Below are 57,671 nucleotides of genomic sequence, written 5' to 3' on the forward strand. Positions count from 1 at the left end.
GACCAAGCCCACACCCCCACCACCATCACCCAACCCCTCACCCTCCCCACCCCAGGCGAAGTCCGCATCTACACCCTCACCTCACCCGACCCCACCACCGCACCCCGCGACTGGGTCCTCGAAGGCTCCCCCAACGGCCACACCTGGACCACCCTCGACCGCCGCACCGACCAGGACTTCCCCTGGCCCCACCAAACCCGCCCCTTCGCCATCACCACCCCCACCCACCACAACCACCACCGCCTCACCTTCACCGGCACCCCCACCCTCACCCAAATCCAACTCCTCGCCCCCTGACCCCCTCACCGACCCGTCGTACCACCCACCACAGCCTGATCCGCAGGCGCGTCCTCCGGCTTCGGCTCCGGCGGCACCACCCCCGCCAACTCCTTGCCCGAGTCGTTCACCCGCAGCACGAACGGCCGCGTCTCGGTGTACCGCACCACCGACACCGACGCCGGGTCCACCACGATCCGCTGGAACGAGTCCAAGTGCTGCCCCAACGCGTCCGCCAACAACGACTTGATCACATCACCGTGCGAGCACAACAACCACACCGCCCGATCCCCGAACTCCGCGGTCACCCGCGCGTCGTGCGCCCGCACCGCCGCCACCGCCCGCGCCTGCACCGCCGCCAAACCCTCACCACCCGGGAACACCGCCGCCGACGGGTGCTGCTGCACCACCTTCCACAACGGCTCCGCCAGCAGGTCCTTGATCGCCCGACCCGTCCACGACCCGTAGTCCACCTCGGCCAGGTCGTCCTCCACGACCGGCGTCAGGCCCCGCGCCGCCACCAGCGGCGCCACCGTCTGCGCGCAGCGCAACAACGGCGACACCACCACCGACGACAGCGGGACCGACGCCAACCGGTCCACCAACCCCCCGGCCTGGGACCGACCCGTCTCGTCCAGCTCCACCCCCTCCGAACGACCGGCGAGCACACCGGAACCGTTCGCCGAGGAGCGGGCATGGCGGAGCATCACAACAGTGGCCACACCCCGGAGCCTAGGAGACGCCCCATCAGGTCGGGCTCACGACCCCCGTCGCCAACAACCCGCACAGCACCGCACCCACCGCGATCCGATACCACACGAACACCATGAAGCTGTGCTTCGACACGTACCGCAACAACCACGCCACGCACGCGTATCCCACCGCGAACGCCACCACCGTCGCCACCACCGTCTGCGGCACCGACGCCTCGAACCGACCCGACGGGTCACCCTCCACGATGTCCGGGATCGAGAACAACCCCGCCCCGAACACCGACGGGATCGCCAGCAGGAACGAGTACCGCGTCGCGGGCTCGCGTTGCAACCCCACCGCCAGCCCCGCCGTCAACGTCCCACCCGACCGCGACACCCCCGGGATCAACGCCAACGCCTGCGCGAACCCCATCGCCAACGTGTCCCGCAACGTCAACCGGTCCCGCGCCAACTTCGCCGTCTCATCGGCCACCGCCAGGAACACCGCGAACACCATCAACACGATCGCGGTGATCCACAGGTTCCGCAGCGACGACTTGATCTGGTCCTGGAACAGCACCCCCAGCACCGCGATCGGCAACGACCCGATGATCACGTACCACGCCAGCCGGTACTCCGGCTCCCGCCGGGCCGACGCGCTGAACAACCCCCGGAACCACACCGAGAGCAACCGCCAGATGTCCTTCGCGAAGTAGATCACCACCGCCAGCTCCGTCCCCAGCTGGATGACGGCGGTGAACGACGCACCCGCGTCGTCGCCGAACCACAGCTCGGAGACGATGCGGATGTGCGCGGAGGAGGAGACGGGGAGGAACTCGGTCAACCCCTGGACGATGCCGAGGACAACCGCTTGAAACCAGGTCAACTACCCACTCCCGCGAGATCCAGAGCTTCCACGGCGACCCGCAGGGCCACCTTTGCCTGCTCCAGATCTTGCAGGACCGGCGAGATCGTCAACGTGGTGACCCCCGACTCGGCGAGGGCCTGCATCTTCTCGGCGACCCGCTCCTTCGGGCCCAGCAGCGCCGTCTGGTCCAGGAACCCCAGCGGCACCTTCGCCGCCGCCGCCTCGTACTGCTTCGACAGGTACAGGTCCTGGACCTCCGCGGCCTCGGCCTCGTACCCCATCCGGCACGCCAGGTTGTTGTAGAAGTTCTGCTCCCGGCTGCCCATGCCGCCCACGTACAGCGCCGCGTACGCCCGCACGTGGTCCGCCGCGGCCTGCCAGTCGTCCCCCACCACCAGCGGCACCGTCGGCACCACGTCGAACCCGTCCATGGCCTTGCCCGCCTTCGCCCGCCCCTTGGCGATCAGCTCCAGCGACTCCCGGCCGTGCTCGGGCGAGTAGAAGATCGCCAACCAGCCGTCGGCGATCTCCCCGGTCAGCTCCAGGTTCTTCGGCCCGATCGAGGCCAGGTAGATCGGGATCTGCTCGCGCACCGGGTGCACCGTCAGCTTCAGCGGCTTGCCCGGCCCACCCGGCAGCGGCTGCACGAAGTGCTTGCCCTGGTAGTCCACCCGCTCCCGGCGCAGCGCCGTGCGGACGATCTCGACGTACTCCCGGGTGCGGGCCAGCGGCTTGTCGAACTTCACCCCGTACCAGCCCTCGGACACCTGCGGCCCGGACACGCCCAGGCCCAGGCGGAACCGGCCACCGGAGAGCGTGTCCAGCGTCGCCGCGGTCATCGCCGCCATCGTCGGCCGCCGCGCCGGGATCTGCAGGATCGCGCTGCCGACGTCGATCGACGACGTCTGCGCCGCCACCCACGACAGCACCGTCGGCGCGTCCGACCCGTACGCCTCGGCCACCCAGGCGACCGAGTAGCCGAGCCGGTCCGCCTCCTTGGCCAGCTCGAGGTTCGCGGCGTCGTTCCCGGCGCCCCAGTAGCCCATGTTCAGTCCCAGTCGCACGGGACCAGACACTACCCACCGGTATCGCTCCCCCACCACCTCTGTCGCGGCGGGTTGGAGGAAGTCCTTAGTCGACTGTTCGACACCAGCCGGTTGTAGTAAAGTCAATTATCTTGATAGTCAATAGTCGATAAATAACTCCAAGTCATGCATGGCCCGTCGCGACGGCTGCACACGCCCCACCGCAACCTCTTCAGCAGCAAGAACCCGATCAATCAGCCGGGGCGTTGCCTCGTCCCCACCTCCGCCAACCAGGCCACCGCGCACCCACTCCCCCGTTCCACCACGACGGCGGCCACCTGCGCGCTCCCACGTGGCACTCCCCCAGCTTCCGCGGACCCCTCGATCTAGGCGTTGTTGGCCGTTGCGAGCTTCTGCTCGCGCGAGAACTGGAAACATTCATTACCTTGATAGTGACTAGTTGATAGATTTTCCATGGATGGCCCTGACCTGGGGGAGTGCCACGTGGGGGCGCGCCGAGTCGCGGTGGGCGGGGTTCGGCCTAGGCTTCCTGGCCGTGGAGCAACGACACCTCGGGCGCAGCGGCCTGCGCGTCTCCCGGATGGCGCTGGGCACGATGACCTGGGGCGGTGCCACGGACGCGGACACCGCGGCCGCGCAGCTGACCGCGTTCACCGAGGCGGGCGGCACCCTGGTCGACACCGCGGACGTCTACGCCGACGGGGCGAGCGAGAGCCTGCTCGGTGACCTGCTCGACGACCTGGTGCCCCGGGAGCACGTCGTGCTCGCCACCAAGGCCGTCGCCCGGCGCCACGACGGCCCGTTCGGCGGCGGTGCCTCCCGCGGCGCACTGCTCAACGCCCTGGAGGGTTCGCTCACCCGCCTGGACACCCACTACGTCGACCTGTGGCAGCTGCACGCGTGGGACGACGCGGTGCCGCTGGAGGAGACGCTGTCGGCCGTCGACGCGGCGGTGCGCTCCGGCAAGGTCCGCTACGCGGGCATCTCGAACTACTCGGGCTGGCAGACCGCCACCGCGGCCACCCGCCAGGCGCACGTCGCAGGCGCCGCCCCCCTGGTCAGCACGCAGGTCGAGTACTCGCTGCTGGAACGCGGCGTGGAGCGCGAGGTGGTCCCGGCCGCCGAGCACCACGGCCTCGGCCTGCTCCCCTGGGCGCCGCTCGGCCGCGGCGTGCTCACCGGCAAGTACCGCACGAGCACTCCCCCGGACTCGCGCGGCGCCGACCCCGGCTTCGCCCCGTACGTCGACCACCACCGCACCGAACGGGCCGCCCGCATCGTGCACGCGGTGATGACCGCGGCCGACGGCCTGGGCACCTCTCCCCTGGCGGTGGCGCTGGCCTGGGTCCGCGACCGCCCCGGAGTGGTCGCCCCGGTCGTCGGGGCCCGGGACGAGGCGCAGCTGACGACATCCCTGTCCGCCGAGGCGCTGACCCTGCCGCCCGCCATCCGCGCCGCGCTGGACGACGTCAGCAGCCTGGACTTCGGCTACCCGGAACGCCGCCCGTGACCAACCCTCAACCTCACGTTGAACTTCACCCCGACCGCACCCTCCGAGCCCATTCCCGCAGGTGAGAGCATGGTCAACCTCAAGTAGAGGTTGAAGATCAGACGTTCTCCGGCTGCTCTTCGCGCTCGAAGTGCTCGCGGGCCGCCGGGTGGTACATCAGCCGCGTGGCCGCCACCAGGAGCGCGAAGGCCAGCAGCACCCCGCCCAGCTCCCCCGGCCGCACGCCCAGCGCCAAGCCGGGGAGCAGCAGCACTCCCCCGGCCATGACCGCCGCCGGGCGCGCCCACGGCCTGCCCGCGCGGGCGCTCAGCGCGAACCAGATGAGCAGGGTGAGCGGCAGCAGGAACGCGGTGAGGTCCGCGCCGCCGACGACGGAGAACCACGCCAGCTGCGCCCCGGTCACCACCGACTCCGCGAGCAGGAGGACGCAAGCGGCGCGCGCGGCGGCCGGGGGCTCGACGGGGTTGGGGTCCCCGAAGATCGGCAGGTTGGCGGGGTCGATGGCCACCGGCACCTCCTGGTCGCGCGCCCGGCGTCGTGACTGCTGCGTCGACCGCGGCCACGCGGCTGTTACGGAATGGTGTCGATGTCCCCCGTTCGGGCGATGAGGTGCCGTGCGGCACACCGGTGGCGGGGCGTCGTGGCCACGGCGCGCGCGGTGCGGGATGCTGGGGAGAACCAGCCCCACTCCCGCGGAGGTCCGCACGGTGCGTCCCCTCGTCGCCGCCGCCCTGGTCGTGTGCACCGGGTCGGCCCTGCTCGCCGGGTGCTCCTCGGACGCCCAGCCCAACGACGAGCTGATGCTGTCGGACAACCCGGTCGCGGCGACCGCGGCCACCTCCCCCGCGCTGTCGAAGCCGCCCGCGGGGACGGTGCTGCCGGTGTCCTCGGCAGTGACCGCGCTGGCCACCGACGCCCAGACCCGCACGCTGGCCGTCGCTGTGTCGACCCCGCCGAGCGTGCAGCTCTACGACCTCGACGCCCCCGGCGCGGCCCCCCGCTCGGTCCCCCTCCCCTCCCCCGCCGCGTCGCTGTCCGTCGCGGCGCCCGGCGGCCCGGTCGTGGCCGCCACCGGCGGCGCGGTCGTCCGCGTGGACCTGGCGACCGCGACGGCGACGCCGACCGAGGTCGCGGGCGATCCCGTGGACGCGACGACCTTCGCCGACGACACCCTGGTCGCGGTGCGGGACGGCAAGGGGATCGCCGTGCTGGCGGGCGACAAGGTGCAGCGGGTGATCACCGGGGGCCTGCTCAGCGCCGACCAGGTGTACGGCCTGGGCCAGCGGGCCGTGGTGCTCGACCGCCTGCGCAACGCGGTCTTCCAGGTCGACGTCGGCGCGGGCACCGTCGGGGAGGGCCTGCGCGCGGGCCAGGGCGCCACCAACGGCGTGGTGGACCGGTTCGGCCGCGTGCTGGTCACCGACACGCGGGGCGGCGCGCTGATGGCGTTCTCGACCGACCCGCTGCTGATGCGCCAGCGCTACCCGGTCGCGGGCGCCCCGTACGCGATCGCGTACGACCCCACGCGCGACCTCGCGTGGGTCACACTGACGGAGACCAACGAGGTGGTCGGCTACGCGGTGGCGGGTCCGGAGCCGGTGGAGCGCCACCGCTTCCCGACCGTGGCGCAGCCGAACTCGGTCGCGGTGGACCCGACCACCGGCCGCGTCCTCGTGGCCTCGGCGACGGGCGGAGGAGTGCAGGTGGTCCAGCCTTGATGACCGACGACGACTGGGAGTACATGCCGCTGCGCCTGCCGCCGGACGTCTCCCGGCTGACGGCCGCCACGCAGCTGGCCATCCAGGCGGAGTTCTCCGGCTGGGAGCTGTCGAACGTGCGCCTCTACAGCGACGGCACGCGCAAGGTGTGGCTGCGCCGCAAGCGGCGCAAGGTCCCCCTGCCCGGCCTGAGCACCTGACCCGGCCCCACCGCCTGATCCGGGTGGGGCGCCGCCCCTTCGGCACCCCACCTCGCGATCACTTGCCCGCTTCCACGCCCACGCCGTCCCACACGGCCTTGGCGCCCGCGTCGCCGACGCGGTAGACCTGCACGCCCGCGGCGACACCCAGGGCGATGCTGAGCACCGCCGCCACGATGAGCGCGGGCTTGGTCCACGTGGGAGCCGCGACCCTGGTGGCCGTGCCGCCGCCCGCGGCGGGCTCGTCGGCCGGGCCTGCGCCGCGCCGGGCCGCGCGGTCGACGAGCATGAGGGCGAGCAGCACCAGGAACAGCGGGGCGACGAAGAAGATCAGCGTGTCCCCGAGCTCGGCGTGCTCGCGGATCAGCTCGTTGTCCGGCAGCGCGGCCTGCAGGGTCTCGCCGCTGTTCGCCGCGATCGGGGTGAGCACGGCCGCCGCGGCGGCGAAGGCGACCACGAGCCAGCCGAACCGCTGCCGGGCCGCGGGCCACAGCGCGATCACCACGGCGCCGAGCACCGAGAGCGGCACCAGTACCACCACCCCGTGCACCACCAGCGGGTGGAGCGGCAGATCGTTCATCGGGCAACACCTCCGTGGACGGGTACGTCACCGGTGTCTACGCCGCGCCCCCGCGCCCGGTTCAGCACCCACCACCGCGGCTGGTCAGCCCGAGCGCAGCGCGGCGTGGGCCATGCCCACCAATCGGGGGAGGACGAGCGGTGCGGCCTCCAGCGGCACCATGTGCCCGACGCCGGGCAGCACCAGGGCGGTGCCGTCGGTGGAGCGGGCGGCCAGGACGGCTGCGTGCGCGGTGGGCACGAGCCGGTCGCGCTCTCCGACGACGGCCAGCACGGGCACGTCGGCGGCGAAGTCCAGGGCGGCCTGGCGGCCGAAGCGGTCGAGGCCGGGGCGGAAGAGCACGGCGGTGTCGGGCCAGTGCGCGCTGACCACCCGCGCCACCAGCTCCACGTCGTCGGGGTCGGGGTCGTCGCCGAGCAGCAGCCAGCGGATGCCGGTGGTGGTGGCCTTGTCGAGGCCGTGGCCCAGCGGGGAGGGCACGCGGCGGCCGAGGATGGCGCCGAGGTCGCGCACCAGCGCGCCGAGCGAGCCCGGCCAGGCGGTCGAGGTCTCCGCGAGCCAGCTGGCACCGGTGCCCAGGAACGCCAGCCCGCCGAGCCGGTGGCCGAGAACGTCGCGGTGGCGGGTGGTGGCCGAGGTGATCACCAGCCCGCCCATGCCGTGCCCGACCAGCACCAGCCTGCCCTCCGGCACCTCGGCGGCCACCAGCTCGGCCAGGTCGTCGGCGAGCCTGCCGATGACGGCGGTGGTGGGCGTGGCGGGGCTGGACTCCCCGTGGCCGCGGTGGTCGTAGGCGAGCACGGCGACGGGCCGCTCGGCCGCGGCGGGCAGCTGGTCGACGATCCGGTGCCAGACCCGCCGGTCGTGGGCGTAGCTGTGCGCCAGGACGACGGTCACCCCCGCACCGGGGTCCCCGGTGCGGGTGAAGGCCAGCTCCGCGCCGTCGGCCAGCGCGCGGCGACCCGTCGCGCGCACGTCAGCAGGTGCGCAGGAACCGGTCGAGCACCCGGGTCCCGAACTCCAGGGCGTCGACCGGCACCCGCTCGTCGACGCCGTGGAACAGGGCGGTGAAGTCCAGGTCGGCGGGCAGCCGCAGCGGGGCGAAGCCGAAGCAGCGGATGCCCAGGCTCGCGAAGGACTTCGAGTCGGTGCCCGCGGAGAGCATGTAGGGGATGGTGTGCGCGCCCGGGTCCTCGGCGGTGATCGCGGCGTGCATGTGGTCGACGATCGGGCCGTCGAAGGTGGTCTCCACGGCGGGCAGGTGGGTGACCCACTCGCGCTCGATGTCGGGCCCGAGCAGCTCGTCCAGCTCCCGCTCGAAGGCGGCCTCGCGCCCGGGCAGCACCCGGCAGTCCACGACGGCCTCGGCCACCGAGGGGATGACGTTGGCCTTGTACCCGGCGGTGAGCATGGTCGGGTTGGCGGTGTCGCGGATGGTGGCCCCCACGATGCGGGCGATGGACCCGAGCTTGGCGATGGTGCCCTCGATGTCGTCCTCGTCGAAGGCCACCCCGGTCAGCTCGGTCATGGTCTCCAGGAACCCGCGCACCGAGTCGTTGACCACCAGCGGGAACCGGTGCTGGCCCAACCGGGCGACGGCGGCGGTGAGCTTGGTGATGGCGTTGTCGTCGTGGACCATCGACCCGTGGCCCGCACGGCCTCTGGCGCGCAGGCGCATCCAGGCGATGCCCTTCTCCGCGGTCTCGATGAGGTAGGCCCGCACGCCGTCCTTGACCGTCATGGAGAAGCCGCCGACCTCGCTGATGGCCTCGGTGGCACCCTCGAAGATCTCCGGGCGGTGCTCCACCAGCCACCCCGCCCCGTACTCCCCACCCGCCTCCTCGTCAGCGAGGAAGGCGAAGATGATGTCCCGCTGCGGCACGATGCCATCGCGCTTGAGCCGCCGGGCGGTGGCCAGGGTCATCCCGAGCATGTCCTTCATGTCGACCGCCCCACGACCCCACACGTACCCGTCCTGCACGGCACCGGAGAACGGGTGCACCGACCACTCGGCAGGGTCAGCGGGCACGACGTCGAGGTGCCCGTGCACGAGCAGCGCGCCGCGGCTGGGGTCGGCACCCTCCAACCGGGCGAAGACGTTGCCCCGCCCCTTGGCACCGGACTCGACGTAGGTGGTCTCGTAGCCGACCTCGGCCAACTGCTCAGCGACGTACTCCGCCGCCGCCCGCTCCCCCACCACGGTCGAGGGGTCCCCGGTGTTGGTGGTGTCGATCCTGATCAACTCGCTGGTGAACCGCACCGCCTCGGCCTCTGCTGCGGCGGTGTCCTGCCCTGCGCCCGTCTGCTCGCTCACCCCGCCTGTCTACCACCCGCCCCCCAGCGTCACGCGGCGGCGTGCGGGCAGCCCAGGTAGCGGGACACCGCACCGCGCCGGTGCGTCCGCCCACCTCAGCACCGGTGCTGTACAGCTCCACCGGCGAGACGGCCGCCGACATCTCCGCCCACGCCGCCAGCCCTCTCCACGCCCCACCCTCGACCGTCTGGTTCGACAGGTCGTCCCAGCCGCCTCGCCGCTGCTGACCTGACCCCCGGCGCGGGTCTCGGCCCCCAACCAAGTACAGTTGCTGCACACCAGCGAGGTCTCCTCGCAAGTCCGGGTGGCGGAATGGCAGACGCGCTAGCTTGAGGTGCTAGTGCCCTTAACGGGCGTGGGGGTTCAAGTCCCCCCTCGGACACCAGTGTTATCCCTACCGAGAGGGCAGATGGTCACAGCGACCGTCCGCTCTTTTGCTGTGTAGAGCATCTTTAGGTCAACGGCCTCGTAGAAGTCCCGCAGGTCAGCCTCCGCCCGACTCAACCCGTCGACCACCTCCCCAAGCTGGTCGACGCGGGCCTCGATCTCCGCGTGCCCGATGACCCGCCCGGGTGGCATCCTCGCCAGCTCCTCCGCCACCGCGACGGTCTCCTGCTTAGCGCTATCGATCCGCTCCACCAGAGCATCGAAGTCCGCCCCGCGCTCTGCGAGGTTGAGCAAGTTCCGGAGCCTGGCCCCCTCGTTGGCCTTGCGGACTTTGATCCCCTCGACCCGTGTGTCCTCGGTCGGTGACTCGACCACAACGAGCAGGTGTCGCACGGTCCGTTCCCGGTTCGGCCGATCGAACAGCACAGCAAGCCACTGATTGATCCCCGTCGAGAACCTTGATCTCCGGAAGGTAGACGTCGGTCGGGCGCCCGTTGAGCGCCAGGTGACCCGGGCACGATGGTGCGCGCCGGTAGTAGATCCGCTCTTGCCGTGGTGTGCCCTCCATTCGGCGCTGGTTGCCGCCATCCCTACCGCACCCGGTCACCGCTGGGCCGACACCAAAGCACTACACATCATCACCCACCGCTGGCCCACCAATCACCCGTGAAAGCACTACCCATGCCCAACATCATCTTCCACATCTTGGTTACTATCGAACCTACCGCCTCGTGTTATTTCAGGTTGAGGAGAGGGCGACACTCAACCTTGCCTCTCAATGCTGCGAAGTGGCACGTAGCAGCGTAAGATCCGAACCTATGATGAACGAAGATGCTAAACATGTCTTCATATCCTATGTGCACGAAGACTCGGATCAGGTTGACAAACTGTGTTCCATGTTGGACGCCGCCCACATCCCCTATTGGCGAGACCGTACCTCTCTCGCGCACGGCGATCAGTGGAAGCATAAGATCCGAGAAGCTATTCGATCACACGCTCTTGTTTTTCTTGCTTGCTTTTCAGAAAATTCTAACACTAAGTCAAAGTCGTACATGAATGAAGAGCTAACCTTGGCGGTTGAGGAGTTTAGAAAATTTCCTCCAGGGGCAACATGGCTGATCCCGGTTCGTTTCGACAGCTATGACCTCCCAGAGTGGGACCTCGGAGCAGGCCGATCGCTAAGTGATCTCAATTATGCAAACCTGTTCGGCAGTACTTATATGACAGAAGCTATTTCCTTAACCGCCACAATCAGTCGAGTTATGGGCTCCGCAGTACCGAATCCCGCGACTGTCAAGGCATCGGTCGTGGAGGCCGCAGAAAATGAACGACCAGATTTGCTGCGACGAATGACGAAAGAGATGATTCTTAATCCTGCGCGACGAATCGAGCTTGATGACTTGATCACGCAGGAGGTGAACCAGGTTTTAGCAGCCATGCGCGACGAGGAACGTTTTCCGAATCAACTTGTTGGTGGTTCGTCTAACGAAGATTTGGTGGTGAACTGCGCCGAGATTGCAGCTTCTTATTGGACTTTGGCAGCACCTATATGTGCATCCCTCCAAGTAGCTGCGCGATGGGGAGATGCAACAAGTCTTTCTACGTGGGTGTCTGCATTACGAGCGATTGCCGCGGAAGCTGGAAACAACCAAGGGGGTAACGTCACCCTTTTGAATCTAAAATACATACCTGCATTGACTGCGGTCTTTTCGACCGCCCTGGCTTCTATTGGTCAACCACGATGGGATAACCTGAAAACTCTCTTGGTAGACCCTACGGTGTCGAACACCCGGCAAGGAGTTCCCTCCCCTCTTATCCAAGCGATTAATCCATGGTCTGCATTTGAAGACCTAGCCCATCTTCTCCCAAATGTAGTTGCGAGATCAGCGATAACCGGCAAAGATGCCCGAATCTCTTTGCGCGAATTTACCAGCCAAAAGACCGGCAAGTATAAGACTCCAGTAGCGGAATGGCTTCACGCTATCCTTCGACCGCTTTTCACGGACCAATACCCAGACGACCCGGCTTACAGCGAAGCGTTCGATAGAACCGAGGTAGTTCTTGGTCTGATTTCCCAAGACATCGCCTTGGCAGCATCTGGTGGAGATCCAGACCGTCTATGGATGCGCCGGTCGGAGTGGTTCGGTCGATCAACGTGGCGTTCTCACCATGGACGCGGTGGCGCGTTGGTTGCCCTTGCTGCGGAGATTGAGGCCCAGGCTTCCGGATGGCCGCCGCTGGCCGCAGGCCTTTTTGCTGGTGATGCTACGCGCGTCGAAGCAGCATTCACTATTTACTCTGAAGACTTCAATAAGATGGCTCTTAGCCGGTAGAAAAGTCTTTGTCTCGAAGATCATATTGACGATCCATAGAGGGCTGGCGAATGTTTCAATTTATTGCTGCACAAGAGGTGGTTCTGTCGGTTTAGTTGACCCCAGTTCGGCGTAGAGTCGTGCCAGGCTATCCGGTCTGGCAGTGTCGGGGAGCCTGCCTTCTCGATCCCGGTCCGGTGACCACATCACCGCGGTACGCACCTACCGGCCGCCGTGGCAGCTTGACCGCGTTCGTTCGCCCGGCTCATCCGCGGGCGCGCTAGAACGCGCAGTCGCGGGGACGTGGCCCCCCTGGAAGCAGGCGCGATCCCGTCCCTCCCCCGCAGGCGGGATGATTCAGTAGCTCTGCGTCGTTGGGCGGGGTCACTGATGAGCTTCTGAGTGCGGAGCAGGTACTCGGGTCGGCACGGGCCCCCGCCACCACGAGGGAGAGTGATGTCCTTGAGGTGGGCGGCAGGCGAGTTGCTGAGGGCCCCATCGATGGGGCGCACGAGCACTCTCGCCGGGAAGTGATCAGCCGTCGGTGGGCCGCCGAATCAGAGGCGTTCGACGCGGTCGGCCTGCGGGCCCCGGTCGCTCTGACGCACCGCGTACCGGACCCGGTCACCCTTCTGCAGCGGCTCCGAGCCCATGACCACGGACACGTGGGCGAAGAGATCGTCGCCGCCTGCGTCTGGGGTGATGAAGCCGAAGCCGCGGTCGCCGTCGTAGCGGGCGACGACGCCCTCGCCGCCTCGGACGGGCACGTCCCGTGCGGCGGGCCCTGCGGCCGCGGCAGGTGCCGACCGCCGCGGCGGCGCCGCCTGGGGCTCGGCGCCCCGGACCAGGTGCACGTCGCGGGCCTGCGGGCCCTTGTCCCCACTAGCCACCTCGTAGGCGACGCGGTCGCCCTCCGCGAGCCACGTCAGACCCTCGGCCAGGGACCGGGCGTGGACGAAGATGTCCCCAGCGCCGGAGTCGGGGTTGATGAAGCCGAAGCCCTTGTCCTCGTCGTACCAGGCCACCGTGCCGTCGGCACCGTCCGCGACACCAGTCGCAGCGGGTGCGCCTGCGCCTGGTCCCAGCGGGATCACGTGCGCGGCCTGCGGGCCGCGCTCGCCTTCGACGACCAGGAAGGCCACCCGCTGCCCCTCGGTGACCACGCCGCCGGTCACGATGGCGGAGCTGTGCACGAAGATGTCGACGCCGCCGCCGTCCGGCGACGCGAAGCCGTACCCCTTGGCCGGTTCGTACCAGTTGACGGTGCCGAGCACGCCCACGGCGCTGCCGGTGGCGGCGTCGGCGGTGACGCGAACGCGCAGCGCTTGGGGCCCGCGGTCGTTCTCGCCCACCTCGAACACGACGGCCTGACCCTCGCGGAGCACCTTCGCGCCGCCGTCCCCGACGAGCTCGGAGACGTGCACGAACACGTCCGGCGAGCCGTCCTCGGGCGCGAGGAAGCCGAAACCCCGTTCGGCGTCGAACCAACGAACGGTCCCTTGCGGCATCGAAGACTCCAGGTCGAGAGGGCGGGCACTGGCCCCCAGTCTCTCTGACGGCCTTCCGGTCCTTCGGGCCGGGCCCACAGGCGGGCGGTGCGGAGCCAGGGGCGGGCCGTTGGTTCACCCAGCGATACGCCGAGTTGAGACCAGGTCTCAACCCCTTGGCCGTTGCGACGGGTCGCCCAACCAGACGATGTCGTTGGGTTCAGCGGTGGAGGTTCACCCGGTAGACAGACGGCCACGCGCACACAGCCCCGCCGAATAGAAAGACCCGTCGCTGCGCCAGCGTAAAGCCCCGCTGTCTGTCGAGCGCCGCCGCAGGCTCGTCGTCCGCTGTGCGACCACCTTTTCAGTCCGGAGAACCAAAGACTCAAAGAAGCCCATCGAACGATCTGGTCAGCCCAGCCCCGACACTTTTCTTCCTGTTTGGCGGTACGTTGTGGACAACCCAGCGTGACCGCCGGGCCGGACCTTATCGGAGGGATGCGCGCTGCTTGCGGCGGCGTTTGCGTTTTCGGTTGCCTTTGCGCTTGAAGGGAGGCGGCGGTGGCTTCTCGGGCGGTGGTTCGGGTAGCAGGCGGTCCACGAGAGCGCCGAGCAGTCCGCCGAGGACCAGGCCGCCGGTGGCAAAACCCATGAACAGGACGAAGACCAGTGCCGAATCCTGCCGGTGGGGGTAGTCGGCGGTGTAGAGGTTCTTGCCCTTACCTCCGCGTTTACCGCTTTGCTCGTCCAGGCGGACATCGACCGTGGTGCCGCTGATGTCGCGCACGGCGAATACCCGCTTGGACTCCACTTTCCGGTCGTCGGACCACGTCACCCGCGCCTCGCAGGTTTTCGTCAGCCAGAGGTAGCCGACGTTGTCCGAGCACGTGGACACCTCGGCTGTCCCCGTGCGGGTGGTGTTCGGCGGGTTGGTGTCGATCCCGAAACGCTCCATGACGGCCGCCATGGGCCAGATCGTGGCGGCCATCATCAAGGCCGCCGTGGTCGAGATCAGGCCGATCCGGATTCGGCGTGGCTCTTTTTCCTCAGTCATCGGGGTTCAGGGTGTCGTTGATGGACTTCGCGCCTTCCTTGACCACCTTGGTGGCGTTGTGGTCGAGTGCCTTGCCGAGGGTCGAGTCCGTTCGGCGCTCCACCCAACCCGCGTACTTCTTCACCCCGCCTGAATGTTCGGCCAGCACGCCCAGGGTCCCGGTGGTCTCCCGGATCACCTGGTTGGCCTCGCGGCCCAGTTCATTGGACGCCCGGCCCAGCGACCTGGCCGCGTCGGCGGACCGGTCGCCGAGGACGCGGTACTTCGCGACGAAGCCCTGGATGGACTGCAGGAGCTTGCCCAGGCGCTTCTGGAGCTTGGCGACCAGCTGTGCCGCGTCGGCGACGACGCTGGTGGCGAAGACGGCCACGGAGGCGCCGCAGGTGAACCAGGAGGACGCCAGGGCGAGCAGGGCGCGGGTGATGACGTCGCTGATGAAGGTGGCGATGAGGTCGAACACGATCGCCCGCTCGGTGGCGACCACGACGCCCGCCACCTTCACGCCGTCGGCGGCATCCCGAGCCTGGGCGGCGACTTGCCCCAGGGCGGCGATGTAGCCGTTCGCGACGCGCCCGTATCCGCTGGCGGCGTCACCGCTCCAGCACGCGGTGAGGGGCATCGCGTCCCGGTACTCGTCAGCCATGTCGTCGATGCGCTGTGCGACGTTCTCCCAGGTCTTGGCGATCGCCTCGATGTGCGCAGGGTCGCCGGTGAGCACTTCCAGCGGCTCGCGGATGAAGTCGATGTGCTCCATGAGCCAGCCGACGCCGGCCTTGACCACTTCCCCGAGCGGGTTCATCACCAGCGACAGCGCGTCGAGTCCGACGACGAACCCGTCCACGGCCAGCTCCTGCCAGCCTGAGCCGTTGCCGATGTCCTTCGCCAGGGCGAAGCCCGATTCGCCCAGGCCGGTGCCTGCCAGAAGCTCGACTCCCTTGGGTTGTGCGATCAGGTCGTCGCCGGTCACGCCTGGCCCCCGTAGGTGTCGAAGTGCTCCTGGAGGTCGCGTTCGAGGTCCTCGTAGTTGGTGGTGCTCTGCTTGACGCCCGCGGCCAGGGCCTCGGCCAGGTCCGCCGCGCTGCGCAGCATGTCGTCGCTGTTGCCCTGGAACGCTTGGAGCGCCGGGATCAGCAGCGGGGAGCACAGCAGCCCGTAGGCCTCGACGCCGCCGAGGCCTACCTGGTCGCCCGCGGCCGCGGCCTCGCGGACGCCCGCCGACACCGACGCGACCTTGCTCGCGTGCGAGCTCAGCGACGCGGGGTCACCGATCTCGTAGCCCCCGCTGGTCACCGGCGCCCCCCGAAGCCGTGGAAGCCGTCGTCCTCGGTGCTCGGTGGCGCGTCGGGGGCTTCTGGTCCCGGTGCGGCGGGCATGGCCTGCCGGACGAGGTCGAGCGCCTCGGAGTCCGGGCCGACCAGGCCCGCCATGATCTCCATGGTGCGGGTGGCCGCCTGCCGCGCGGCCTGCTGGTAGGTGCTCATGATCAGCGCTGCCAGCCTGCGGTGCCCCATCCGGTCGGCGTCGGGGGACAGCGTCAGCGCCGTCAGCCCGCCGCCGGGGTTCACGGTGATCGATACCGCCCGGTCCGGGCTGGTCACCACCGCGGAGTTCTGGGCAAGCTGCGCTTGCGCGTCCTGCGCGGTGGCAAGCAGGGCCGCTGTTCGCTGCTCCTGCTGTCGAAGCCACTCGTGCGGGTCGCGGATGGTTCCACCTGGTGTCATGACGTCGTCCCCCCCGGGATCGTGCGCTGCGTCCGGGGGCGAACATAGACGCGAGCGGACCTCAGGGTGGTGCGAATGGATCAATCCATCACCCGATGGAGTAGTCCGGTCGCCAGTGCGGCCCCGGGGCTGGCGGACGATCTGGCAAGGGGGGACGCACTAAGCCGCGCGGAGCCGATCAGCAGTGCGCAGACCCGCGAGGAACGCGACGACCTCGTCCGGCGGTGGGGTGGTGTTGCCGCCGAGGTGGCTGATGACCACGGGCGGGTCGCCGGGGCGCGGTTCGACCGCGGCCGACCAACCTCGCTCCTCGTCCCAGAGCAGGGCGACGTCGTGGTCGGGGTAGTCGGGCAGCCGGTCGTCGAGGGCGATGTAGGCGGAGACCGGGGTGTCGTGGTCGAGGGTGCAGGACTCCAGGCCGATGCCCAACGCGTCGGTGACCTCGGCCAGGTAGTCGATGAACGCGGTGCGGGGGTGAACAGTCGGCAGGTGCACGGGCTTCGCGTCCTTCTCGCGTGTCTCATCCGCGGGGGCGGCGCCCCCGGGCCCGATGGGGTGGACCCGCCGTCCGTGGCGACAGCGGGCACCACCAGTTCTACCATGTCGTCAACCAGATGACAATGACGCGGTCGTCGACGCGCTGACTCAGGCGTTGCTGAGGTGGGAGAGGCCGAAGGCGATGAGGAACCCGCTGACGGTGATCAACCCGATCCACAGGTGCGCCTGCTCGAACGCCTCGGGGATCATCGTGTCGGCCACCATCGCCAGGATCGCCCCGCCCGCGACGGCGGTGATGGCGGCCAGCAGCGCGGGCGGGGCGTCACCCAGGGCCGCGTACCCCACCATGGCCGCGATGGCGCTGATGACGGCGATGCCCGTCCAGAGCCCGAACACGTAGCGCGCGGACCGGCCCGCCTTGCGCATGCCGGACGCGCTGGAGAGCCCCTCCGGGACGTTGCTGATGAACACCGCCGCCACCGTGACCGCGCTGACCGAGCCGCCGCCGAGCAGGCTGGTGCCGATGACGATCGACTCCGGCACCCCGTCGAGCAGCGCGCCGAGCGCCAGGGCGGTCCCCGAACCCTCCTGCTCCCCCTCGGACGGCTGCTGGTCACCCGACCGCTTGCGGTGCTTGGCGCCGCGGCGGGCCAGCGCGACGTTGGCCAGCGTGTAGACGACGGCACCGCCCAGCGCGCCCGCGGCCGTCGCCAGCAGCCCGCCCTGCTCCGCGGCCTCGGCGACCAGGTCGAACGAGACCGCGGACAGCAGTACGCCGCTGCCGAAGGCCATGACGGACGCGACCACCTTGGTGGGCACCTTGGCCAGGAACCCGAACAGCGCGCCCACGAGCAGGGCGGACCCGGCCAGCAGCCCCCACCCGCCCGCCGCGAGAACTCCCATCACCGCACCCTCCTCACCTGTGCCCGCCTCCGGGACGGTCCCCGGGTACCTGCGGATCCGGCCAGGCAAACCCTGGCCCACCGCTGGGGCAGCGCACGGCGACGATCACCTGTGCGGCAGCAACGGCGCCCGTCGACGCTCGACCTCCCAGCACGCCGCTGCGGCGGACGTCCTTGACGGAACCGGTATCGGCGTTGGGGGGTAAGCGGCACTCCCCGCTCTGGCCGTGGCGGCGCTAAGCGCGGGATCGGGCGCGGTGGACCAGGTCCCTGGCTGCCTCGGGCCAGTCGGGGTGGTCGAAGGTGAAGCCGGCGTCCAAGAGCCTGCCGGGCACGACCCGGCGGCTCTTGAGCAGCAGTTCGGTGTCCGCGCGGATGGCCCACGCGCCGAGCTCGGCCATCCACGCCGTCGCGGGCAGGCCGATCGGCACCCCGCAGGCCGCGCGGAGCCCGCGCATGAAGTCCCCCTGGGGCAGCGGGTTGGGCGACGCCAGGTTCACCGGGCCCTCCAGGTCGCCCGCCAGCAGGAAGAGGATGGCGCGGGAGAAGTCCTGTTCGTGCATCCAGGAGAGCCACTGGCGCCCGCCCGCGACGGCGCCGCCGAGGCCCAGGCGAGTCATGCGGCGCAGGACGTCGAAGGCGCCGCCGGGGGCCGGGCTCATCACCATGGAGGTGCGCAGGGCCACCTGCCGGGTGTGCGGGGTGCGGGCCGCGGCCTGCTCGGCCTCCCACTCGGTGGCGATGCGGACGCTGTAGCCCCAGTAGTCGGGGACGCCCGGCTCGTCGCCGCCGATGACGCCGGTGTCCTCGTCGTTGGGGGCGTCGTACCGGTGGGCGTAGATGGTGGCGGTGCTCATCTGCAACCACACCGACGGCGGGCGGGTGGCCGCGGCGATCGCCTGCCCCACCACCCGGGTCGAGTCGATGCGGGAGGCGAGCATCTGCCAGAGGTTGTCCTTGGTGTAGCGGCAACCGACGCTGCGGCCCGCCAGGTTGATCACCGCGTCGGCGCCGTCGACCTCCTCGGCCCAGGGGCCCAAGGTCTTGCCGTCCCAGCGCACCCCGCCGGACCGACCGATGATCACCACCTCGTGCCCCGCGGCGACCAGGTCGCGCGACAGGAACTCCCCCACGTGCCCGGTGCCCCCCGGGATGACGATCTTCACGGCTGCCCCCTTGCGTCCGCCTAGGGGAACCGTACGCCCACGGCGGTGAGCCGCGTTGTGACTTCGCTCAAGCACCGGTGCCGCCTGCGCCGCAGGCGGCACCGGTCACCCGTCAGGGCTTGAAGAGCAGGTACTCGTAGGTGATGCCGGACCCGCAGTTGGTGCCCTGCCGGGTGGCGGTGTAGGACCACCCGGTCGGCGGGTAGCAGGCCCAGACGCCGTTGGTCGGGATCACGATCTTGTACTCGTAGGTGATGCCCGAACCGCAGTTGGTGCCCTGCCGGACCCCGTAGTAGGTGTGTCCGGACAGGATGGTGCACATCCAGAGGCCGTTGGTGGGCGTGTAGAGCCGGTACTCCCACGAGATCGAGTTCGGGCTGCAATTGGTGCCCTGGCGCGCACCGACGTAGGACCAGCCGGACGGCACGATGCACGCCCAGAGGTCGTTCGACGGCGCGGTCACGTTGTACTCGTACGGCAAGGAGCCGCAGTTGGTGCTGTAGCGCGCCCCGGTGTAGGTGCTGCCCGCCGGGACCGAGCACGCCCACACGCCGGTGGCCCCGGCGGGCGCGGCGGACGCCGCACCCGGCCCAGCCATCAGCCCGGCGGCCGCCAGCAGCGACAGCAACACCACCGCGAGCGCTTGTCTGCACCTCGACATGACCGATTTCCCCTTGTTGGTCGAAGGAACGTTCACAATGAGGAAACCAGCAGCTGGCCGCGGCGCCCATAGCCCACTGGGGTGGCCGCCACCTCCATTGGAGTGATTACCGAGATTGAATTCAGCGTTCGAATGATTTCTTTGTACATTTTCCGCACCCGACCTGTTGTTGCCGCAGGCGCTTGAGGAAGCGTTGGTGGGCGACCGGATGGTGGTGTGTTCGGTGATCGGGGGGCATCGGGCGTTTCGGGCGGGGAAGGGGTTGGGCGTCACGTTCCGGGATGGGCGGCGATTCACAGTAGACACAGGGTCGGGGACGCAGGGCTGCCGCAGGGGCCGGAGGTCGTAGGGTGGCTGAGCAGGGCGACGGGGAGTTGCGGGCGCCGGTGGTGTCGCTGCCCACCGGTGGTGGTGCGATCCGCGGGGTCGGTGAGGCCTTCACGACGAATCCGGTCACCGGGACCGCTTCGTTGCGGGTTCCTGTCGCGGTGTCTGCTGGGCGGGCGGGGTTTGCGCCGGAGTTGGTGCTGAACTACGACTCGGGGGCGGGGAACGGGCTGTTCGGGCTGGGGTGGTCGCTGGAGTTGCCTGCGATCAGCCGGAAGACCGACACCGGGGTGCCTCGGTATGACGACTCCGACGTGTTCGTGCTGAGCGGGTCCGACGACCTGGTGCCGGAGCCGACGACGCGGCCGGTCGACGGGTTCACGGTGCGCCGGTACGCGCCCAGGGTTGAGGGGGCCTTGGCGCGGGTTGAGCAGTGGCGGCACGACCTCACCGGGGATGTGCACTGGCGGTCCATCAGTCGTGACAACGTGCTGACTGTTTTCGGGGCTGATCCGGGATCTCGGGTTGCCGACCCGGCGGATGACAGTCGGGTGTTCAGCTGGCTCGTCAGCCAGGTTCGGGATGACCGGGGGCAGGTGGCGGTCTACCGCTACGCGCGGGAGAACTCGGACAACGTGGCCGTCCACTCTGCGCCTGAGCGGCATCGGGACGAGGACGCGCGAGGGGCGGCGCGGCATCCGGTGAGCATCCGGTACGGCAACGAGGCGCCGTTGTTGGATGCTCGTGGTGGGCGGCCGCGGTTCCTGAGCGGTGAGCAGGTCGAGGCCGCGCGGTGGATGTTCGAGGTCGTGTTCGACTACGGGGAGACCGATGGGGCTTGGGCGGTGCGGCCCGATCCGTTCTCGACGCGGCGGCCGGGGTTTGAGGTTCGGACTTATCGGCGGTGCCATCGGGTGCTGATGCGCCACCGCTTTTCGGATGACCCGGCTGGTGAGTTGGTGAAGTCGACCGAGTTCTCTTATGGCGGCGACGTGTATTCGCTGCTGGCCTCGGTCACCCATGTCGGGTACCGGGATGGGGTCTCCCGGCAACTTCCGCCAGTGGAGTTCACCTACAGCCCTGCCGATCTGGCGCCCACCACGCACTCGGTGGAGGGCGCGCCGGACGGTGCTGCGGCGCGGTGGGTCGACCTGGATGGGGAGGGTGTGCCGGGGGCGCTGGTCACCGGCGCGGGGGCTTGGTACTTCCACCGCAACCTCAGCCCGTTGGGTGCGCCTGCCTTCGCCCGCGCCGCGGCTGTGGCCACGACGCCCGGGGACACCGAGGGGCGCCAGCTGCTGGACCTGGCGGGGGACGGCAGCCTTGACCTGGTTGACCTCTCCGGCCCGGTCCCGGGCTTCGCCGAGCGCACGGCGGACGGGTGGGCGCCGTGGCGGGCGTTCGCGGCGCTGCCGGTGGTGGACTGGGCCGACCCGGGGGTGCAGTTCGTCGACCTGACCGGCGACGGCAGGGCCGATGCGCTGGCCCCTGGCGAGCCGGTACCTCGTTGGCACCCGGCCCTGGGGGAGGCCGGGTTCGGGGGTGGGCTGCCGGTGGAGGCGGGTGGGGGTCGGCCGTGGGACGCGACCCGGGATGAGGCCGTGTTCTTCGCCGACCTGACCGGTGACGGGTTGGCCGACCTGGTCCGGGTGCGGCCTGGGGAGGTCGTCTACTGGCCCGCCCTGGGGCACGGGCGGTTCGGCGCGCGGGTCGACACCGAGGGGGCGCCGCGGTTCGACACCCCCGACCTGTTCGACGCCCGACGGCTGCGGTGGGCCGACGTGGACGGGTCCGGTCCGACCGACCTGCTGTACCTGGGTCGGGACGGCGTGCAGGTGCACCGCAACCTCTCCGGCGACTCGTGGGTGCTCGCCGGGGTGCTGGACGCGGTGCCGCCGCTCGACACCGACACCACCGTCGAGGTCGTGGACCTGCTCGGGGACGGCACGGCGTGCCTGACGTGGTCCTCGGCGCGGTTGCCGCTGGCGTGCACGTCCCTGCACGCGGACAAGCCGCACCTGCTGACCGGGGTGGACAACAACCTGGGCCTGCGCACCCGGGTCGAGTACACCCCCTCGACCCGCTACCACCAGCGCGACCGCCAGGACGGTAGCCCGTGGGCCACGCGGCTGCCGTTCCCCGTGCACTGCGTCAGCCGCACGGTCGTCACCGATGCCTGGCGCGGGACGCGCTTCGCCACCGACTACAGCTACCACCACGGCCACTACGACGGGGTGGAGCGGGCGTTCCACGGGTTCGGGCGGGTCGAGCAGGTCGACGTCGAGTCGTTCGAGGAGTTCGCCGGGGCCGCGGCGGGGACGCCGTTCGCCACCGGTGAGCGCGCGCTCCAGCAGGCCGCGGTCAAGACGGTGAGCTGGTTCCACACCGGGGCCGAGGTCGACCTGTCCGCCGAGCACGCTCCCGGGCCGGACGTGGTCGTCGCCGGGGTGGAGGTGGTGGATGACCTGGACCCCGAGGAGCGCAGGCAGGCCGTGCGCGCGGCGAAGGGGACGCTGCTGCGCCGCGAGCGCCACCAGCTCGACGCCCTGGGCGCGCCAGCCCGGCTGCTGTCCGCGGAGACCACCCGCGTGGGTGTCCGGCTCGTCCGCCGGGGGCCTGTCCACAGCGTCTTCCAGGTGGTGGACGTCGAGTCCGCGTCGCAGCACCACGAACTCGACGTGGGTGCCGAGCCCGACCCGCGCACCACCCACACCCTGACCTTGCGCACTGACGACCTCGGCAACCCCCTCCAGGTCGTCACCGCGACCTACCCGCGCCGGGGCAGCTACACCGACGAGTTGCCCGCCGCCACCGTGGCCGCGATCCGAGCGCTGCAACGGCAAGTTCGGGTCACCCACGTCGAGACCCGCTACACCGACGACGTGACCGGCGCCGACGACCACCGCCCACGCCTGCCCTGCGAGACCCGCACCCATGAGCTGACCGGCCTCATCCCGCGCAACGGCACGCACTTCACCACCGTTGAGCTGCGGGAACTGAGGTTGAGCCAGGTCCACCAAGACGACGGCGTCCCCGTCCCGGACCAGCTCCCCCACCGCTACGCCGACGGCCTGGGCCCCCGCAGGCGCCTGGTCGCCCACAGCCGCACCCTCTTCAGCGACGGCCACTCCCCCGCGCCGTGGCGCGGCCTGACCGGGCGAGGACTGGTGCACGAGCACCACCGGCTCGCCCTCACCGAGGCCCTGCTCACCGAGGTGTACGGCGCCAAGCTGACCTCCGAGGTCCGCGCCGCCCTGGACGACCCGGCCCGTTCCGGCTACCTCACCGGCGCCGCGCTGGCCGACCGCTTCCCCGGCGAGGACACCGCGGGCCAATTCTGGGCGCGGTCGGGCACCGCCGGGTTCACCGACGACCCGGCGGCCACCTTCTTCCAGCCGACCCGGTTCACCGACCCCTACGGCGCCGTCACCACCCAGACCTACGACGCCCGCGCCCTGCACGTGGCCACCAGTGTCGACGCGGCGGGCAACACCACGACGGTTGAGCGCTACGACCACCGGGTGCTGGCCCCGGCTGTCCTGCGCGACGTCAACGACAACCGCACCGAGGTGGCCTTCGACGCCCTGGGCACCCCCGTGGCGCTGTCGGTGCTCGGCAAGGGCGACGCCGACGACCCGTTGCCCGCCGCCCTGCTGGACCCGCCGCCGGACGAGGTCGCCGCGTTCCTCAACCGGCCCGACCTCGACGAGCCCGCGGCCCGGCGCTGGCTGGCCGGGGCCACGGTCCGCTACCTGCACGACCTCGGGGGGCGCAGCGGCGAGGACGGTTCGGTGGTGTGGGCCGCGCACCCGCCCGCCGCGTGCACCCTGCGCCGCGAGCGGCACCTGCGGTCCCCCGGCGGCGCGAGCAGCCCGGTGCAGGCGGCGTTCGTCTACTCCGATGGCGCCGGGTCGACCCTGCTGCGCAAGGTTCCAGCCGCCCCCGCCGAGCCGGGTGGACCCGTGCGCTGGGTCGCCTCCGGGCGGGTCGTGGTCAACAACAAGGGCAACCCGGTGCTGGCCTACGAACCGGCGTTCGCCGACCCGGACATCGGGCTGCGCTACGAGACCCCGCCCGCAGCGGGCTTGGCCACCACCACCCACTACGACGCCGTCGACCGGGTGGTTCGCGTCGACCTGCCCGATGGGGCCGTGCGCCGCACCGAGTTCTCCCCCTGGCACGTCACCACCTGGGACGAGAACGACGCGGTCATGGGGTCCGAGTGGTACGCCCAGCGCGCTGGGCTGCCCGAGGACAGCGCGGACGGCCGCGCCGCACGCCTGGCCGCCGAGCACGCGGGCACCCCGACCACGACCCTGCTCGACGGCCCAGGGCGGGTGGTCGCGGCTGTGGCGCACAACCGGGTCCGCGACGACGCGGGCGCGGTCGTCGACGAGCGGTCGGTGACGGTGACCCGGTTCGACCACCAGGACAACCCGCTGTGGACCCGCGACGCCCGCGGCAACCTCGTCGTGCAGGTGGTGCAGCCTGCCGGGCCCGTCCGCGGCGACGGCGACCCCGCCGGGCGCTGCACCGGCTACGACCTGCTCGGCAACGCCCTGGTCGAGCGCGGCGCCGACACCGGGTCCCGCTGGCGGCTGCCGGATGCCACCGGAGCGCTGCTGTTCGCCTGGGACGAGCGCGGCACCCCCGGCGGACCGGTCACCACCAGGGTCCACCGCACCGACCGCGACCTGCTGCGCCGACCGGTCGCGCAGTGGTTCGCAGACGGCGGCGAACCACCCGTGCTCGTGTCCCGGTACGCCTACCGCGACGGCACCGACGCCGAGGGCGCCGAGCTGAACCTGCACGGCAGGCTGCACCAGCACCACGACGAGGCCGGGCTGGTGACCACCGCCCGGGTGGACGTGGACGGCAACGTCGTCGAGGTGACCCGGCGGCTGCTGGCCGACCACCGGGCCGCGCGCGCGGACTGGTCCGGTGACCCGGCGGCGCTGCTCGACACCGAGGAGTTCACCGAGGCCAGCGAGTTCGACGCGCTCGGCAGGGTCACCCGCCGCTACGACTGGCACCGCGGCGTCGGCGCCCGCGTCGCCGTGCACGACACCGAGTACGACGCGGGCGGGGCACCCACCGCGATCCGCTTGCTGCTGCGCGCCATCCGCACCGGGACAGGGCACACCGAGGACGCCGACACACGCGCCACGACCGTGGTCGAACGCATCACCTACGACGCCTCCGGCCACCGCAGCACCGTGCGCCACGGCAACGGGACGACCACCACGCACGAAGTGGACCCGGCCACCCGCAGGCCGCGCCGGTTGAGCACCACCCGCACCGGGGCGGCAGCGGTGCAGGACCTGCACTTCACCCACGACGCCGTGGGCAACCTCGTGGAGGTGCGCGACGACGCCGTCCAACCGGCCTTCTTCGCCAACCAGGTGGTCGACGCGCGCACCCGCTACACCTACGACGCCTGTTACCGGCTCACCTCCGCCACCGGCCGGGAGAACGGCGCCGCGCTGGGCGCGGTCGGGCAGGACACCCCGGCGGCGGAGCGGGTGGGGTTCCCCGTGACCACGCCGGGCACCCTGCGCTCCTACAGCCAGGACTACACCCACGACACCGTCGGGAACCTGCTGCGCGTGCGCCACCACGCCGGGCCGGGCAGCTGGACCCGGGTGCTGACCCCGGCCGACGACGGCGACCGGCTCGCCAGCACCGCCGTGGGCTCCGACCTGCCGGTCGCGCACCGGCATGACAGCCGCGGGAACCTGCTCAACCTGGCCGCGACCGACGACCACCTGGAGTGGGACCACCGCGACCTGCTGCGCTTCTACGACCGGGGCGGCGGTGGGCGCGTGCACTACACCTACGACGCGGGCCGCGAGCGCGTGCGCAAGGTCAGCGACGACCCCACCGGCACCCGGGTGGCGTGGAGCCGGATCCGGTTGGGCGGCACGGAGGTCTACCGCCGCTACAGCCGGGGCGCGGTGGTCGAGCACGTCGAGTCGGTGCACGTGGGCGACGGCGTCGGGCGGGTGCTGGTGGTCGACGACGTGCTGGTCTCCGACCAGGTGCCCGCAGGGCCCAGGTACCGGTTCCAGGTCTACGACCACCTCGCCTCGTCCACGGTGGAGCTCACCGAGACCGGGGCCGTGCTGTCCTACGAGGAGTACTACCCGCACGGCGCCACCGCCTACTCCGCTGTGGACAAGGACATCCGCACCACCGCCAAGCGCTACCGGTTCACCGGGCGCGAGCGCGACGAGGAGAGCGGCCTGAGCCTGCACGGCGCCCGCTACTACGCGCCCTGGCTGGGCCGCTGGACCTCCGCCGACCCGTCGGGCCTGGTCGGCGGCATCAACCCCTACACCTACGCCCACGCCAACCCCGTCGAACTCCGCGACGACAACGGCAAGTGGCCCGAGTTCGTCGACAAGCTCCGCAAGGACCCCGGCGCCACGCTCAAGCAGGCGGCCGCCACCGTCGGCAAGGTCGCCCTGTCCTACGCCGAGACCCGCCTCACCCAGCTGTCGGACAAGGCGCAGATGCTCAACCCTGTCACCGCCACCGTCACGCTGGGCGCGGCGGCCGTGCAGAAGGTGACGACCGAGGTCAAGGCGGTGAAGGCGGCCTACCAGCAGGGCGGCGGGGGCGCGAAGGGCGCGGCGCACGCCACGGCCCGCGCGTTGGCGGGCTCGGTCGGCGCCCACGTCGGGGACAGCGTGGCGAAGGCGGTGAAGTCCGGTGGCGGCGCGGCGAAGGCGGTCGACGCCGGGCTCGCCGCGCTCGCGGACGACACGAAGGAGCTGAACCCGCTCTACCAGCTGGGAGTGGGTGTGGTGGGCGCGCCGACCGCCACCTACGACGCCTTGCAGCGCGGCGACACGACCGCTGCGGGCAAGCACCTGGCGGAGGGGCAGCAAGGGCTGGAAGAGGCCGCCCAGGCCTTGATCCCCCTAGCCGCCGAGGCGGGCGCCTTCAGCAAGGCCCGGCCCGACCTGACTGTCCGGGCGATGAGCGGCGGCGAGAGCATCACCCACGCCGAGGGGGGGACCCTGCCGATCTCGCACGAGAAAGCCGCCACCGTGGTGGCCGAGCAGATGGAGTCGCTGGGCATCCCCGAGCGATACCGCGGCTACACCGATCTCGACACCGGGCGGCGCGTGCCAGCCTATGAGCCGGTGGAGACCGGCAGGATCGGCTCCAACGTGCGGGAGGGTTCGGCCCACTCCGGCATCGGCATCGACGCGGGCGTGCTGCGCGGCATACCCGAATGGACGGCGTGGAACGAGGCCGACCTGCCCGCGCGGGTGCAAGCCGTGACCCAGCACGAGTGGTGGGAGTTCAAGGGCTTCGAGCACGCCGAGGCGTTGCTCGAAGGCCACGCCCAGCGGTTCACCCTGCCCATCGGCGAAGGCGCCAAGGCGATCCTGCGATCCATGGGCCTTCCCCGCAAGTAGCCCTCCCGACAGCACCAGCGACCCGAAGGGCGCACCATGCAGCCGATCACCCCACCCGTCACCGTGGAGAGCCCGCGCGCTGTCGTCGTCGCGCTGCAGGACGCCCTGCGGGCGCTGCTGACCGCGGGTGAGTTCGACATCGGTCCCGACGACCGGCTCGCCTACCTGCGGGAGGTCGAGTCCGAGCGCGGGGAGTACGGGTACACCACGGACAAGGTCGTCGGCATCGCGCAGTCGCAGTACGGGGTCGAGGTGTCCGGGCGGGTCGACGAGCGGACCGCCGAGCTGCTCAACGAGCTGCTGCGCCGCCACGGGCTGCTCACCGGGGAGCCCGCTGAGCCGCTGGTCGTGGCCGGGCAGGTCACCCGCGACGACGGGACGGGGATCGGCGGGCTGACCGTGGCGGTGGTGGCGGCCGAGGGCGCGGCGGTGCGGCTGGGGCAGGACACCACCGGGGTCGACGGGCGCTACACCGCCCGGTGCGACCCGGCCGCCGCGCTGCTGGTGTCCGTCGTGGACGCCCGGGGCGCGGTGCTGGTCACCTCCGAGGTGCGGCGCCGGTCCGCCGGGCTGGTCGTGGTCGACCTCGTCGTGCCCTACGCCGTCGACGCGCCCCGGGACCGGGTGCGGGGGAACGTCGTGCTGGCGCACGGGGCGCCCGCGGAGGGGGTGGAGCTGCGGCTGTACCGGATCGGGTTCGGCGGGAAGGCGACCCAGGTCGGCTCAGGGCGCACGGGCGAGTCGGGGCGCTACAGCCTGGACGTGCCGCCCGGGGTCGGGGGGTTGGAGCTGCGGGCGGTGGAGCCGGGTGGGGCGCAGGTGGTGCTGACCCGCCCGATGCACGGACGAGGCGCCGCGCCACTGGTCGTGGTGGCACCCACGCGGGTGCAGCCGCCCGCCCCGGAGCACCGGCGGCTGGCGGCGGGCCTGGCCCCGCACGTCGGTGACCTGGCCGCGCTGGCCGGGGCCCGCGAGGACGACGGCCGCCAGGACCTGACGCTGCTCACCCGGGCGACCGGGTGGGACGCGCGGCTGCTGGCACTGGCCGCCAACGCCGCCTCCCTGGCCCGCACCACGGCCCTGCCGCACGAGGCGCTGTACGGGATGCTGCGGGCGGGCCTGCCCGCCGACCCGCTGCAGCTGGCCAGGGTCAGCGCACCCGCGGTGCGCGCCGCGCTCACCACGGCCCGCGACGCCGGGGTCATCGGGCTCACCGACGCCGCCATCACCTCCGCCACCGGCACCTTCACCGCCTACGCCAGGGCGACCGGGCTGGCGCTGCGCGCCCCCGGCTCCCGCTCCACCTACGGCGACATGCTGGCCACGGCCCCGCTGGACGCCTCAGCCAAGGCCGCGTTCGCCACCGCGTTCCTCGACCACCGCGGCGACGCCGAGGGCCTGTGGGACGCGGTGGCCCGCGCCGGGGTCGGGCCCGACCAGGTGCGGCTCCTGCGCAGGCAGGGCAAGCTGGCCTTCCTCACCGCCAACAGCGCCCAGCTGACCGGCAGGCTCCAGCAGCTGCTCGGCGCGGCGGAGCCCGACGCCCTGGTCGGCAAGCAGTTCTACGAGCCGCAGCCGTGGTTGGCCGAGCTGCGCGCGCTCAGCGGCGGCGACCCGCAGCGGCTGGCCGCGCTGGTGCCGACCGCCTACACCGGCGCCGACGCCACCGCGCGGGCGGAGGCCTACGCCGCGGACCTGGCCCGCAAGGTGCGGGTCGGCTACCCCACGCAGGTGCTGGCCGACCGGGTGACCCGCGACGACGGCACCCGCTTCCGGCTCGGCCCGGCGCGCGCGGAGGTCGCCACCCTGCTCGGCCGCGCCTCCGGCCTCGGGTTCCGGCTCGGCCGCAGCTCGGTGCAGGCCTTCCTGACCGAACACCCCGCCGCCGCGGCCGGGCTGTCCGCGCCGGAGGCGGCCAAGGAGGGGCTGCGCACCCTGCACCGGGTCTACCAGCTGACCCCCAGCGACGAGGCACTGCCCGTGCTGCTCGAACACGGCCTGACCTCCGCCTTCGACATCGTGGCCCTCAGCGAGGCCGACTTCATCTCCCGCTTCGGCGCGTTCTTCCCCGACGGGCAGGCGCACCTGGTCTACCGCAAGGCCCAGCAGGTCAGCAGCGTCACCTACACGCTGTTCACCGCCGCCCGCACCCTCGACGCCACGGCCGCGGTGCCGGTGGTCGCCGCGGCCACCGAGGTCCACCAGGCCGCCCGCGACGACCTGGTCAAGCAGTTCCCCACCCTGCGGTCGCTGTTCGGGTCGCAGGACCACGGCGAGTGCGAGCACTGCCGCTCGGTGCTCAGCCCCGGGGCGTACCTGGTGGACCTGCTGCGGTTCGTCGACGTGGAAGCGCCGCTGTGGCGCAACTTCCTGGCGACGTGGCGCGAGCGCCACAACGGGGTCGACTACCCCGGCCCGCACCCCTACGACGTGCTCACCGCCCGCCGCCCCGACCTGCCGCACCTGCTGCTGACCTGTGAGAACACCGAGACCGAGCTGCCGCACATCGACCTGGTCACCGAGGTGCTGGAGTACCACGTCGCGCACGGGGCGCTCGCGGCGGACGCGGTGCGCGACACCGGCTCGGCCACCACCGAGGAGCTGCTGGCCGAGCCGCAGCACGTGCTGGCCGAGGCCTACACCGCCCTCGACGCCGCGCGCTACCCCGTCGGGCTGCCGTTCGACCTGTGGTTGGCGACCGCCCGCGCGTTCTGCGGCTCCACGGGGACTCCGCTGTGGACGGTGCTCGACGTCCTGCGGCCCACGGCGGCGCTGGTCGACGCGGGCGCCGACTACGACGGTTCGGCGGTGCTGGCCGAGGAACTGGGCCTGAGCCCCACCGAGGTGGCCGTGCTGACCGACCCCGAGCCGCTGGACACCTGGTTCACCCTCTTCGGCCACACCTCCGCCGCGCAGGCGCTCACCCCGGCCACCGCCGCGGACACCGGCGAGCGGGTCGACCTGCGGTCGGCGGCCTGCTTGGCCCGCCGCCTCGGGGTCACCTACCGCGACCTGCTCGACCTGGTGCGCTGCGGCTGGATCAACCCCGAGCTGCCCACCCTGGTCCTGCTGCGCGCCCTCGGCGCCACGCCCACCGACGTCCTGGCCTACCGCGCCGACCTGCCCTTCTACACCGCGAACCGGGACCTGGTCGGCGTCGACCCCGGCGCGCTCACCCCGGCGCAGCGGGACCGCTACCTGGCCCTCAGCGCGGCCCAGCGCGAGCGGCTGGCCGCCGTGGCCGACCTGGAGACCCGGCTGGCCGCGATCACCGCCGCCCACCCCGGGTTCGACGCCCGCGCCTGGCTGACCACGGCGTTGGCGGACGGCACCTTCGACGACGTGCTGGTGCTCGCCGACACCGACAGCGACGACAGCTTCGAGACCGCCACCGTGCGCTACGCCGACGGACGCCCCGCCGACCCGGTCGTCTACCTGCGCCTGACGCTGTTCGTGCGGCTGCGGCGCACCCTGGGGTGGACCACCGACGAGCTGGACCGGGCGCTGGTCGCGTTCACCCCGGCGGACACCCCGTTCGACGCCGCGCACCTGGCCCAGCGACCGCTCCGCGGGGTGCTGGTGCTGCTGGCCCACCTCGACCGGCTGCACGGCCTGCTCGGCGTGCCCCGCACCGACCTGCTGGTCCTGTGGGACGACCTGGCCACCACCGGGCGGTCCTCCCCCTACGCCCGCCTGTTCCTCACCCGGTCGGTGCTGCGCGCCGACCCGGCCTTCGACGACCCGCTGGGCCGCTACCTGCGGGACCTGCCCGCGGCGGAGCGCCCGGTCGCCGCGCACCGACCCGCGCTGCAATCGGCCCTCGGCGCGACCGCCGACGACCTCGACCGGGTCCTGCGCCGCACCCACCCCGACGCCGCACCGGACATCTCCCTCGCCGTGGTGTCCGACCTGCGCCGCCACACCCTGCTGGCCAAGGCGCTGGGGATGCCGGTGCGCGACCTGCTGGCGCTCATCCGGCTCTCCGGCACCGACCCGTTCCGCCCCCTGGGCCCGGGGCCGCTGGCGGAGGACCCGCCGCCCGCCGAGACCCTGCGCCTGGTGGAGCTGGCCCGCGCCCTGAGCTCCAGCGGGCTCACCGTCGCGGACCTGGACTACCTGCTGCGCCACGAGACCGCCGACCACCCCGCCGACCACACCGACCGCGCCGCGACCCTGGCCACGTTGCGCACCATCTCTGACGGCATCCGCGCGGTCCACGCCGACCACCCCCTGCCCGACGCGACCACCCCGATCACCACCGCCCGACTCGGCGCCGAACTGGGCTTGGCGTTCGCGCCCTCGGTCGTCGACCGGTTCCTGGGCCTGCTGGAAGGCACCTCGGGCACCACCGTCTCGGTCCCCGCTACCCCCGCCGACCAGCTGGACCCGGTCGCCTTCGCGGGAACAGCGGTGACCGACCTGCACTACGACCAGACCCGCCAGCAGCAGCGCGCCACCGTGCGAGGTGTGCTGACCGACGAGCAGCGGGCCGCCCTCGTCGCCGCCCACCCCGGACCGGCGCTGCCCGCGCTGCTGGACGCCGCGCGCGCCGAAGCCCGCGCCTTCTTCGACGCCACCCTGCGCAAGCAGCGGCTGCGGCTCGACGACGAAGCCGGGTTCCTCGACGACGCCGACTTCGCCACCCTGTTCGCCCCGGTCATCCCGGACACCGACCTCGGTGCCCGGCGCCACCGCGTGGCCGAGGCGTTCCTGCCCGTGCTGCGCCGCAGGCTGGTGCGGGCCTTGGTCGTGCAGACCGTCACCGGGCGGACCACGGCGGACCCCGCGCTGGTGACCGACCTGCTGACCGACGAGCGCCTGATCTCGACCCCCGGCGCGCTGCTGGGCGACCTCTCCGCCGTGGGGGACCTCGGGTTCAGCACCACCCACCGGGCCACGTCGGAGGACCCGTGGCTGCCCGGCCCGGACCTGCCCGACGTCGACACCTCGGGCGCGGTCGACGTGCGGTTCGACGGGTACCTGGAGGTGCCCGCGCCCGGCCCGTACCGGTTCACCGCCACGCTCGACACCGCGGGCGCCTCGGTCCGGCTCACCTTCCCCGACCGGGCGGACCCGGTGCTGCTGGCGACCACCGCGACGGCCGCGGGCCAGGAGCACAGCGCCTACCTGGAGCTGGAGGCCGCCACCGCGCACCGGTTCACCGCCGAGGTCATCGGCGGCGGACACGTGCAGGTGCAGGGCGAGTCGCTGCCCCGCGGCGGGCTCGACCGGCTGGCGCCCCGGCCCGCCGCCGCGCTCGACCGCGCCGCGGACGCCCTGCTGCTGCTGGACAAGGCGCTCGCGGTCACCACCGGGTTGGCGCTGTCCCGGCGCGAAGTGCGCCACCTGCTCACCCACCGCGCCGAGTTCAGCCTCGACCTGTCCCGGCTGCCCGTGCGCGCCCACCCCGACAACACCGCCCTGGCCACCGAGCTGTTCACCGGGATCGCGCGCGCCCTGGACTACACGCGGCTGCGCCAGGAGGTCGCGGGCGGCGGTGACGGGCTCGTGGACGTCTTCGCCGCCGCCACCCCCGCCGACGCCCACGCCGCGCTGGCCGCCCTCACCCGACGCCCCACCGAGGTCGTGACAGACGCGGTCGCGGCCCTGCCCGCCGCCCCGCTGACCGACGAGCGGTCCGTGCGCCGGGTGTGGGAGCTGTTGCGGGTCGTCGAACGGCTGGGGGTGCCGGTGGCCGCCGCCCGGTCGTGGACCCGGATCATCGACCCCACCGCCACCCCGGCCGAACGGGCCGCGCTGGCCGCCGACCTCACCGCGGCGGTGAAGTCCCGCTACGACACCGAGACGTGGCTGTCGGCCTCGCGCGCGGTGGTCGACCCGCTGCGGCAGCGCCGCCGCGACGCGCTGGTCGCCCACGTGCGCCACACCGGCGGGTTCACCAGCACCGAGCAGCTCTACGAGCACTTCCTCGTCGACCCCGGCGCCGAACCGGTGGTGCGCACCTCCCGGGTGCGGCTGGCCATCTCCTCGGTGCAGCTGTTCGTCCAGCGCTGCCTGCTCAACCTGGAGCCGCGGGTGCACCCGTCGGTGTTCGAGGCCGACAAGTGGGAGGCGGTGAAGCGCTACCGGGTGTGGGAGGCCAACCGCAAGATCTTCCTGTACCCGGAGAACTGGCTGGAGCCGGAGTTCCGCGACGACAAGACCCCGCCGTTCCGGGAGCTGGAGTCCGCGCTGCTGCAAGCCGACGTCTCCGCCGACGCCGCCGAGGACGCCTTCCTGGGCTACCTGCGCAGCCTGGAGGAGATCGCCCGGCTCGACGTGGTCGCCACGCACCTCGACGCCGCGCCCGACCCGGCCGACAACACCCTGCACGTCATCGCCCGCGGCTTCGGCCAGTCCGGCAAGTACCACCACCGCACCTACCGCCACCGCACCTGGTCGGCCTGGGAGCCGATCTCCGCCGAGGTGACCGGGGAGCACCTGGCGCCGGTGGTGTGGCGCGACCGGCTGCACCTGTTCTGGGTCACCTTCGTCGACCGGATGCCCACCCCGGACCCGCCGCCCCCGCCCCCGCCACCCGCCCTGGGCGCCGTCAAGGCCGTGGCCTCGCCCTACTCCGAGGTCACGATCGCGCGGGACACCACCGAGCTGGCGAACATGACCATGGACCACCTCAGCGGCAGCGCCCGGTCCACCATGCCGGACAAGGTCGTCGTGGTGCAGCTGCACTGGAGCGAGCTGGCGCACGGGCAGTGGAGCACGCACACCTCGGCCGCCTTCGACGACGGCATCGCCGTCTCCGTGCACCCCACCTTCGACCCCGCGACGGTGCCGGTGCACGTGGCCGTGTCCTACGCCGACGGCGCCGAGACCGGCGTGTCGATCCACCTCGGTGGCGCGGTCAACCAGTCGTTCCACCTCGCCGGGCGCAACAGCGCGCCGCAGGTGCGCCCGTACGCCGCTCCCCCGGCGAACCCCTACAGCGCGGGCGCGGTGCGGGCGACCAGGCGGGTCGGCAGCGGCCCGCTGACCGTGCGGTTCCAGCAGCGCATCAGCACCGACGACAGCGGGAAGTCCACCGTGGTCACCGCGACCCCGGCCGTGCTGCGCCAGGGCCGGGACCACCAGCTCGTGCTGTGCGACAACGACATCACCCTCGGCGACCCCGAGATCGCCTCGCTGGTCAAGCCGGTCTTCTACCAGGACGACCGGGCCACCTTCTTCCTGGAGCCCAGCCTCGACGAGCGCACCGTCGACGACTGGCAGGAGTGGGTCACCCGGACCCCGGCCCCGGTGGACCAGCTGGAGGAGCCCGACTGGTGGAAGACGGTGGTGCTCACCCCGGTCATCCCCAAACCCGGGCTGTCGCTGGACCCGGACTGGGCCGCCTGGCCGCCGCCGATCGACCAGGACTCCTTGCTGGGCCTGGGCTCCGGGCAGGACTGGCTGGTCAACGCGCGCACCGGCGTGCTGTTCGGCGGGGAGGTGATCGGCCCGGTCGGGCGCACCGGCATCACCGCGACCGCCGCGGCCACCGCCCGGTCCACCGCCGCGCTGGTCGTCCCCGTCGCGGGCAGCGGCGTCACCGCCGAGCAGGTGCTGGTGGCGGGCTCTGCCGCCGCACTGCGGCCCGAGGGGCTGGCCGCGGTCACCGACGGCATCTCCGTCGTCGGCGCGAGCGGGCTCACCGCCGGGCTCAAGCTCGCGCACACGGCACTGGGGGCCGCGGAACCGGGAGGCACGGCATGAGCAGCGACGAGATCGGCTTCCACACCCACGCCTACCGCGAGTTCCTGCCCCGCGTCGGCTACCGGGAGACCAAGGAGACCAAGCACTTCGTCGTGCAGGAGCGCGACCTGTCCTACCGGGTGCGCCCGCACTTCCACCCCTACGCGGGCGAGCTGACCCAGCGGTTGATCACCGGCGGTGTCCGCGCCCTGCAGGACGCCGACACCGACCACGCCCCCGGCGGCGCCGTGCTGCCGTTCAGCACCGAGGTCGCCGCCGCCACCGGGACCCGCCTCGACCTCGCCGCGGGCGTGACCGTGCTGCTCACCGCCACCACGACCGCGGCCACCGCCGGGGCGACCGTGCAGTTGGCCGCCGGGTACCCGGCACCGCTGGCGACGGGCGCGACGGCGGCGCTCACCGCGGGCGCGCGGCTCAGACTGCGGGACGGGTTCCCCGGCAGGGCGCCGGGCTCCCCCGCCTTCGCCCTGCCCGCGACCGCCACCGGCGAGCTGACGCAGGACACCCCGGTGACGCTGCCGGGCCCGGTCGGGGTCCTGCTGCCCGACGGCGTGGTCGCCACCCTGCCCGCCGCCACGGTGGTCCTGGTGCGCACCGGGACCCGGCTCACCACGCCCGCGGGCACCACCGTGTCGCTGCTGGCCGCCCGGCCGCGCCCGGCGCTGCACGCCGACCTGACCTCCCCGGCCGACTACGACCCCTCGCCGCTGGTGCGGACCCCGCTGCCGGTGGCCGACCTCGACTTCGCCGTCGACGGCGCGTACTCGGTGTACAACTGGGAGCTGTTCTACCACGTGCCGCACACCATCGCGGTCCACCTCAGCCGCAGCGGCTGGTACGCCCAGGCCCAGCAGTGGTTCCACGTGTGCTTCGACCCCACCGCCACCGGCGAGCAGCCCGCCCCGGCCCGGTTCTGGGGCGTGCGCCCGTTCCAGGAGGCCGACGTCCGGCGGATCAGCGACATCATGGTCAACCTGTCCACCGGGCTGGACCCCGACCTGCGCGCGCAGACCCTCACCGCGCTGGAGGCCTGGCGCGACACCCCGTTCCGGCCGCACGTCGTGGCCCGCCACCGGCAGCAGGCCTACATGTTCGCCACCGTCATGGCCTACCTGGACAACCTCATCGCCTGGGGCGACTCGCTGTTCGCCCAGGACACCGGTGAGGCCATCGACGAGGCGCTCATGCTCTACGTGCTGGCCGCGAACATCCTCGGCCCGCGCCCGCAGGAGGTGCCCCGGCGCGGGTCGGTGCGGCCGCAGAGCTACGCCGGCCTGCGCGGCGACCTCGACGCCTTCGGCAACTCCCTGCGCGAGCTGGAGGCCGACATCCCCTTCGACCTCATGCCCACCCCCACCGCGGGCGCGCCCGCCCCGGACGGCCGGGTCGCCACCCTGCGCGGCCTGGGCCGCACGCTGTACTTCTGCGTCCCGCGCAACGACAAGCTGCTGTCCTACTGGGACACCGTGGCCGACCGGCTCTTCAAGATCCGCAACAGCCTGGACCTGCGCGGGGCGTTCCGGCAGCTGGCCCTGTTCGACCCGCCCATCGACCCGGCGCTGCTGGCCCGCGCCGCCGCCGCGGGCCTGGACGTCGGCGCGGTGGTGTCCGGGGTCAACCAGCCGCTGTCGCTGGTGCGCTTCGGCTACCTGGTCGCCAAGGCCGCCGAGGTCGCCCAGGAGGTCAAGGCGCTGGGCGCCAACCTGCTCTCGGCGCTGGAGAAGGAGGACGGCGAGGCGCTGGCGCTGCTGCGCGCCCGCCACGAGCGGATCGTGGTCAGCCAGGCCGAGCACGTCCGCTACGGCCAGCACCAGGAGGCGGTGCGCAACCGGGAGGCGGTCGCCAAGTCGCTGGACAAGGCCATGGCCGCCTACGTCCACCACGAGCGGCTGCTCGGCCGCAAGGACGACGAGATCACCCCGCCCGCCTGGCCCGCCTTCGACCAGGCCGGGTTCGACGCGATGACCTTCACCTCCACCGAGCCCGACCTGCTGCCCCGGCCGGTCGCGGTCGACCTCGCCGCCGCGGGCGCGGGCACCGTCGGGGAGGTCACCTTCGGCTTGGCGGGGGCGGCCGACGTCACCGGCGGGCAGCTGGTCAACCGGCACGAGGCCGCCGCGCTCGACGGGCTGGAGACCGCCCAGGGCATGCACGACGTCGCCCAGCTGCTCAACCTCATCGGCAAGGGCATGATCGTCATCCCCGAGTTCGGGGTGAAGTTCCACTTCTGGGGCCTGGGCGGGGACTTCAGCTTCGGCGGCCCGCAGCTGGCCGAGCAGGCCAGCCTCGGCGCAGAGGAGGTGCGCGCGGTCGCCGACCGGGTCAGCTACGAGGCCACCCGCGCCGACCGCATCGGCGGCTACGCCAACCGAGAGCGGGACTGGACCTTCGCGGGCAACGACGCCGCCGCCGAGGTCAGCGCCATCCACAAGCAGCTGCGCGCCGCCGAGCTGCGCGAGGCCGTGGCCGCCACCGAGCTGGCCAACCACCGCACCACGATCAAGCAGGCGCAGGAGGTGGAGTTCTTCCTCTCCGGCGAGCGCGACAAGGACTGGACCCAGGCGCTGACGCCGACCGCCCGCAAGAAGGCGGGCCAGGACCTCTACACCTGGTTGCAGCGCGAGGTGCGCGGCCTGCACACCCGCGGCTTCCAGTTCGCCTTCGACCTGGCCCGCAAGGCCGAGCGCGCCCTGCAGCACGAGCTGGGCGACCCCGGGCTCACCGTGCTCGACCACGGCTACCTCGAAGGCCGCGAGGGGCTGCTGGCCGCCGAGCGGCTGCTGTTGGACCTCAAGCGGATGGAGCTGGCCTACCACGAGAACAACCGCCGCGAGCACGAGCTGACCAAGCACGTCAGCCTGCTCGCGGTCGACCCGGTGGCGGTGCTGCGGCTGCGCCGCACCGGCCGCTGCTCGGTGCGCCTGCCCGAGGAGCTGTTCGACCTCGACGGCCCCGGGCACTACTTCCGCAGGCTGCGCGGGGTGTCGGTCAGCGTGCCGTGCGTGGCGGGCCCCCACACCCCGGTGAACCTCACCCTGACCCTGGTGCGCAGCAGCGTGCGCACCGACCCGGCCCCGCGCGGCGGCTACGCCCGCGACGGCGCCGACGACGACCGGTTCAGCGACTCCTTCGGCGGGGTGGAGTCGGTGGTCACCAGCACCGGTCGCGTCGACGCCGGGGTGTTCGACACCCAGCCCGGCCAGGACCGCTACGCCCCCTTCGAGCACGCGGGCGCCATCGGTGAGTGGCAGCTGCAACTGCCCGCCGACCCCAGCCGGGGCGAACCGCGCCAGTTCGACTACGACACCATCAGCGACGTCGTGCTCCACCTGCGCTACACCGCCCGCGACGGCGGCGCCGCCCTGCGCGCGGCGGCCACGGCCAACCTCGTCGCCGCCATCGACTCCGCCGCCGCGGGCACCACCCGGCTGTTCTCGGTCAAGCACGAGTTCCCCGCCGAGTGGGCCGCGCTGCGCGCCACCCCCGCCACCGGCAAGCGCCACCGCCTGCGCCTGGACCTGCGGGACGAGCACTACCCGTTCTGGACCACCGGCAGGCTCACCGCCCTGCGCGAGGTGCGCCTGCTGGCCCAGGCACCCGGCCCGGCGCTGACCGTCTACGACACCGAGGCGCTGGGCGGCCCGACCAAGCAGGACGTGCTCCAGCGGGACCCGGCCCTCGGCGGGCTGCTCACCACCCGCCCGGTCAACACCGCGCCGCTGGCCACCCCGGTCGGGCGGTTCACGGCCTACCTGGAGGAGGTGGCGGAGCTGGAGGACCTGTGGATCGCGGTGACCTGGGCCGGGCGGGCGTGACCGGCACCGCCCGACAACCGATCCGGCACAGCAGGCTGGTCGTCGATCCTGGCGGGTGTGGTGGGTGACCTGCCTGCTCGACGTGCACTGTCGGAGATCGAAGCAACCTGGTTATCTTGATAGTAGATGGTTGATTGTGATTTCCGGTGATGACACTGATTCCGGCGGCGATCGGGGGCCCGCGCCGCCGACCGTCAGCGGTCGTTGCCCGCCCTGAGCCAGGCGATGTAGTCCGCGGCCGCGGCCTTGGCGTCGTACTCGGGGGTGAAGCCGGTGTCGGCGCGCAGGCGGGTGATGTCGAGCCAGCTGGTCGGGCGGCCGGGGGCGGACGGCAGCTCCGCCTGGAAATCGGGTTCGCCCGCCTGGATCGCGGTGATGACGTCGGCGTTGCTGGTGGCGTGGCCGGAGGCGACGTTGTACGTGTCGTGGTGGAGGGTGTCCGCGAGCTGGAGCAGGGCCAGCGCGCGGCCGGTGTCCTTGACGTAGAGCAGGTCCAGCGCGTCCTCCGCGTGCGGCGGGGTGACCAGCCCGGACAGGTCGGGGGCCGTGCGCCGCGCCGCCGCGTGGGCCAGGGACGGGGCGGCGAAGAACGGGTCGGGCAGGTGGCCGCCGGGGCCCCAGGTGCCGGAGATGCGGGCGTTGACGAACTGCACGTCGGCAGCCTGGGACAGGTACCCCGACAGCAACTCGAACACCTTCTTGAAGGTCGGGATGACGTGGCCGCGGCCCAGCGGGAGCGGCCTGTCCTCGGTGAGCGCGCCCGGGCCCTCGCCCCCGTAGACGCCGATGGTGCTGCCGGTGACCACCCGGCGCACACCCCAGGCGCGCGCGGCCCTGGCCATGTTGAGGAAGCCGTCGAGGGCGCGCTCGGACGCGTCGACCGGGTCGCCCTCGACGACCGGCCACGGGAGGGCGACCGCGAGGTGGACGATGCCGGTGATCGGGTAGCGCTCGCCCGCCGCGAGCAGGGCGTCGAGGTCCGACACATCGGCCTGGACGACGTGCACGGGCAGGTCGGCGAGGTGCGCGGGGACTTCGGGGGCGCGGCGCTGGAGCAGGACGCACTCCTGGCCCGCCGCGGTGAGGGCCCGCACGGTGTGCGACCCGATGAAACCCGCTCCGCCGGTCACGAGGATCACGAGAACTCCTGTCGTTGTTCTGATCGTCAGTGGTACTGACAATCAGCTTATGCATAGAATGGCGACCGTGTCCACCCCCGCAGCCGCCGCCGACCCGCACGACGTGCTGGGCTACCTGTTGAAGCACGCGAACCAGCGGCTCGCGGCGTTGACGGACGCCGCGCTGGCACCGCTGGGGATCGACGGCAAGGACTTCGGGGCGCTGCGGGTGCTGGCGGGCGGTGAACCGACCTCGCAGTTGCAGGTGGCGCAGCGGTTGGGCGTGGACCGCACGACGATGGTGGCGCTGCTCGACGCCCTGGAGCGCAAGGGGATCGTCGCCCGGCGGCCCGACCCCGCCGACCGCAGGCGCAACATCGTCGAACTCACCGAGCAGGGGCACGAGACCTTCGCCCGCGCCCGGGTCGAGCACGCCGGAGCCGAGGGGCGGTTCCTCGCGGCGATCGACCCGGACGCGGCCGCGCAGCTGCGGCGCACCCTGCGCGCGCTCGTCGAGCGCGCGGAGCCGGGCACCCCACCGGGCCCGGGACCTGCTCCCAGGGGATGATGCGGGCGACCGTTCGGCACCGGGTGCGGAGGACCATGCTTCTGGGAGCGCTCTTCCTCGCGGCCGCGGGGTCCCTGGCGGTGACGGTCCGGCGCGTGCGCCGGGAGCCGCGCCGGTTCGGCAACGCGGTGTGGTCCGGTGTCACCGCGGTGCTCGTCGTGGCGTGGTTGGTCGCCGTGCTGCCGGGGACGCGGTGGTTCGTCGCGGCGGGCCTCGGCGTGGTCGCGCTGGTGCTGCTCGTGCTGCCCTGGGCCCTGATCGCGAACGGCGTGGTGATGCTGCGCCGGGAGCGGGTCAGCGCGGCCAACGCGCTCTCGCTGCTCGCGGGCGTCGGGGTGCTGGGCGTCGTGGTGGGCGCGGCCGTCGTCTTCCTGTCGGACGTGCCCGACTGGCTCACCACCGCCGTCACCTCGGTGGTGCTGGTGGTCGGCTACCTCGCGTTCCTGTTCGTCGCCCTGCTCGGCTACTGCGCGGTCTACAGCGGGCTCAGCGCGCGCACCCAGCCCGCGGCGGTCATCGTGCTCGGCGCCGGGTTGACCGGTGGGCGGGTTCCCCCGCTGCTGGCCAGCAGGCTCGACCGCGCGGTCCAGTGGCGGGAGCGCACCGGGTCGGACCCGCTCATCGTCGTCTCCGGCGGTCGGGGAGCCGACGAGGACGTCTCCGAGGCCGAGGCGATGAGCACCTACCTGCGGGCCGAGGGGGTGCCCGGGAGCCGGATCGTGCTCGAAGAGCGGGCGACGACCACCGAGCAGAACCTGCGCGAGAGCATGGACCTGCTGACCAGCGATGGACACACCGGCCCGGTCCTGGCGGTCACCAACGACTACCACGTCTTCCGCACCGCGGTGCTCGCCCGCAGGCTGGGGCTGCGCGTGGCGGTGGTCGGCGCGCGCACCGCGAGCTACTTCGTCCCGAGCGCCTTCCTGCGCGAGTTCGCCGCGCTGCTCGTGCAGTACCGGCGTGCGAACGCCGCGGCGATCCTGGTCCTCGCCGCCGTTCCACCCGTGGTGCACCTGCTCGCCTAGATCGGAACCTCTCGTCGGGCAAGACACCCCGCGCGGTCACTCCAGGTACAACCACTCCCCCACAGCGGCCACTCGCCGCTGGTCGACGCGCCTCGGACGTCACGGTGCGTCACCCCCTGGACAACGAGGGCGCATTGGTCTAGACAAATAAGCACGCCGCGGCCCCCCCTGCACGCCGCGCGTCCTGGAGGTTGTCATGCGACGACGCCTGTCCTCTGCCCTCACCGCGCTCGGCCTCGCCGCGGCCTGCGCGCTCCTGCCCACCACCCCCGCGGCCGCCGCCGGCGAGACCGCCGCCTTCAGCAAGTCCTCCGACTGGGGAGGCGGCTGGGAGGGGCGGTTCACCGTCAAGAACACCGGTACCGCGGCGATCACCGGCTGGCGGGTCGAGTTCGACCTGCCGAGCGGCACCACGCTCGGGTCCTACTGGGACGCCCTGCTCACGTCCTCGGGGAACCACCACACGTTCGTCAACCGCGAGTACAACGGCTCGCTCGCCCCCGGCGCGGCGGTCACCTTCGGGTTCCTGGGCAACGGTTCGGGCGCCCCGCTGAACTGCCGCGTCAACGGCCTCGACTGCTCGGGCACCAGCACGCAGCCCGGCGCGCCCGGGGCACCGGCCAACGTGCGCGTCACCTCGACCGGTTCGAGCATCAGCCTGGCCTGGGACCCCGCCCAGGGCACGGTCAGCGGCTACCGGGTCTACGAGGGCAGCACCCTGCGCTCCACCACGACCGGCACCAGCGCCTCGTTCACCGGCATCCCCGCGTGCTCGTCGCGCACCTACGCCGTCGCCGCCTACAACAGCGCGGGCGAGACCCGCGCCACCGCGGTCACCGGCACCACGACCGGCTGCCAGCAGGCCGACCTGCCGAGCCACATCCTCACCGGCTACTGGCACAACTTCGTCAACCCGGCGACCGAGCTGCGGCTGTCGGCGGTGCCCGATGAGTACGACGTGGTCGCGGTCGCGTTCGCCGAGGCGTCCAGCACGCCGGGCGCGGTCACCTTCGGGGTCGACCCGGAGCTGTCCGCGGCGCTCGGCGGCTACACCGACGCCCAGTTCACCGCCGACGTCGCGGCGCTGAAGTCGCGCGGCAAGAAGGTGATCCTGTCCGTGGGCGGCGAGGCGGGCCGGGTGGCGGTCGGTGACGCGACCTCGGCGGCGAACTTCGCGAGCAGCGTCCGGTCGATCATGACCCGGTACGGCTTCGACGGGGTGGACATCGACCTGGAGAACGGGCTGAACCCCACCTACATGGCCCAGGCGCTGCGCACCCTGCGCGGCCAGGTCGGCTCCGGCCTGATCATCACGATGGCGCCGCAGACGATCGACATGCAGTCCACCGGCAGCTCGTACTTCGCCCTGGCGCTGGGCATCAAGGACATCCTGACGGTGGTGCACACGCAGTTCTACAACTCCGGCTCGATGCTGGGCTGCGACCAGTCGGCCGCCTACGGCCAGGGCTCGGTCAACTTCATCACCGCGCTGGCCTGCATCCAGCTGGAGAACGGCCTGCGCCCGGACCAGGTCGCCATCGGCCTGCCCGCGGGCCAGGGCGCGGCGGGCGGCGGCGTGGTGGCGCCGTCGGTGGTCAACAACGCGCTGGACTGCCTCGCGCGCGCCACCAACTGCGGCTCGTTCCGGCCGCCGCGCACCTACCCCGGGATCCGGGGTGCGATGACCTGGTCGATCAACTGGGACGTCACGAACGGCAACAGCTTCGCGCGCACGGTCGCCCCGCACCTGGACACGCTGCCGTGAGGCGGGCGATCGCGGCGCTGGCCGCCGTCCTGCTGCCGCTCACGGGGGTGGTGCCCGCGTCGGCCGCGAACCTGCTGACCAACGCGGGCTTCGAGTCCGGCACCCTCGACGGCTGGTCCTGCGCGGGCGGGTCGGTGGTCTCGACCCCGGTCCACTCGGGCACCCGCGCGCTCGCCGCCGCGGACTACGGCAAGTGCGCGCAGACCGTGGCCGTGCGGCCGAGCACCACGTACACGGTGTCGGCGTGGGTGCGCGGCAACCCGGTGTACCTGGGGGTGACCGGTGGGCCCTCGACGTGGGCCGCGCCCTCGGCCTACCAGCAGCTGTCGCTGACGTTCACCAGCGGCCCGGGCCAGACCTCGGCCGAGCTGTACCTGCACGGCTGGTACGGCGCGGGCACCTACTACGCCGACGACGTGGTGCTCGACGGCCCGGGTGGCGGCACGCCGGGCACGCCCGCGACACCGGGTGGTCCGACGGCGACCGCCACGGCGTCGTCGATCGCGCTGAGCTGGCCCGCCGCCTCCGGCGCGACCGGCTACCGCGTGTACGAGGGCACGGCCCTGCGCGCCACGACGTCCGGCACCTCGACGACGATCTCCGGGCTGGGCGCGTGCACGACGCACACCTACGCGGTCGCGGCGTACAACGCGGCGGGTGAGTCGGGCCGCAGCGCCGAGGTGTCGGCCACGACGGCGGGGTGCCAGCAGGCCGACCTGCCCAGGCACGCGCTGATCGGCTACCTGCACACGAGCTTCGCCAACGGCTCCGGCTACGTGCGGATGGCCGACGTCCCGGCCGCGTGGGACGTCATCAACCTCGCCTTCGGCGAGCCGACGTCGGTGACCAGCGGCGACATCCGGTTCGCGCTCTGCCCGGTGGCCGAGTGCCCGAACGTCGAGTCGGAGGCGGAGTTCACCGCCGCGGTCCGCGCCAAGCAGGCGCAGGGCAAGAAGGTGCTGCTGTCGATCGGCGGCCAGAACGGCCAGGTGCAGCTGACCACGGCCGCGGCGCGGGACAGGTTCGTGGCGTCGGTGTCGGCCATCGTCGACCGGTACGGCCTCAACGGCCTCGACGTCGACTTCGAGGGCCACTCCCTCTACCTCGACCAGGGTGACACCGACTTCCGCAACCCGACGACCCCGGTGGTGGTGAACCTCATCGCCGCGCTGCGGTCGCTGAAGTCCCGCTACGGCGCGGGTTTCGTGCTGTCGATGGCACCGGAGACCTTCTTCGTCCAGGTGGGCCACCAGTTCTACGGCGGCACCGGCGCCGGGGACAACCGGACCGGTTCCTACCTGCCGGTGATCCACGCGCTGCGGGACGCGCTGACCGTGCTGCACGTCCAGGACTACAACTCCGGTCCGGTGATGGGCCTGGACGGCCAGTACCACACGATGGGCGGCGCGGACTTCCACGTCGCCATGACCGACATGCTCAAGGCCGGGTTCCCCGTCGCCAACACCGGTCAGGTGTTCCCCGGCCTGCGCGAGGACCAGATCGCGTTCGGGGTGCCCGCCGCGGTCAGCGCGGGCAACGGCCACACCGCGCCCGCCGCCGTGCAGCAGGCGCTGACCTGCCTGACCCGAAACCAGGGCTGCGGGGGCTACGCGCTGCGCGGCGGGGCGTCACCGGCCCTGCGCGGGCTGATGACGTGGTCGATCAACTGGGACCGCTACTACGGGTGGGAGTTCCAGAACAGCCACCGGCCGTTCCTGGACACCCTGCCCTGACCCACCAGCGGGCCGGGACACCGGGCGCCCTCGTCGGGGCATGGCGAGGGCGCCCGGTCCCGCGCGCTACTCCCAGCGGAAGGTGCGGGCGGCGATGGCGCTGAACACGACCGTGTAGGCCGCCATCAGGCCCAGTTGCAGCGCGGGCGGGAAGTCGCCGCTCCACGAGTCCCGGATGGCCTGCAGGGCCGCGCCCATCGGGGTGGCGGTGCCGATGGCCGACAGCGGGCCGGGCAGCAGCTCGACCGGGGTCCACACGCCTGCGAGGAACAGCAGCGGGAACATCACCGCCAGGCCGATCGCGGTCGCGGACTTGCTGCTCTTGACCACCGCGCCGATCAGCAGGCCCAGCGACAGCACGGTGGTGGTGCTGAGCACGAACGCCAGCACGAAGCCTGCGGGGTTGCCGGGCGGCTTGACGCCGAAGGCGAAGCGGGCGAACACGATCAGCAGCACGACCGCGGCGATGGCCAGCAGGACGTTGACGATGATCTGGGCGACCAGCAGCAGCGTCGGGGAGACCGGCGAGGCGGCCAGCCTGCGCAGCACGCCGCGCTCGCGGTAGGTGGCCAGGTACACCGGCATGATGCTCAGGCCCAGCACCGCGAGCACCACCAGCACGGTGACGCCGGGGATGAACGTGTCGATCACCGCGGCGCCGCCGAAGCCGTCGTAGGGCTGGCGGAAGCCGGGGATGATGCCGAAGATCGTCATCAGGAACAGCGGGAACGCCAGCGTCATCACCGCGGTCGCGGGGTCGCGCAGCATGAGCTTGGTCTCGGTGAAGGTCATCTTGCCCAGGGCGTTCATCGGGCGGCCTCCTCGGTCTGGGTGGGGGCGGGGGCGGCACCGGTCATGGCGAGGAACGCGTCCTCCAACCCGGCCTGGTGCACCTGCAGCCCGGTCGGGACGACGTCGAGGCGGGCCAGCGCGGTGGTCAGCACCTGGAGCAGGTCGCCGGAGCCGGTGACGCTGACCGACTCGCCCTTGCGGTCCACGCCCGCGACGCCGGGCAGCGCCAGCAGGGTGTCGTCACCGACGGGGGCCGACGGGGTGAAGCTGACGCGCTGGTCGCCGCCCGCGCGGGCGACGATCGCGGCCGGGGTGTCCACGGCGGCGACCGCGCCGTCGTGGAAGACCGCGACCCGGTCGCAGAGCCGCTCGGCCTCGTCCATGAAGTGCGTGACGAGCAGGACGGTGACGCCGCGGTCGCGGATGCGCTCGATGAGGTGCCAGGTGTCGCGGCGGGCCTGCGGGTCCAGCCCGGTGGTCAGCTCGTCGAGGATGGCGACCTTGGGGTTGCCGACCAGGGCCAAGGCGATGAACAGCCGCTGCTTCTGCCCGCCGGAGAGCTTGCCGAAGCGGGCGTTGCGCTTCTCGGCCAGGCCCCACTCCTCCAGCAGGGACTTCCAGTCCGCGGGGTGGGCGTGGAAGGAGCTGTAGAGGTCGAGCGCCTCCCAGACCTTCATGTTGTCCGGCAGCGCGCTCTCCTGCAGCTGCACGCCCAGGTCGGCGCGCAGGGCGGCGGGGTGCTCGGCGGGGTTCATGCCCAGGACGCTGATCCGCCCGGAGTCGGCCCGGCGCAGGCCCTCCAGGCACTCGACGGTCGTGGTCTTGCCCGCGCCGTTGCGGCCCAGGATGCCGAAGACCTCGCCCTCCTCGACGGAGAACGTCACGTCGCGCAGCGCGACGTGGTCGCCGTACCGCTTGGCCAGGTGCTCGACTTCGATGATCGGCATCGTCGCGATCCCTCCACTTCCCGCGATCTTGGGGACAAGGCTATTGCCCGCCCGCCCGCGGCGACATCCGTGTACGCCCCCGACCCGGTGGGCCTTCCCCCACCCCCCGATTGGAGCAGCCAGCACGTCCATCAGCAGCTCGACCAGGGCGAACAGGGGTTGTCCGCGCGCGCGGTAGGGGATGCGCAGGGGGATCCGGACCCGTTGGTGTGCGCTAGAAAACAGCTTTGTCAGGGCGTACCGGCACCACAGTCCGTTGACCGGCGCGCGACAGCGCTCTCAGTGGACGGTGCCACATGCGGATCATCGGGAACGGGTTCTTAGCGCGACACCTGAGCACCCTGGTCGACCGGCACCCCGGCGCCGTCGTGCTGGCGGCGGGGGTGTCGCTGGTGTCCACCGGCGACCACGACGCGGCGTTCGCCAGGGAGCGGGCGCTGGTGGCCGAGACCGCCCGCCGCTGCCGCGAGCGCGGCGAGGTCCTGGTGCTGCTGTCGACGGCCTCGGCCGCGGTGTACGGCACGCCGGGCTGCCTGGGCGAGGAGGAGTGCGCGCACGAGGGCACCACGCCCTACGGCAGGCACAAGCGGGACATGGAGCGGGTGGTGCGCGAGAGCGGCTGCCGGTGGCTGGTGCTGCGCCTGACCCACCTCGTCGGACCGGACCAGCCCGCGCACCAGCTGGTCCCGACCCTCATCCGCGACGCCCGCTCGGGCGTCGTCCGCGTCTTCACCCGCGCCCGCCGGGACCTGATGGACGTGCAGGACTTCCTGGCCGCGCTGGACGCGCTGCTGGCCGCCGGTGTCACCGGCGAGGTCGTCAACGTCGCCTCCGGCGTCTCGGTGCCGGTGCTCGACGTCGTCCAGCACGTGACCGGGCTGCTGGGGGTCGTCCCGCAGTTCGACCTCGTCGACCGCCGCAGCGACCACGTGGTGCGGGTGTCCCGGCTGCGCGAGCTGACCGGCAGGGCCGAGCTGGGGGCGCTGGGGTACCGGGACGTGCTCGACCGGTACGTGCCCGTCCTGGACGCCCAGCAGGGCCAGTTCGTCCGCTGAGGACACCCGGGGGCGCTCAGCCCGTCGGGAGCGCCCCCCGCACCACGCGCCACTCGTCGTCGCGCAGGGGCACCTCGCGCAGGGCCGGGCGGGCGCCCGCGCCGGTCATGGCCGCGACGACCTCGGGCCGCTGGAGCGCGGCGAAGGTCGAGTTGACGGTGATGACCTCGGTCATGGCGGCGTTGACCACGGGGTGCCGCAGGGCGAGCGCGCCCACCCAGCGGGAGATGTTCTCCGCCTCCGCGGTGGGGACCAGCGCGGCGCGGTCGACCAGGGTGGTGCGGCAGTCGGGGTAGCGCACGTCCTGGGTGGTGGCCGCGGTCCAGGGCGTCTCCACGACCTCCGCGATGGCGCGCTGCGCGCGGGCGGCGAGGCCCGGGGCGTGGCCGTGCCCGCGCAGCGCGCGGGACAGCGCCACCGCGGAGCGGGCGGCCGAGGACATGCCGGTGCCGTAGACGGGGTTGAACGCCACCACGGAGTCCCCGAGGGCGACCAGGCCCTCCGGCCAGCCCTCGCCCCCGCAGTGCAACCTGCGGTTGGCGGCGCTGCGCGAGGCGCGCGGGGCGGTCAGCGGCTCGGCGGCGCCCATGAGGCGGGCGATCACCGGGTCGCGCAGGGAGGCGGCGTACTCGGCGAAGCCCGCCTCGTCGACCGGCGGGGTGGCGCCCCGGGTGCCGGTGAGGCTGATGATCCACCGACCGTCCTCGACCGGGACGAGGCTGGCCGAGCGGCCGGGCTGCCCGCTGCGGTAGTCGGCGAAGACGTTGACCACCGGGAAGCCGGTCTCCGCGCCGCGCGGGGCGGCGAACACGCGGGTGCTGTAGGCCAGCCCGGAGTCGACCACCTCCTCGGCGGGCTCCGGGGCGCCGAGGGCGGTCAGCCAGTGGCCCAGGCGCGAGGCGCGGCCGGTGCAGTCGACCACGAGGTCGGCGGGCACGACCTCGCCGTCGACGACGACCCCGGTGACCCGCCCCGCGGTGCCCGCCAGCCCGTCGACCTCGCCCGCGCGCACGGTCACCCCGGGCAGGGCGAGCGCGGCCTCGCGGACGGTCCAGTCGGTGAGGTCGCGGGTGCAGGTGATCATGAACTCGGTGGCCGGGAACCGGTGCTGCCAGCCGTCGGCGGACAGCGTCACCACGTCCTCGGGCACGCCGAGGCGGTGCGCGCCGCGGGCGCGCAGCCGGTCGGTGGTGCCGGGCAGCAGCTCGTCCATCGCGCGGGCGCCGCCGGACATGAGCACGTGCAGGTGCTGGGCCTGCGGCACGCCGCGGCGCGGGCGCGGGCCGTCGGGCAGCGCGTCGCGCTCGACCACGGTGACCCGGTCGGTGCGCCCGGCCAGGGCGGCGGCGGCCAGCGTCCCGGCGAGGCCGCCGCCGAGGACGACCGCGTGCGTCGGGTTCATTCGCTCTCCCTCGCGACGTGGTCGGTGAGCCAGCGCTCCACGGCGGCCGCGACGTGCGCGGCGTGCTCACCGACCATGGTGAAGTGGTTGCCCGGCACGTCGACGCCGGTGTGCTCGAACGGCCAGGAGGTGCGCCAGCTGTCGTCGGCCCACTCCCCCAGCGGCTCGGACGCGCGCACCAGCAGCGTGGGCGCGGTCAGCGGCGCGGGCTTCCAGTCCAGGAACCGCTCGTAGTAAGCCGAGGAGGCGGTCAGCCGGGTGTCGTCGACCGGGACGTAGGCCTCCTGCCGGTCGAGCACCCCCTCCACCAGCTCGCCGCGCCACTCGACCATCGGCGCGGCGTTCTCCCAGGAGTACAGGTCCAGCAGCACCAGCCCGGCGACCGGCCTGCCGCGGCCCTCCAGGTGCTGGGCCAGCGCGTGCGCGGTGATGGCCCCGGCGGAGTGGCCGACGAGCACGACCGGGCCGTCGACGTGCTCGTCGAGGGTCGCGGCGAGGAAGGCCAGGACGGTGTCGGAGTCGGCCGGGACCAGCTCGCCCGCGACGAAGCCGGGCAGCGGCAGGGCCAGCACCTCGCGCACGCCGCGCAGCGACCCCGCCACCCTGGCGAACTCGTGCGCGCCGGAGATCGGGGACAGCCCGGCCACGCAGACCAGGGTGGGCGCGGTGTCGCCCCGGCTCAGCCGCACGGGGGGCTGCGGGGCGAGCCGGTCCAGGTCGGTGGTGCCGGGCCGGAAGGCCGCGATGTCGTTGACCAGCGGCAGGAACTCGTCGAGCCTGCCCGCGGCGACGGCGGCGGAGTACAGCTCGGTGAGCAGCCCCGGGCCCGCGGCGTGGGGCACCCCGGCCGGGCCGCCGTCGAACTCCGCGCGCAGGCGCTCGGCGAGGTCGACCGGGGTGGGGTGGTCGAACAGGACGGTGGCGGGCAGGGCCAGGCCGGTGTCGTCGCGCAGGCGGTCGCGCAGGTCCATCGCGGTCAGCGAGTCGAAGCCGGACTCCAGGAAGGACCGGTCGGCCTCGACGTCCTCGGGCCCGGCGTGGCCGAGCGCGGCGGCGGCGTGCGAGCGGACCAGGTCGAGCAGCGCGGCGGCGCGCTCGGCGGCGGGGACCGCGGCCAGCCGCTCACCGAAGCCGCGCGCGGCGCCCGCGTCCTCGGTGTCCACCGTGTCCTGCACGGTGTGCAGCTCGCGGAACAGGGTGGGCGGGCGCAGCGCGGCCCAGGACCCGACCAGGCGCGGCCAGTCGACGTCCGCGACGACCACCGGCTCCTCCCCCGCGCCGACGGCGGCGGCGAGGGCGGCCAGGGCGGTGTCGGCGGGCATCGGGCGCAGGCCGCGCCCGAGGAGCACGGCGTCGGACTCGGCATCCACCGAGGGCCAGGGGCCCCAGGCCACGGCCGTGGCGGTGGCGCCGCGGGCGCGCCGGTCGCGGGCCAACTGCTCCAGGCCCGCGCAGACCAGCCCGTGCGCGCCCTGCCCGACCGCGCCCCAGGTGGAGGCGGCGGAGGAGAACAGGACGAACGCGTCGAGGTCGCGCCCGGCCAGGGCCCGGTCGAGGTCGCGGGCGGTGTCGAGGGCCGACAGGTCGGGGTCCAGCTCGGTCAGCGGGGCCAGTTCGCCCTCGTCGACCACGTGCACCACGGCGCTGACCGCGCCGCCGCGCTCGGCCTCGGCCAGGGCCGCGGCGGTGGGGCCGGGGCCCAGCGGCACGGCCTCGGCACCGGCGTCGGCCAGCCACGCCGCCACGAGCCGCCCGCGCGGGGAGTCCACGTCGGTGACCAGGACCCGGCCGCGGGGCCGCCACGGCTCGGCGCCCGCGGGCAGCGGGGCGGGGACGAGGCGGCGGGCCTCGACCCCGCCGCGGCCGATGAGGACCTGGTCCTCGCCGTGGTCGCCGTCGAGGACGGCGGCGAGCCGGTCGAGCGCGGCGGGGTCGGCGTCCTCGGGCAGCTGGACCATGCCCGCCCAGGTCTGCGAGGACTCGATGGCGGCGGTGCGCCCGACGGCCCACAGCGCGGCCGGGTCGGGGCCGACGGTGGCCGTCCACACCTGGCACTCGGGGTGGGTGGCGACGAAGCGCAGGGTGGAGCCGAACGGGTCGGCGCCCAGCGGCAGGAACGACAGCACGGGGCGGGCGCTGTCGAGCGGCACGTCGGTGACCACCTCGGCGCCGAGCCGGTCGGCGGCGGCGCGGACCCAGGGGTGGTCGGCCCGCTCCGGCGGGGCCAGGACCAGCCACGGCCTGCGGTCGTGGGCGGGGCCGGGGTCGACCGGCAGCCAGGCGACGCGGTAGCGGGCGGCCTCGACCGCGGAGTCCCGCTCGCGCCCGCTGCGCCAGGCGGCCAGCGCGGGCAGCACGGCGGCGACGGCGTCGGGCTCGGCGTCGATGAGGTCGGCCACCGCGGCGGGGTCGGCGGCGCGCACGGCGGCCCACAGGTCGGCGTCGGGCTCCGGCGCGGCCTGCGGCGCGGGGGCGGGCTTGGGCCAGAACGCCTTGCGCTGGAAGGCGTAGGTGGGCAGCGGGACCGGGTGCGCCCCGGGCAGGGCGGCGGTCCAGTCCACAGTGGAACCGGTGGCGTGCAGGAAGCCGAGGGCCGCGGCCAGGGCGGGGGCCTCGTCGGCGCGCACGGCGGGGACGCAGGGCAGGTCGTCGGAGCGGGTCAGGGCGGTGAGCACGGCGTCGGGGCCGACCTCGACGGCGCGGCCGACGCCGAGGCCGGGCAGGTGCGCGACGGCGTCGGCGTAGCGGACCGCGTCGCGGGCGTTGCGCACCCAGTGCTCGACGTCGAGGACTTCGGCGGTGACGGGCCCGCCGGTCACCGTGGACACCAGCGTCCTGGTGGGCGGGGCGAACTCGACCCCGCGCAGGACCTCGCGGTACTCGTCGAGGACCGGGTCGATGAGCGCGGAGTGGAAGGCGTGGCTGACCGAGAGCTCCTTGGAGCGGAAGCCCGTCGCGGCGGCGCGGACGGCGTCGGCGTCGCCGGAGAGCACCACCGACTCCGGCCCGTTGACCGCGGCGAGGCTGACCCCCGCGCCCAGCAGCGGCGCCACCTCGGCCTCGGAGGCCACGACGGCGACCATCGCGCCGGTCTCGGGCAGCGCGTCCATCAGCGCGCCGCGGGCGGCGACGAGCGCGCACGCGTCGCGCAGCGAGAGCACGCCCGCGAGGTGGGCGGCGGCGATCTCGCCCACCGAGTGCCCGATGAGCACGTCGGGGCGCACGCCCCAGGCCTCCAGGGTGCGGGCGGTGGCGACGGAGACGGCGAACAGGCCCGGCTGGGCGATCCGCGTCCGGTCGACGGGGCCGCCCGCGGCCAGCACCGCGCGCACGTCGGGCGGGAAGCAGTCGAGCACCTCGGCCCAGGCGGCGGCGAAGGCGGGGAACGCCGCGGCCAGGCCCAAGCCCATCCCCGCGCGCTGCGCGCCTTGGCCGCTGCACAGGAACGCGGTGCGCCCGGACGCCGTGGGGACCTCCTGGCCGTCCCAGGCGGCCAGGCCCCGGGCGCCCACGACGACGGCCCGGCGGCGCAGCAGGGCGCGCGTGGTGGCCAGCGACAGCGCCACGTCGGCCTCGGCCTCCGGGTGCTCGCGCAGGTGGGCGGCGAGCCGGTCGACCTGGGCGCGCAGGGCGGCGGGGCTGTGCGCGGAGACGACGAACGGGACCGCGCCGACCGGCTCGGCGGCCGGGCGCGGTGCGGGCGCGGGCGGTTCCTCGACGATGACGTGGGCGTTGGTGCCGCTGATGCCGAACGAGGACACGCCAGCGCGGCGCACCCGCTCCCCCGGCTCCCAGGGCCGGGCCTCGGTCAGCAGCTCGACCTCGCCCGCGCTCCAGTCCACGTGCGGGGTGGGCTCGGCGGCGTGCAGGGTCCTGGGCAGCAGGCCGTGGCGCAGCGCCAGGACGACCTTGAGCACCCCGCCGACGCCGGAGGCGGCCTGGCTGTGGCCCAGGTTGGACTTGAGCGAGCCCAGCAGCAGCGGCCCGCGCCCGCCGCGGGCGCGGCCGTAGGTCTCCAGCAGCGCCTGGGCCTCGATGGGGTCGCCGAGGCGGGTGCCGGTGCCGTGCGCCTCGACGGCGTCCACGTCGGACGGTTCCAGGCCCGCGTCGGCCAGCGCGCGCTGGATGACCCGGCGCTGGGCGGGCCCGTTGGGGGCGGTGAGGCCGTTGGAGGCGCCGTCGGAGTTCACCGCGGACCCGCGCACCACGGCCAGGACGGGGTGGCCGTTGGCGCGCGCGTCGGAAAGCCGTTCGAGCACGAGCACGCCCGCGCCCTCGGCCCAGCCGGTGCCGTCGGCGCCCGCGCCGAAGGCCTTGCACCGGCCGTCGGGGGCCAGGCCGCCCTGGCGGGAGAACTCCAGGAACGCACCGGGCGTGGCCATCACGGTGACCCCGCCCGCCAGCGCGAGCGCGGACTCCCCCGAGCGCAGCGACCGCACCGCCAAGTGCAGGGCGACCAACGACGACGAGCAGGCGGTGTCGACGGTGACCGCGGGACCCTCCAGGCCCAGGGCGTAGGCGACCCGGCCGGAGACCACGGACCCGGCATTGCCGGTGGCGATGTGCCCGTCGACCGGCTCGCCGGAGGCCACCAGCAGCGGGGTGTAGTCCTGCCCGCTCGCGCCGACGAACACCCCGGTGGCGCTGCCGCGCAGCCCGGACGGGTCGATGCCCGCGCGCTCCAGGGCCTCCCAGGAGGTCTCCAGCAGCAGCCGCTGCTGGGGGTCCATCGCCAGCGCCTCGCGCGGGGAAATCCCGAAGAACCCGGCGTCGAAGTCACCGACGTCGTGCAGGAAGCCGCCCTCGCCGGTCAGGCCCTCGGCGCCGCGCAGCGCGGCGAGGTCCCAGCCGCGGTTGGCCGGGAAGCCGGTGACGGCGTCCGCGCCGGTGCGCACCAGCTCCCACAGGTCCTCCGGGGAGCGCACGCCGCCGGGGTAGCGGCAGCCCATGCCCACCACCACGACCGGGTCCGGCTGGGCGTCCTCCAGCTCCCGCACCCGCGCGCGGGTGCGGTGCAGCTCGGTGATGACCTTCTTCAGGTACTCGCGGAGCTTGTCCGCCTCGGTCGCCGGTGCGCTCACAGCAGTCCCAAGTCCTTGTCGACGATGTCGAACAGATCGCTGTCGGAGGCCTCGTCGAGGTCGAGCCCGTCGCCCTCGGCGGGTTCGTCGTCGAGGGCGGCCAGCGCGCGGCGCAGCCGGGCGGCCAGCCGGGCGCGGTCGTCGCCGCCCAGGTCCAGCTCCTCGACCCTGGCCAGGCCAGCCAGCAGGCCGTCGACCTCGTCGGCCTCGGCGCCGAGCACCGCCTCCACCAGGTGCCCGGCCAGCTCCTGCGGCGTCGGGTAGTCGAAGACCACCGCCGCCGACAGGACCGCGCCGGTGGCCGCGGCGAGCCGGTTGCGCAGCTCCACCGCGGTCAGCGAGTCGAAGCCGACGTCGCGGAACGCCCGGTCGGCGGCGACCGCCTCCGGGCCGGGGTGGCCCAGGACGGCGGCGGCCTCGGCGCGGACCAGCTCGGTCAGCTCGGCGCGCGCCCCGGCCCGGTCGAGCGCGGCGAGCCGGGCCCGCAGCTCGGCCCCGCCGTCGGCGGCGACCGGCGGCGCGGACGCCGCCACCGCCTCGGGCAGCGCGTCGAACAGCGGGCGGTGGCGGGCGGCGGTGAACGCCGGGGCGAACCGGGCCCAGTCCACGTCGGCCACGGCGACGGCGGTGTCGCCCGCGGCCAGGGCGGTGAACAGCGCGTGCACGGCCGCGTCGGGGTCCATCGCGCGCACGCCCTGGTGGTCGAGCACGGCGGTGGCCTCCCCGCCCGCCATGCCGCCGTCGGCCCAGGGGCCCCACGCCACCGACGTGGCGGGCAACCCGGCGGCCCCGCGGCGCTCCGCGAGCGCGTCGAGGTGGGCGTTGGCGGCGGCGTAGGCGGCCTGCCCGGCGCTGCCCCACGTGGCCGAGATGGAGGAGAACAGGACGAACGCGTCCAGCTCCCGCCCGGCGACCAGCTCGTGCAGGTGCGCCGCGCCCTCGGCCTTGCCGCGCAGCACGGCGGCGGCCTCGGCCGGGGTCAGCGCGTCGGTGGGCTGGAACTGGCCGACCCCCGCGGCGTGCACGACGGTGCGAAGGTCGGGGTGCGCGGCGACGACCTCGGCGAGCCGGTCGCGTTCGGCGGCGTCGCAGGCCACCACCTCGACCCGCGCGCCCAGTACCGTGAGCCGGTCGACCAGCTCGGCGGCGCCCGGGGTGTCCGCGCCGCGGCGGCTGGTGAGCACGACCCCCTCGGCGCCGCGGGCGATCAGCGCCTCGGCCACGCGGACGCCCAGGGCGCCGGTGCCGCCGGTGATCAGGGCGGTGCCGCTGGTGCGCCAGTCGCGGGCGACCGGGGCGGGGGCGTGCTCGACGCGGCGGACGAGCGCGCGCCCGTCGACGACCCGGACCTGGTCCTCGCCGCCGCCCGCGAGCAGGGCGCGGACGGTGGCGTCGGCGGTCGCGGCCTCGACCAGCCCACCCCAGCGGGCCGGGCGCTCCAGGCCCAGGACCCGGCCCAGGCCCCACACCTGGGCCTGCTCGGGCTCGTCGTCGCGGGTCAGGCACCACAGCGGGGCGTCGAGGTCGGCGTCGGCGAGGGCCTGGGCGAGCAGCAGGGTGCCCGCGAAGCCGCCGGTGAGCCCGTCGTGGACGCCGGTGTCGTCCGCCAGCAGCGACACGACCCGGTCCACGGGCGGCTGCGCGGACAGGCGGGCGGCCAGCGGCCCGCGCGACCCGGCCGGGTTGACGACGAACTCCGCGACCTGCGCCCCGTCCGCGGCCAGGCCCGCCAGCACCTCGTCCACCCACGGGGTGCGGGTGGGCGGGACGGCGACGAGGACGCGCCCGGTCAGCGCGGCCGGGGTGACCTCGTGCTCGTGCCAGGTGGCGCGGTAGCGCCAGCCGTCCGCGGCGCCGCGCCCGGCGCGGTCGCGGTGCAGGGCGGTGAGCGCGGGCAGCACCCCGCGCAGGTGCTCGGGGTCGACGGCGAGGGCGGCGGCCAGCTCGTCGGGGTCGCTGGCGGCGACCTCGGCCCAGAACCCGCCGTCGGCGGCCGGGGCCGGGGCCGCGGTGGGCGTCACCCAGTGGTGCTCGCGCTGGAAGGCGTAGGTGGGCAGCGCGACCGGGCGCGCGCCCACCCCGGTGAAGAACGCCGCCCAGTCCACGGCCGCGCCGTTCGCGTGCAGCGCGGCGACGCCCGCGACGAGCGATTCCGGCTCGGGCCGGTCGGCGCGCAGCAGCGGGACGACCGCGGCGGGGGCGTCGGCGGGCAGGCAGCCCGCGGTGAGCGCGCTGAGCACCCCGCCCGCGCCCAGCTCGGCGAAGCGGTGCACGCCGCGCCCGGCCAGCGTGGCCACGCCGTCGGCGAAGCGGACCGCGGACCGGGCCTGGCGGACCCAGTAGTCGGCGGTGGCGATCTCGGGCCCGGCGACGTCGCCGGTCACGTTCGACACGACCGGGACCCGCGGGGCGTGGAAGGTCAGCCCTTCGGCCACCGCGCGGAACCGCTCCAGCACCGGCTCCACCCTGGCGGAGTGGAAGGCCAGGCCCACGGCGAGGCGCTTGGCCTTGGCGAACCCGGCGGCGACGCGCTCGACGGCGTCGGCGTCGCCGGAGAGCACGACCGAGCGCGGGCCGTTGACCGCGGCGATCTCCACACCCGGCGCGCAGACCACCTCGTCCTCGGCGGCCTGCACCGCGACCATCGCCCCGCCGGGGCCCAGCTCGCGCATGAGCGAGCCGCGGGCCAGCACCAGGGCGCAGGCGTCGTCGAGGTCGAGCACCCCGGCCACGTGCGCGGCGGCCAGTTCCCCGATGGAGTGGCCCAGCAGCGCGTCGGGGCGCACGCCCCAGGACCCCGCGAGCCGGGCCAGGGCGACGCCCAGGGCGAACAGCGCCACCTGGGTGAAGTCGGTCCGGTCGAGCAGGGCCGCCTCGGGCGTGCCGTCGTCGGCGAAGGCGACCTCGCGCAGCGGCCGGTCCAGCCCGGCGTCGACGCGGGCGCAGACCTCGTCGAACGCGTCGGCGAACACCGGGTAGGCGGCGTAGAGGTCGCGCCCGGCGCCCGCGCGCTGCGAGCCCTGGCCGGGGAACAGGAAGGCGGTGCCGCCGAGCCCGGGGCGGGCGGTGCCGGTCGTGCCCCGCCCGGCCGCGAGCGCGTCGAGGCCCGCGAGCAGTTCCTCGGCGTCACGGCCGACGACCGCGCCGCGGTGCTCCAGGTGCGCGCGGCCGGTGGCCAGCGCCGCGGCGACGTCGCCGGGGTGCGGGCCGTGCGCGCGGACGTGCTCGGCGAGCCTGGCCGCTTGCGCGCGCAGGGCGTGCGGGGTCGCGCCGGACAGCAGCCACGGGACGGTGGTCGCGGCGGGTTCGGGTGCCTCGGGTCCCACCTCGGGGGCCTGCTCCAGGACGACGTGGGCGTTGGTGCCGCTGATGCCGAACGCGGACACGCCCGCGCGGCGCGGGCGGCCGGTCTCGGGCCAGGCCGTCGTCTCGTCGGCCAGGCGCACCGCGCCCGCGGTCCAGTCGACGTGGGCGGTGGGCTCGGTGACGTGCAGGGTGCGCGGGACGACGCCGT

Annotated in this window: 35 protein-coding genes, 1 tRNA gene and 2 pseudogenes (1 of these 38 only partly in view); 15 read left to right on the forward strand and 23 right to left on the reverse strand. The window is 73.2% G+C overall.

Annotated elements, in window-relative coordinates:
* A partial coding sequence (locus BJP25_RS34100; RefSeq protein WP_158075634.1) for a hypothetical protein occupies positions 1–297 on the forward strand: 297 nt, incomplete at its 5' end.
* 5 nt (positions 298–302) lie between these two features.
* Here BJP25_RS34100 and BJP25_RS11215 read toward each other — a convergent pair.
* From BJP25_RS11215 to BJP25_RS11225, 3 genes are read right to left on the reverse strand one after another with little or no spacing between them, the layout of a single operon-like run.
* The gene (locus BJP25_RS11215; protein WP_075974732.1) at positions 303–998 is read right to left on the reverse strand and encodes an MSMEG_4193 family putative phosphomutase; all 696 of its coding nucleotides are present in this window, start codon (positions 996–998) and stop codon (positions 303–305) included.
* 25 nt (positions 999–1,023) lie between these two features.
* A complete protein-coding gene (locus BJP25_RS11220; RefSeq protein WP_075974733.1) occupies positions 1,024–1,854 on the reverse strand; it encodes an undecaprenyl-diphosphate phosphatase in 831 nt (276 codons plus the stop codon).
* Positions 1,851–2,900, reverse strand: a complete 1,050-nt coding sequence (locus BJP25_RS11225; RefSeq protein WP_075974734.1) for an LLM class F420-dependent oxidoreductase — start codon at positions 2,898–2,900, stop codon at positions 1,851–1,853. The genes BJP25_RS11220 and BJP25_RS11225 overlap by 4 nt, the downstream gene beginning before the upstream one ends.
* Positions 2,901–3,417: 517 nt before the next feature.
* Here BJP25_RS11225 and BJP25_RS11230 point away from each other — a divergent pair.
* Positions 3,418–4,392 carry an aldo/keto reductase gene (locus tag BJP25_RS11230; protein ID WP_075974735.1) on the forward strand — a complete coding sequence of 325 codons (975 nt, stop codon included), beginning with the start codon at positions 3,418–3,420 and terminating at the stop codon, positions 4,390–4,392.
* 97 nt (positions 4,393–4,489) lie between these two features.
* Here the strand turns inward: BJP25_RS11230 and BJP25_RS11235 are convergent, their stop codons facing one another.
* On the reverse strand, positions 4,490–4,900 hold the full coding sequence (locus BJP25_RS11235) for a hypothetical protein (protein WP_075974736.1): 411 nt from the start codon (positions 4,898–4,900) through the stop codon (positions 4,490–4,492).
* Positions 4,901–5,099: 199 nt separating this feature from the next.
* On the opposite strand from BJP25_RS11235, the gene BJP25_RS11240 reads away from it, so the two are divergent.
* Both BJP25_RS11240 and BJP25_RS11245 read left to right on the forward strand, forming a co-directional pair.
* Positions 5,100–6,110: a hypothetical protein gene (locus tag BJP25_RS11240; protein ID WP_075974737.1), complete on the forward strand. Its 1,011-nt coding sequence runs from the start codon at positions 5,100–5,102 to the stop codon at positions 6,108–6,110.
* Positions 6,110–6,310, forward strand: coding sequence for a DUF5703 family protein (locus BJP25_RS11245; protein ID WP_075974738.1), 201 nt, complete (start codon positions 6,110–6,112; stop codon positions 6,308–6,310). Before BJP25_RS11240 ends, BJP25_RS11245 begins: the two co-directional genes overlap by 1 nt.
* 58 nt (positions 6,311–6,368) lie before the next feature.
* Here the strand turns inward: BJP25_RS11245 and BJP25_RS11250 are convergent, their stop codons facing one another.
* From BJP25_RS11250 to BJP25_RS11260, 3 genes are all read right to left on the reverse strand, one after another.
* A complete protein-coding gene (locus tag BJP25_RS11250; RefSeq protein WP_075974739.1) occupies positions 6,369–6,890 on the reverse strand; it encodes a DUF2231 domain-containing protein in 522 nt (173 codons plus the stop codon).
* Between the two features lie 84 nt (positions 6,891–6,974).
* Positions 6,975–7,865 (reverse strand): alpha/beta fold hydrolase, encoded by an 891-nt coding sequence (locus BJP25_RS11255; protein ID WP_075974740.1) that lies wholly within the window; start codon positions 7,863–7,865, stop codon positions 6,975–6,977.
* A gap of 1 nt (position 7,866) precedes the next feature.
* On the reverse strand, positions 7,867–9,204 hold the full coding sequence (locus tag BJP25_RS11260) for a M20/M25/M40 family metallo-hydrolase (protein ID WP_075974741.1): 1,338 nt from the start codon (positions 9,202–9,204) through the stop codon (positions 7,867–7,869).
* Between the two features lie 298 nt (positions 9,205–9,502).
* Here BJP25_RS11260 and BJP25_RS11265 point away from each other — a divergent pair.
* Positions 9,503–9,589: transfer RNA gene (locus BJP25_RS11265), tRNA-Leu, on the forward strand.
* On the opposite strand, the gene BJP25_RS11270 is transcribed toward BJP25_RS11265, so the two are convergent.
* Positions 9,568–9,984, reverse strand: coding sequence for a hypothetical protein (locus BJP25_RS11270; protein ID WP_075974742.1), 417 nt, complete (start codon positions 9,982–9,984; stop codon positions 9,568–9,570). The genes BJP25_RS11265 and BJP25_RS11270 overlap by 22 nt on opposite strands.
* Before the next feature lie 425 nt (positions 9,985–10,409).
* Between BJP25_RS11270 and BJP25_RS32330 the strand changes: the two genes are divergently transcribed.
* Positions 10,410–11,924, forward strand: a complete 1,515-nt coding sequence (locus BJP25_RS32330; RefSeq protein ID WP_084793908.1) for a toll/interleukin-1 receptor domain-containing protein — start codon at positions 10,410–10,412, stop codon at positions 11,922–11,924.
* 536 nt (positions 11,925–12,460) lie between these two features.
* Here the strand turns inward: BJP25_RS32330 and BJP25_RS36150 are convergent.
* From BJP25_RS36150 to BJP25_RS11320, 9 genes are all read right to left on the reverse strand, one after another.
* Positions 12,461–13,411: a cold-shock protein gene (locus BJP25_RS36150; protein ID WP_075974743.1), complete on the reverse strand. Its 951-nt coding sequence runs from the start codon at positions 13,409–13,411 to the stop codon at positions 12,461–12,463.
* 466 nt (positions 13,412–13,877) lie between these two features.
* Positions 13,878–14,444 carry a DUF6346 domain-containing protein gene (locus tag BJP25_RS11285; protein ID WP_075974744.1) on the reverse strand — a complete coding sequence of 189 codons (567 nt, stop codon included), beginning with the start codon at positions 14,442–14,444 and terminating at the stop codon, positions 13,878–13,880.
* Positions 14,437–15,411 (reverse strand): WXG100 family type VII secretion target, encoded by a 975-nt coding sequence (locus tag BJP25_RS11290; protein WP_075974745.1) that lies wholly within the window; start codon positions 15,409–15,411, stop codon positions 14,437–14,439. Before BJP25_RS11290 ends, BJP25_RS11285 begins: the two co-directional genes overlap by 8 nt.
* On the reverse strand, positions 15,408–15,734 hold the full coding sequence (locus tag BJP25_RS11295) for a type VII secretion target (RefSeq protein WP_075974746.1): 327 nt from the start codon (positions 15,732–15,734) through the stop codon (positions 15,408–15,410). The genes BJP25_RS11290 and BJP25_RS11295 overlap by 4 nt, the downstream gene beginning before the upstream one ends.
* Positions 15,731–16,165, reverse strand: a complete 435-nt coding sequence (locus BJP25_RS11300; protein WP_075974747.1) for a YbaB/EbfC family nucleoid-associated protein — start codon at positions 16,163–16,165, stop codon at positions 15,731–15,733. The genes BJP25_RS11295 and BJP25_RS11300 overlap by 4 nt, the downstream gene beginning before the upstream one ends.
* 159 nt (positions 16,166–16,324) lie before the next feature.
* Positions 16,325–16,660: a DUF6292 family protein gene (locus BJP25_RS11305; protein ID WP_075974748.1), complete on the reverse strand. Its 336-nt coding sequence runs from the start codon at positions 16,658–16,660 to the stop codon at positions 16,325–16,327.
* Between the two features lie 150 nt (positions 16,661–16,810).
* Entirely contained in the window at positions 16,811–17,566 is a 756-nt protein-coding gene (locus BJP25_RS11310; RefSeq protein WP_075974848.1) for a ZIP family metal transporter, read from the reverse strand.
* A 235-nt stretch (positions 17,567–17,801) separates the two neighbouring features.
* A complete protein-coding gene (locus BJP25_RS11315) occupies positions 17,802–18,731 on the reverse strand; it encodes an epimerase (protein WP_075974749.1) in 930 nt (309 codons plus the stop codon).
* 112 nt (positions 18,732–18,843) lie between these two features.
* The gene (locus tag BJP25_RS11320; RefSeq protein WP_143218990.1) at positions 18,844–19,392 is read right to left on the reverse strand and encodes a hypothetical protein; all 549 of its coding nucleotides are present in this window, start codon (positions 19,390–19,392) and stop codon (positions 18,844–18,846) included.
* A 389-nt stretch (positions 19,393–19,781) separates the two neighbouring features.
* On the opposite strand from BJP25_RS11320, the pseudogene BJP25_RS36540 reads away from it, so the two are divergent.
* The 4 genes and pseudogenes from BJP25_RS36540 to BJP25_RS11335 form a co-directional block, all read left to right on the forward strand.
* Positions 19,782–20,642: pseudogene (locus BJP25_RS36540) on the forward strand (SpvB/TcaC N-terminal domain-containing protein); the annotation flags it as partial.
* A 36-nt stretch (positions 20,643–20,678) separates the two neighbouring features.
* Positions 20,679–27,146: a toxin TcdB middle/N-terminal domain-containing protein gene (locus BJP25_RS11325; protein WP_233158004.1), complete on the forward strand. Its 6,468-nt coding sequence runs from the start codon at positions 20,679–20,681 to the stop codon at positions 27,144–27,146.
* Positions 27,147–27,182: 36 nt separating this feature from the next.
* On the forward strand, positions 27,183–34,856 hold the full coding sequence (locus BJP25_RS11330) for a neuraminidase-like domain-containing protein (protein ID WP_075974752.1): 7,674 nt from the start codon (positions 27,183–27,185) through the stop codon (positions 34,854–34,856).
* The gene (locus BJP25_RS11335) at positions 34,853–38,671 is read left to right on the forward strand and encodes a Tc toxin subunit A-related protein (RefSeq protein WP_075974753.1); all 3,819 of its coding nucleotides are present in this window, start codon (positions 34,853–34,855) and stop codon (positions 38,669–38,671) included. Before BJP25_RS11330 ends, BJP25_RS11335 begins: the two co-directional genes overlap by 4 nt.
* 194 nt (positions 38,672–38,865) lie before the next feature.
* On the opposite strand, the gene BJP25_RS11340 is transcribed toward BJP25_RS11335, so the two are convergent.
* Positions 38,866–39,810 (reverse strand): NAD-dependent epimerase/dehydratase family protein, encoded by a 945-nt coding sequence (locus BJP25_RS11340; protein WP_075974754.1) that lies wholly within the window; start codon positions 39,808–39,810, stop codon positions 38,866–38,868.
* 67 nt (positions 39,811–39,877) lie between these two features.
* Here BJP25_RS11340 and BJP25_RS11345 point away from each other — a divergent pair, with 67 nt between their 5' ends.
* The 4 genes from BJP25_RS11345 (at position 39,878) to BJP25_RS11365 (ending at position 44,880) form a co-directional block, all read left to right on the forward strand.
* Positions 39,878–40,357: a MarR family winged helix-turn-helix transcriptional regulator gene (locus BJP25_RS11345; protein WP_233158005.1), complete on the forward strand. Its 480-nt coding sequence runs from the start codon at positions 39,878–39,880 to the stop codon at positions 40,355–40,357.
* Between the two features lie 35 nt (positions 40,358–40,392).
* Positions 40,393–41,382 carry a YdcF family protein gene (locus BJP25_RS11350; RefSeq protein ID WP_075974756.1) on the forward strand — a complete coding sequence of 330 codons (990 nt, stop codon included), beginning with the start codon at positions 40,393–40,395 and terminating at the stop codon, positions 41,380–41,382.
* Between the two features lie 196 nt (positions 41,383–41,578).
* The gene (locus BJP25_RS33255) at positions 41,579–43,147 is read left to right on the forward strand and encodes a chitinase (RefSeq protein WP_143218991.1); all 1,569 of its coding nucleotides are present in this window, start codon (positions 41,579–41,581) and stop codon (positions 43,145–43,147) included.
* The gene (locus BJP25_RS11365) at positions 43,144–44,880 is read left to right on the forward strand and encodes a chitinase (protein ID WP_075974757.1); all 1,737 of its coding nucleotides are present in this window, start codon (positions 43,144–43,146) and stop codon (positions 44,878–44,880) included. Before BJP25_RS33255 ends, BJP25_RS11365 begins: the two co-directional genes overlap by 4 nt.
* Positions 44,881–44,946: 66 nt before the next feature.
* Here the strand turns inward: BJP25_RS11365 and BJP25_RS11370 are convergent, their stop codons facing one another.
* Positions 44,947–45,690 carry an ABC transporter permease gene (locus tag BJP25_RS11370; protein WP_075974758.1) on the reverse strand — a complete coding sequence of 248 codons (744 nt, stop codon included), beginning with the start codon at positions 45,688–45,690 and terminating at the stop codon, positions 44,947–44,949.
* On the reverse strand, positions 45,687–46,619 hold the full coding sequence (locus tag BJP25_RS11375; protein ID WP_075974759.1) for an ABC transporter ATP-binding protein: 933 nt from the start codon (positions 46,617–46,619) through the stop codon (positions 45,687–45,689). The genes BJP25_RS11370 and BJP25_RS11375 overlap by 4 nt, the downstream gene beginning before the upstream one ends.
* Before the next feature lie 296 nt (positions 46,620–46,915).
* On the opposite strand from BJP25_RS11375, the gene BJP25_RS11380 reads away from it, so the two are divergent.
* Positions 46,916–47,674: an NAD-dependent epimerase/dehydratase family protein gene (locus BJP25_RS11380; protein ID WP_075974760.1), complete on the forward strand. Its 759-nt coding sequence runs from the start codon at positions 46,916–46,918 to the stop codon at positions 47,672–47,674.
* Between the two features lie 16 nt (positions 47,675–47,690).
* Here BJP25_RS11380 and BJP25_RS11385 read toward each other — a convergent pair whose 3' ends face one another.
* The 3 genes and pseudogenes from BJP25_RS11385 to BJP25_RS11395 all read right to left on the reverse strand — a co-directional run.
* On the reverse strand, positions 47,691–49,076 hold the full coding sequence (locus BJP25_RS11385) for an FAD-dependent oxidoreductase (RefSeq protein WP_075974761.1): 1,386 nt from the start codon (positions 49,074–49,076) through the stop codon (positions 47,691–47,693).
* Positions 49,073–54,133: pseudogene (locus BJP25_RS11390) on the reverse strand (beta-ketoacyl synthase N-terminal-like domain-containing protein); the annotation flags it as partial. The pseudogene BJP25_RS11390 and the gene BJP25_RS11385, both read right to left, overlap by 4 nt.
* A 20-nt stretch (positions 54,134–54,153) precedes the next feature.
* The coding region annotated (locus tag BJP25_RS11395; RefSeq protein ID WP_075974763.1) for a type I polyketide synthase crosses the window boundary (this coding region is incomplete at its 5' end): on the reverse strand, positions 54,154–57,671 show 3,518 of its 4,708 nt. The annotated region continues 1,190 nt past the right edge of the window.

The sequence above is a fragment of the Actinokineospora bangkokensis genome (assembly GCF_001940455.1).
GTDB classification, from domain to species: Bacteria; Actinomycetota; Actinomycetes; order Mycobacteriales; family Pseudonocardiaceae; genus Actinokineospora; species Actinokineospora bangkokensis.

What these genes read in the sequence shown, in the direction of transcription:
- BJP25_RS11285 (WP_075974744.1), bottom strand. Translation starts at nt 14,444, where the DNA reads ATGACTGAGGAAAAAGAGCCACGCCGAATCCGGATCGGCCTGATCTCG.
- BJP25_RS32330 (WP_084793908.1), top strand. Translation starts at nt 10,410, where the DNA reads ATGATGAACGAAGATGCTAAACATGTCTTCATATCCTATGTGCACGAA.
- BJP25_RS11375 (WP_075974759.1), bottom strand. Translation starts at nt 46,619, where the DNA reads ATGCCGATCATCGAAGTCGAGCACCTGGCCAAGCGGTACGGCGACCAC.
- BJP25_RS33255 (WP_143218991.1), top strand. Translation starts at nt 41,579, where the DNA reads ATGCGACGACGCCTGTCCTCTGCCCTCACCGCGCTCGGCCTCGCCGCG.
- BJP25_RS11320 (WP_143218990.1), bottom strand. Translation starts at nt 19,392, where the DNA reads ATGTCGAGGTGCAGACAAGCGCTCGCGGTGGTGTTGCTGTCGCTGCTG.
- BJP25_RS11310 (WP_075974848.1), bottom strand. Translation starts at nt 17,566, where the DNA reads ATGGGAGTTCTCGCGGCGGGCGGGTGGGGGCTGCTGGCCGGGTCCGCC.
- BJP25_RS11370 (WP_075974758.1), bottom strand. Translation starts at nt 45,690, where the DNA reads ATGAACGCCCTGGGCAAGATGACCTTCACCGAGACCAAGCTCATGCTG.
- BJP25_RS36150 (WP_075974743.1), bottom strand. Translation starts at nt 13,411, where the DNA reads ATGCCGCAAGGGACCGTTCGTTGGTTCGACGCCGAACGGGGTTTCGGC.
- BJP25_RS11350 (WP_075974756.1), top strand. Translation starts at nt 40,393, where the DNA reads ATGCTTCTGGGAGCGCTCTTCCTCGCGGCCGCGGGGTCCCTGGCGGTG.
- BJP25_RS11380 (WP_075974760.1), top strand. Translation starts at nt 46,916, where the DNA reads ATGCGGATCATCGGGAACGGGTTCTTAGCGCGACACCTGAGCACCCTG.
- BJP25_RS11335 (WP_075974753.1), top strand. Translation starts at nt 34,853, where the DNA reads ATGAGCAGCGACGAGATCGGCTTCCACACCCACGCCTACCGCGAGTTC.
- BJP25_RS11330 (WP_075974752.1), top strand. Translation starts at nt 27,183, where the DNA reads ATGCAGCCGATCACCCCACCCGTCACCGTGGAGAGCCCGCGCGCTGTC.
- BJP25_RS11385 (WP_075974761.1), bottom strand. Translation starts at nt 49,076, where the DNA reads ATGAACCCGACGCACGCGGTCGTCCTCGGCGGCGGCCTCGCCGGGACG.
- BJP25_RS11300 (WP_075974747.1), bottom strand. Translation starts at nt 16,165, where the DNA reads ATGACACCAGGTGGAACCATCCGCGACCCGCACGAGTGGCTTCGACAG.
- BJP25_RS11245 (WP_075974738.1), top strand. Translation starts at nt 6,110, where the DNA reads ATGACCGACGACGACTGGGAGTACATGCCGCTGCGCCTGCCGCCGGAC.
- BJP25_RS11250 (WP_075974739.1), bottom strand. Translation starts at nt 6,890, where the DNA reads ATGAACGATCTGCCGCTCCACCCGCTGGTGGTGCACGGGGTGGTGGTA.